The sequence below is a fragment of the Limnospira indica PCC 8005 genome (assembly GCF_000973065.1).
Classification (GTDB): domain Bacteria; phylum Cyanobacteriota; class Cyanobacteriia; order Cyanobacteriales; family Microcoleaceae; genus Limnospira; species Limnospira fusiformis.
On sequence record NZ_FO818640.1, the window covers coordinates 1 to 53,837 of the forward strand.

At 44.7% G+C, this 53,837-nt stretch carries 73 protein-coding genes (1 of these 73 running past the window's edge); 25 read left to right on the top strand and 48 right to left on the bottom strand.

The annotated features are described in order from the left end of the window. Positions 1 to 404 precede the first annotated feature (404 nt). Positions 405 to 1,175 carry a hypothetical protein gene (locus tag XZ46_RS00005; RefSeq protein ID WP_048894864.1) on the bottom strand — a complete coding sequence of 257 codons (771 nt, stop codon included), beginning with the start codon at positions 1,173 to 1,175 and terminating at the stop codon, positions 405 to 407. Positions 1,176 to 1,394: 219 nt separating this feature from the next. On the opposite strand from XZ46_RS00005, the gene XZ46_RS31205 reads away from it, so the two are divergent. Next, a complete protein-coding gene (locus XZ46_RS31205; RefSeq protein WP_008051592.1) occupies positions 1,395 to 7,298 on the top strand; it encodes a tetratricopeptide repeat protein in 5,904 nt (1,967 codons plus the stop codon). Here the strand turns inward: XZ46_RS31205 and XZ46_RS00015 are convergent. The 6 genes from XZ46_RS00015 to XZ46_RS00040 all read right to left on the bottom strand — a co-directional run bounded on the left by XZ46_RS00015 (position 7,295) and on the right by XZ46_RS00040 (position 14,001). Beyond that, the gene (locus XZ46_RS00015; protein WP_081593270.1) at positions 7,295 to 8,452 is read right to left on the bottom strand and encodes a tetratricopeptide repeat protein; all 1,158 of its coding nucleotides are present in this window, start codon (positions 8,450 to 8,452) and stop codon (positions 7,295 to 7,297) included. The two genes, XZ46_RS31205 and XZ46_RS00015, sit on opposite strands and share 4 nt — an antisense overlap. A 23-nt stretch (positions 8,453 to 8,475) precedes the next feature. Continuing rightward, on the bottom strand, positions 8,476 to 9,975 hold the full coding sequence (locus XZ46_RS00020; protein WP_008051602.1) for a tetratricopeptide repeat-containing sulfotransferase family protein: 1,500 nt from the start codon (positions 9,973 to 9,975) through the stop codon (positions 8,476 to 8,478). Between the two features lie 61 nt (positions 9,976 to 10,036). Beyond that, positions 10,037 to 11,140 (bottom strand): DegT/DnrJ/EryC1/StrS family aminotransferase, encoded by a 1,104-nt coding sequence (locus tag XZ46_RS00025; protein ID WP_008051604.1) that lies wholly within the window; start codon positions 11,138 to 11,140, stop codon positions 10,037 to 10,039. Between the two features lie 20 nt (positions 11,141 to 11,160). After that, positions 11,161 to 11,739: an acyltransferase gene (locus tag XZ46_RS00030; RefSeq protein ID WP_008051606.1), complete on the bottom strand. Its 579-nt coding sequence runs from the start codon at positions 11,737 to 11,739 to the stop codon at positions 11,161 to 11,163. After that, positions 11,732 to 12,676 (bottom strand): Gfo/Idh/MocA family protein, encoded by a 945-nt coding sequence (locus tag XZ46_RS00035; RefSeq protein WP_008051608.1) that lies wholly within the window; start codon positions 12,674 to 12,676, stop codon positions 11,732 to 11,734. The genes XZ46_RS00030 and XZ46_RS00035 overlap by 8 nt, the downstream gene beginning before the upstream one ends. Continuing rightward, positions 12,673 to 14,001, bottom strand: coding sequence for a nucleotide sugar dehydrogenase (locus XZ46_RS00040; RefSeq protein WP_008051609.1), 1,329 nt, complete (start codon positions 13,999 to 14,001; stop codon positions 12,673 to 12,675). The genes XZ46_RS00035 and XZ46_RS00040 overlap by 4 nt, the downstream gene beginning before the upstream one ends. A 233-nt stretch (positions 14,002 to 14,234) precedes the next feature. Between XZ46_RS00040 and XZ46_RS00045 the strand changes: the two genes are divergently transcribed. Together XZ46_RS00045 and XZ46_RS37410 are read left to right on the top strand one after the other, a co-directional pair. Next, entirely contained in the window at positions 14,235 to 14,462 is a 228-nt protein-coding gene (locus XZ46_RS00045; RefSeq protein ID WP_157234401.1) for a hypothetical protein, read from the top strand. Positions 14,463 to 14,479: 17 nt separating this feature from the next. Then, entirely contained in the window at positions 14,480 to 14,611 is a 132-nt protein-coding gene (locus tag XZ46_RS37410) for a hypothetical protein (RefSeq protein WP_008051613.1), read from the top strand. On the opposite strand, the gene XZ46_RS33585 is transcribed toward XZ46_RS37410, so the two are convergent. After that, positions 14,608 to 14,856: a hypothetical protein gene (locus XZ46_RS33585; protein ID WP_048894865.1), complete on the bottom strand. Its 249-nt coding sequence runs from the start codon at positions 14,854 to 14,856 to the stop codon at positions 14,608 to 14,610. The two genes, XZ46_RS37410 and XZ46_RS33585, sit on opposite strands and share 4 nt — an antisense overlap. A gap of 121 nt (positions 14,857 to 14,977) precedes the next feature. Here XZ46_RS33585 and XZ46_RS00055 point away from each other — a divergent pair, with 121 nt between their 5' ends. From XZ46_RS00055 to XZ46_RS37720, 3 genes are all read left to right on the top strand, one after another. Then, the gene (locus XZ46_RS00055) at positions 14,978 to 15,253 is read left to right on the top strand and encodes a hypothetical protein (RefSeq protein WP_008051616.1); all 276 of its coding nucleotides are present in this window, start codon (positions 14,978 to 14,980) and stop codon (positions 15,251 to 15,253) included. A 6-nt stretch (positions 15,254 to 15,259) separates the two neighbouring features. Beyond that, on the top strand, positions 15,260 to 15,661 hold the full coding sequence (vapC, locus tag XZ46_RS00060) for a type II toxin-antitoxin system tRNA(fMet)-specific endonuclease VapC (RefSeq protein WP_008051618.1): 402 nt from the start codon (positions 15,260 to 15,262) through the stop codon (positions 15,659 to 15,661). Positions 15,662 to 15,866: 205 nt separating this feature from the next. Next, entirely contained in the window at positions 15,867 to 15,995 is a 129-nt protein-coding gene (locus tag XZ46_RS37720; RefSeq protein WP_008051620.1) for a hypothetical protein, read from the top strand. Here the strand turns inward: XZ46_RS37720 and XZ46_RS33590 are convergent. The 4 genes from XZ46_RS33590 to XZ46_RS00070 form a co-directional block, all read right to left on the bottom strand. Next, positions 15,970 to 16,110, bottom strand: a complete 141-nt coding sequence (locus XZ46_RS33590) for a hypothetical protein (protein ID WP_157234402.1) — start codon at positions 16,108 to 16,110, stop codon at positions 15,970 to 15,972. The genes XZ46_RS37720 and XZ46_RS33590 overlap by 26 nt on opposite strands. Positions 16,111 to 16,140: 30 nt before the next feature. Next, a complete protein-coding gene (locus XZ46_RS33595) occupies positions 16,141 to 16,389 on the bottom strand; it encodes a hypothetical protein (protein ID WP_157234403.1) in 249 nt (82 codons plus the stop codon). 146 nt (positions 16,390 to 16,535) lie between these two features. Continuing rightward, positions 16,536 to 17,027 carry a PIN domain-containing protein gene (locus XZ46_RS00065; RefSeq protein WP_008051622.1) on the bottom strand — a complete coding sequence of 164 codons (492 nt, stop codon included), beginning with the start codon at positions 17,025 to 17,027 and terminating at the stop codon, positions 16,536 to 16,538. Continuing rightward, the gene (locus XZ46_RS00070; RefSeq protein WP_008051624.1) at positions 17,024 to 17,302 is read right to left on the bottom strand and encodes a UPF0175 family protein; all 279 of its coding nucleotides are present in this window, start codon (positions 17,300 to 17,302) and stop codon (positions 17,024 to 17,026) included. Before XZ46_RS00070 ends, XZ46_RS00065 begins: the two co-directional genes overlap by 4 nt. On the opposite strand from XZ46_RS00070, the gene XZ46_RS37415 reads away from it, so the two are divergent. Genes XZ46_RS37415 through XZ46_RS00080 form a run of 3 tightly spaced genes read left to right on the top strand, consistent with a single transcriptional unit; the run spans position 17,295 to position 18,244 of the window. After that, positions 17,295 to 17,429, top strand: coding sequence for a hypothetical protein (locus XZ46_RS37415; protein WP_257720187.1), 135 nt, complete (start codon positions 17,295 to 17,297; stop codon positions 17,427 to 17,429). The genes XZ46_RS00070 and XZ46_RS37415 overlap by 8 nt on opposite strands. 57 nt (positions 17,430 to 17,486) lie before the next feature. Further along, positions 17,487 to 17,903: an element excision factor XisH family protein gene (locus XZ46_RS00075; RefSeq protein ID WP_008051626.1), complete on the top strand. Its 417-nt coding sequence runs from the start codon at positions 17,487 to 17,489 to the stop codon at positions 17,901 to 17,903. Beyond that, a complete protein-coding gene (locus XZ46_RS00080; RefSeq protein ID WP_006670241.1) occupies positions 17,891 to 18,244 on the top strand; it encodes a XisI protein in 354 nt (117 codons plus the stop codon). The genes XZ46_RS00075 and XZ46_RS00080 overlap by 13 nt, the downstream gene beginning before the upstream one ends. A 195-nt stretch (positions 18,245 to 18,439) precedes the next feature. On the opposite strand, the gene XZ46_RS33600 is transcribed toward XZ46_RS00080, so the two are convergent. From XZ46_RS33600 to XZ46_RS34935, 4 genes are all read right to left on the bottom strand, one after another. Next, on the bottom strand, positions 18,440 to 18,586 hold the full coding sequence (locus tag XZ46_RS33600) for a hypothetical protein (protein ID WP_157234404.1): 147 nt from the start codon (positions 18,584 to 18,586) through the stop codon (positions 18,440 to 18,442). A 51-nt stretch (positions 18,587 to 18,637) separates the two neighbouring features. Further along, positions 18,638 to 18,991: a hypothetical protein gene (locus tag XZ46_RS00085; RefSeq protein ID WP_008051630.1), complete on the bottom strand. Its 354-nt coding sequence runs from the start codon at positions 18,989 to 18,991 to the stop codon at positions 18,638 to 18,640. 16 nt (positions 18,992 to 19,007) lie between these two features. After that, on the bottom strand, positions 19,008 to 19,187 hold the full coding sequence (locus XZ46_RS00090) for a hypothetical protein (RefSeq protein ID WP_008051632.1): 180 nt from the start codon (positions 19,185 to 19,187) through the stop codon (positions 19,008 to 19,010). A gap of 145 nt (positions 19,188 to 19,332) precedes the next feature. Next, complete coding sequence (locus XZ46_RS34935) at positions 19,333 to 19,503, bottom strand: hypothetical protein (RefSeq protein WP_162198531.1); 171 nt, start codon at positions 19,501 to 19,503, stop codon at positions 19,333 to 19,335. A 170-nt stretch (positions 19,504 to 19,673) separates the two neighbouring features. Here XZ46_RS34935 and XZ46_RS00095 point away from each other — a divergent pair, with 170 nt between their 5' ends. Further along, positions 19,674 to 20,399: a hypothetical protein gene (locus tag XZ46_RS00095; protein WP_008051634.1), complete on the top strand. Its 726-nt coding sequence runs from the start codon at positions 19,674 to 19,676 to the stop codon at positions 20,397 to 20,399. 171 nt (positions 20,400 to 20,570) lie between these two features. Then, positions 20,571 to 20,801 carry a hypothetical protein gene (locus XZ46_RS00100; RefSeq protein WP_008051635.1) on the top strand — a complete coding sequence of 77 codons (231 nt, stop codon included), beginning with the start codon at positions 20,571 to 20,573 and terminating at the stop codon, positions 20,799 to 20,801. A 10-nt stretch (positions 20,802 to 20,811) separates the two neighbouring features. Here the strand turns inward: XZ46_RS00100 and XZ46_RS00105 are convergent, their stop codons facing one another. From XZ46_RS00105 to XZ46_RS00115, 3 genes are all read right to left on the bottom strand, one after another. Further along, entirely contained in the window at positions 20,812 to 21,102 is a 291-nt protein-coding gene (locus XZ46_RS00105) for a type II toxin-antitoxin system RelE/ParE family toxin (protein ID WP_006622296.1), read from the bottom strand. Then, positions 21,090 to 21,437 (bottom strand): hypothetical protein, encoded by a 348-nt coding sequence (locus XZ46_RS00110; protein WP_006670237.1) that lies wholly within the window; start codon positions 21,435 to 21,437, stop codon positions 21,090 to 21,092. Before XZ46_RS00110 ends, XZ46_RS00105 begins: the two co-directional genes overlap by 13 nt. Positions 21,438 to 21,514: 77 nt before the next feature. Then, entirely contained in the window at positions 21,515 to 21,787 is a 273-nt protein-coding gene (locus tag XZ46_RS00115) for a hypothetical protein (protein ID WP_006622294.1), read from the bottom strand. Positions 21,788 to 22,808: 1,021 nt separating this feature from the next. Here XZ46_RS00115 and XZ46_RS00120 point away from each other — a divergent pair. Both XZ46_RS00120 and XZ46_RS00125 read left to right on the top strand, forming a co-directional pair. Next, positions 22,809 to 23,084: a hypothetical protein gene (locus tag XZ46_RS00120; protein WP_006622291.1), complete on the top strand. Its 276-nt coding sequence runs from the start codon at positions 22,809 to 22,811 to the stop codon at positions 23,082 to 23,084. Between the two features lie 3 nt (positions 23,085 to 23,087). After that, a complete protein-coding gene (locus XZ46_RS00125; protein ID WP_006622290.1) occupies positions 23,088 to 23,423 on the top strand; it encodes a type II toxin-antitoxin system VapC family toxin in 336 nt (111 codons plus the stop codon). A gap of 3 nt (positions 23,424 to 23,426) precedes the next feature. Here the strand turns inward: XZ46_RS00125 and XZ46_RS38510 are convergent, their stop codons facing one another. Continuing rightward, entirely contained in the window at positions 23,427 to 23,543 is a 117-nt protein-coding gene (locus XZ46_RS38510) for a PIN domain-containing protein (protein ID WP_473113732.1), read from the bottom strand. After that, positions 23,540 to 23,818 (bottom strand): UPF0175 family protein, encoded by a 279-nt coding sequence (locus XZ46_RS00130; protein WP_008051655.1) that lies wholly within the window; start codon positions 23,816 to 23,818, stop codon positions 23,540 to 23,542. The genes XZ46_RS38510 and XZ46_RS00130 overlap by 4 nt, the downstream gene beginning before the upstream one ends. Before the next feature lie 444 nt (positions 23,819 to 24,262). Between XZ46_RS00130 and XZ46_RS00135 the strand changes: the two genes are divergently transcribed. The 3 genes from XZ46_RS00135 to XZ46_RS00145 all read left to right on the top strand — a co-directional run bounded on the left by XZ46_RS00135 (position 24,263) and on the right by XZ46_RS00145 (position 25,446). Beyond that, positions 24,263 to 24,508, top strand: a complete 246-nt coding sequence (locus tag XZ46_RS00135; protein ID WP_008051659.1) for a UPF0175 family protein — start codon at positions 24,263 to 24,265, stop codon at positions 24,506 to 24,508. Next, positions 24,505 to 25,005 (top strand): PIN domain-containing protein, encoded by a 501-nt coding sequence (locus XZ46_RS00140; RefSeq protein WP_008051661.1) that lies wholly within the window; start codon positions 24,505 to 24,507, stop codon positions 25,003 to 25,005. The genes XZ46_RS00135 and XZ46_RS00140 overlap by 4 nt, the downstream gene beginning before the upstream one ends. A gap of 228 nt (positions 25,006 to 25,233) precedes the next feature. Further along, the gene (locus tag XZ46_RS00145) at positions 25,234 to 25,446 is read left to right on the top strand and encodes a 2-phospho-L-lactate guanylyltransferase (protein ID WP_008051663.1); all 213 of its coding nucleotides are present in this window, start codon (positions 25,234 to 25,236) and stop codon (positions 25,444 to 25,446) included. A 590-nt stretch (positions 25,447 to 26,036) separates the two neighbouring features. Here the strand turns inward: XZ46_RS00145 and XZ46_RS34940 are convergent. After that, on the bottom strand, positions 26,037 to 26,177 hold the full coding sequence (locus XZ46_RS34940; protein ID WP_162198532.1) for a hypothetical protein: 141 nt from the start codon (positions 26,175 to 26,177) through the stop codon (positions 26,037 to 26,039). Between the two features lie 106 nt (positions 26,178 to 26,283). Between XZ46_RS34940 and XZ46_RS33620 the strand changes: the two genes are divergently transcribed. Continuing rightward, the gene (locus XZ46_RS33620) at positions 26,284 to 26,451 is read left to right on the top strand and encodes a hypothetical protein (RefSeq protein WP_157234408.1); all 168 of its coding nucleotides are present in this window, start codon (positions 26,284 to 26,286) and stop codon (positions 26,449 to 26,451) included. Position 26,452: 1 nt separating this feature from the next. Here XZ46_RS33620 and XZ46_RS00150 read toward each other — a convergent pair whose 3' ends face one another. From XZ46_RS00150 to XZ46_RS00170, 6 genes are all read right to left on the bottom strand, one after another. After that, positions 26,453 to 26,899, bottom strand: a complete 447-nt coding sequence (locus XZ46_RS00150; RefSeq protein ID WP_008051668.1) for a DUF29 domain-containing protein — start codon at positions 26,897 to 26,899, stop codon at positions 26,453 to 26,455. Positions 26,900 to 27,199: 300 nt separating this feature from the next. Next, positions 27,200 to 27,769 (bottom strand): Uma2 family endonuclease, encoded by a 570-nt coding sequence (locus XZ46_RS00155; protein ID WP_008051669.1) that lies wholly within the window; start codon positions 27,767 to 27,769, stop codon positions 27,200 to 27,202. Between the two features lie 54 nt (positions 27,770 to 27,823). After that, positions 27,824 to 27,973 (bottom strand): hypothetical protein, encoded by a 150-nt coding sequence (locus XZ46_RS33625; RefSeq protein ID WP_167300515.1) that lies wholly within the window; start codon positions 27,971 to 27,973, stop codon positions 27,824 to 27,826. A 48-nt stretch (positions 27,974 to 28,021) separates the two neighbouring features. After that, positions 28,022 to 28,237, bottom strand: coding sequence for a type II toxin-antitoxin system HicA family toxin (locus tag XZ46_RS00160; protein WP_008051670.1), 216 nt, complete (start codon positions 28,235 to 28,237; stop codon positions 28,022 to 28,024). 8 nt (positions 28,238 to 28,245) lie between these two features. Beyond that, positions 28,246 to 28,482: a type II toxin-antitoxin system HicB family antitoxin gene (locus XZ46_RS00165; RefSeq protein WP_008051671.1), complete on the bottom strand. Its 237-nt coding sequence runs from the start codon at positions 28,480 to 28,482 to the stop codon at positions 28,246 to 28,248. A gap of 129 nt (positions 28,483 to 28,611) precedes the next feature. Beyond that, on the bottom strand, positions 28,612 to 29,259 hold the full coding sequence (locus XZ46_RS00170) for a Uma2 family endonuclease (RefSeq protein WP_008051672.1): 648 nt from the start codon (positions 29,257 to 29,259) through the stop codon (positions 28,612 to 28,614). 245 nt (positions 29,260 to 29,504) lie between these two features. Between XZ46_RS00170 and XZ46_RS33630 the strand changes: the two genes are divergently transcribed. Next, positions 29,505 to 29,708: a hypothetical protein gene (locus tag XZ46_RS33630; protein WP_146743363.1), complete on the top strand. Its 204-nt coding sequence runs from the start codon at positions 29,505 to 29,507 to the stop codon at positions 29,706 to 29,708. A gap of 37 nt (positions 29,709 to 29,745) precedes the next feature. On the opposite strand, the gene XZ46_RS33635 is transcribed toward XZ46_RS33630, so the two are convergent. The 10 genes from XZ46_RS33635 to XZ46_RS00210 form a co-directional block, all read right to left on the bottom strand. Further along, complete coding sequence (locus XZ46_RS33635; RefSeq protein WP_322786889.1) at positions 29,746 to 30,168, bottom strand: Rossmann-fold NAD(P)-binding domain-containing protein; 423 nt, start codon at positions 30,166 to 30,168, stop codon at positions 29,746 to 29,748. 181 nt (positions 30,169 to 30,349) lie between these two features. After that, complete coding sequence (locus tag XZ46_RS00180; protein ID WP_008051675.1) at positions 30,350 to 30,883, bottom strand: PIN domain-containing protein; 534 nt, start codon at positions 30,881 to 30,883, stop codon at positions 30,350 to 30,352. Further along, positions 30,876 to 31,205, bottom strand: a complete 330-nt coding sequence (locus XZ46_RS00185; RefSeq protein ID WP_006622262.1) for a hypothetical protein — start codon at positions 31,203 to 31,205, stop codon at positions 30,876 to 30,878. Before XZ46_RS00185 ends, XZ46_RS00180 begins: the two co-directional genes overlap by 8 nt. Positions 31,206 to 31,348: 143 nt before the next feature. After that, complete coding sequence (locus tag XZ46_RS34945) at positions 31,349 to 31,489, bottom strand: hypothetical protein (protein ID WP_162198533.1); 141 nt, start codon at positions 31,487 to 31,489, stop codon at positions 31,349 to 31,351. Positions 31,490 to 31,519: 30 nt separating this feature from the next. Then, the gene (locus XZ46_RS33640) at positions 31,520 to 31,858 is read right to left on the bottom strand and encodes a hypothetical protein (RefSeq protein ID WP_162198552.1); all 339 of its coding nucleotides are present in this window, start codon (positions 31,856 to 31,858) and stop codon (positions 31,520 to 31,522) included. 25 nt (positions 31,859 to 31,883) lie between these two features. Next, positions 31,884 to 32,528, bottom strand: coding sequence for a hypothetical protein (locus tag XZ46_RS00195; protein WP_228116436.1), 645 nt, complete (start codon positions 32,526 to 32,528; stop codon positions 31,884 to 31,886). Further along, complete coding sequence (locus XZ46_RS33645) at positions 32,525 to 32,668, bottom strand: hypothetical protein (RefSeq protein WP_155839097.1); 144 nt, start codon at positions 32,666 to 32,668, stop codon at positions 32,525 to 32,527. The genes XZ46_RS00195 and XZ46_RS33645 overlap by 4 nt, the downstream gene beginning before the upstream one ends. 370 nt (positions 32,669 to 33,038) lie before the next feature. Continuing rightward, positions 33,039 to 33,233 carry a hypothetical protein gene (locus XZ46_RS00200; RefSeq protein ID WP_006622257.1) on the bottom strand — a complete coding sequence of 65 codons (195 nt, stop codon included), beginning with the start codon at positions 33,231 to 33,233 and terminating at the stop codon, positions 33,039 to 33,041. Next, a complete protein-coding gene (locus XZ46_RS00205) occupies positions 33,220 to 33,702 on the bottom strand; it encodes a type II toxin-antitoxin system VapC family toxin (protein WP_006670165.1) in 483 nt (160 codons plus the stop codon). Before XZ46_RS00205 ends, XZ46_RS00200 begins: the two co-directional genes overlap by 14 nt. Positions 33,703 to 33,736: 34 nt before the next feature. Continuing rightward, positions 33,737 to 33,991 carry a type II toxin-antitoxin system HicB family antitoxin gene (locus tag XZ46_RS00210; RefSeq protein WP_006622254.1) on the bottom strand — a complete coding sequence of 85 codons (255 nt, stop codon included), beginning with the start codon at positions 33,989 to 33,991 and terminating at the stop codon, positions 33,737 to 33,739. A 622-nt stretch (positions 33,992 to 34,613) separates the two neighbouring features. Here XZ46_RS00210 and XZ46_RS00220 point away from each other — a divergent pair. Both XZ46_RS00220 and XZ46_RS00225 read left to right on the top strand, forming a co-directional pair. Next, a complete protein-coding gene (locus tag XZ46_RS00220; protein WP_228116437.1) occupies positions 34,614 to 34,805 on the top strand; it encodes a type II toxin-antitoxin system HicB family antitoxin in 192 nt (63 codons plus the stop codon). Next, positions 34,802 to 35,014, top strand: a complete 213-nt coding sequence (locus XZ46_RS00225; RefSeq protein ID WP_008051682.1) for a type II toxin-antitoxin system HicA family toxin — start codon at positions 34,802 to 34,804, stop codon at positions 35,012 to 35,014. Before XZ46_RS00220 ends, XZ46_RS00225 begins: the two co-directional genes overlap by 4 nt. Before the next feature lie 274 nt (positions 35,015 to 35,288). Here the strand turns inward: XZ46_RS00225 and XZ46_RS00230 are convergent, their stop codons facing one another. Together XZ46_RS00230 and XZ46_RS00235 are read right to left on the bottom strand one after the other, a co-directional pair. Then, a complete protein-coding gene (locus XZ46_RS00230) occupies positions 35,289 to 36,215 on the bottom strand; it encodes an SGNH/GDSL hydrolase family protein (RefSeq protein ID WP_006622251.1) in 927 nt (308 codons plus the stop codon). A 128-nt stretch (positions 36,216 to 36,343) separates the two neighbouring features. Next, a complete protein-coding gene (locus tag XZ46_RS00235; RefSeq protein WP_006622250.1) occupies positions 36,344 to 36,508 on the bottom strand; it encodes a hypothetical protein in 165 nt (54 codons plus the stop codon). 379 nt (positions 36,509 to 36,887) lie between these two features. On the opposite strand from XZ46_RS00235, the gene XZ46_RS00240 reads away from it, so the two are divergent. After that, positions 36,888 to 37,733: an SWIM zinc finger family protein gene (locus tag XZ46_RS00240; protein WP_008051684.1), complete on the top strand. Its 846-nt coding sequence runs from the start codon at positions 36,888 to 36,890 to the stop codon at positions 37,731 to 37,733. On the opposite strand, the gene XZ46_RS00245 is transcribed toward XZ46_RS00240, so the two are convergent. Genes XZ46_RS00245 through XZ46_RS00255 form a run of 3 tightly spaced genes read right to left on the bottom strand, consistent with a single transcriptional unit; the run spans position 37,730 to position 41,251 of the window. Then, the gene (locus XZ46_RS00245; RefSeq protein WP_008051686.1) at positions 37,730 to 38,419 is read right to left on the bottom strand and encodes an HAD hydrolase-like protein; all 690 of its coding nucleotides are present in this window, start codon (positions 38,417 to 38,419) and stop codon (positions 37,730 to 37,732) included. The genes XZ46_RS00240 and XZ46_RS00245 overlap by 4 nt on opposite strands. Positions 38,420 to 38,444: 25 nt before the next feature. Continuing rightward, the gene (locus XZ46_RS00250) at positions 38,445 to 39,626 is read right to left on the bottom strand and encodes a DNA sulfur modification protein DndB (protein ID WP_008051688.1); all 1,182 of its coding nucleotides are present in this window, start codon (positions 39,624 to 39,626) and stop codon (positions 38,445 to 38,447) included. Between the two features lie 44 nt (positions 39,627 to 39,670). Then, positions 39,671 to 41,251, bottom strand: a complete 1,581-nt coding sequence (locus XZ46_RS00255) for a DGQHR domain-containing protein (protein WP_008051689.1) — start codon at positions 41,249 to 41,251, stop codon at positions 39,671 to 39,673. Positions 41,252 to 41,442: 191 nt separating this feature from the next. On the opposite strand from XZ46_RS00255, the gene dndC reads away from it, so the two are divergent. Both dndC and dndD read left to right on the top strand, forming a co-directional pair. Then, complete coding sequence (dndC, locus tag XZ46_RS00260; RefSeq protein WP_008051690.1) at positions 41,443 to 43,029, top strand: DNA phosphorothioation system sulfurtransferase DndC; 1,587 nt, start codon at positions 41,443 to 41,445, stop codon at positions 43,027 to 43,029. 192 nt (positions 43,030 to 43,221) lie between these two features. Next, positions 43,222 to 45,207 carry a DNA sulfur modification protein DndD gene (dndD, locus tag XZ46_RS00265; protein ID WP_008051691.1) on the top strand — a complete coding sequence of 662 codons (1,986 nt, stop codon included), beginning with the start codon at positions 43,222 to 43,224 and terminating at the stop codon, positions 45,205 to 45,207. On the opposite strand, the gene XZ46_RS00270 is transcribed toward dndD, so the two are convergent. The 4 genes from XZ46_RS00270 to leuC all read right to left on the bottom strand — a co-directional run bounded on the left by XZ46_RS00270 (position 45,204) and on the right by leuC (position 50,056). After that, the gene (locus XZ46_RS00270) at positions 45,204 to 46,907 is read right to left on the bottom strand and encodes an asparagine synthetase B family protein (RefSeq protein ID WP_174447130.1); all 1,704 of its coding nucleotides are present in this window, start codon (positions 46,905 to 46,907) and stop codon (positions 45,204 to 45,206) included. The two genes, dndD and XZ46_RS00270, sit on opposite strands and share 4 nt — an antisense overlap. Positions 46,908 to 47,159: 252 nt before the next feature. Then, positions 47,160 to 47,822: a phosphoribosylglycinamide formyltransferase gene (gene purN / locus XZ46_RS00275; RefSeq protein ID WP_006622240.1), complete on the bottom strand. Its 663-nt coding sequence runs from the start codon at positions 47,820 to 47,822 to the stop codon at positions 47,160 to 47,162. A 123-nt stretch (positions 47,823 to 47,945) separates the two neighbouring features. After that, positions 47,946 to 48,551, bottom strand: coding sequence for a 3-isopropylmalate dehydratase small subunit (gene leuD / locus XZ46_RS00280; protein ID WP_008051695.1), 606 nt, complete (start codon positions 48,549 to 48,551; stop codon positions 47,946 to 47,948). Between the two features lie 95 nt (positions 48,552 to 48,646). Further along, positions 48,647 to 50,056, bottom strand: coding sequence for a 3-isopropylmalate dehydratase large subunit (gene leuC, locus XZ46_RS00285; RefSeq protein WP_008051696.1), 1,410 nt, complete (start codon positions 50,054 to 50,056; stop codon positions 48,647 to 48,649). A 1,169-nt stretch (positions 50,057 to 51,225) separates the two neighbouring features. Between leuC and XZ46_RS00290 the strand changes: the two genes are divergently transcribed. Beyond that, complete coding sequence (locus XZ46_RS00290) at positions 51,226 to 51,777, top strand: SWIM zinc finger family protein (RefSeq protein ID WP_008051699.1); 552 nt, start codon at positions 51,226 to 51,228, stop codon at positions 51,775 to 51,777. A 60-nt stretch (positions 51,778 to 51,837) separates the two neighbouring features. Here XZ46_RS00290 and XZ46_RS00295 read toward each other — a convergent pair whose 3' ends face one another. Beyond that, entirely contained in the window at positions 51,838 to 52,707 is an 870-nt protein-coding gene (locus XZ46_RS00295; RefSeq protein WP_081593271.1) for an NAD(P)-dependent oxidoreductase, read from the bottom strand. Between the two features lie 209 nt (positions 52,708 to 52,916). Here XZ46_RS00295 and XZ46_RS00300 point away from each other — a divergent pair, with 209 nt between their 5' ends. Then, positions 52,917 to 53,837, top strand: the 5' portion of a protein-coding gene (locus XZ46_RS00300) for a hypothetical protein (RefSeq protein ID WP_008051705.1). It continues 435 nt past the right edge of the window; 921 of the gene's 1,356 nt are visible here — the first part of the coding sequence; its start codon is at positions 52,917 to 52,919; the stop codon falls past the right edge of the window.

Below are 53,837 nucleotides of genomic sequence, written 5' to 3' on the forward strand. Positions count from 1 at the left end.
TCATATTATCCTTAAATGGCTCTCATACTCAACGCTTCAAATCAAATAGAACGGGAAGAATATATTTGTAGTATATAAAGAGACAAAATCACCTATGATAAAAGAGAAGAGAAAGTTTTTGTGTAGAAAGAAAAATAACAACTACAGGTATCAACACAACAAAAATACACCATAAGAGACATCAAGTCACTTTTCCAAACAAAAGCATCATCTCACAAGACATTGCATATACTCACCATTGGATCTAGGAGAAAGGAGGATGTTATATCAGGTGAATATTAATATTTTTTTGAGCACTTATAAATTAAACAAAAAAACAAGTCCTAACTTATTGCACACATAATCCCAAGGGTGTGAATGGTGTCCAGAAGTAGGAAATACACGTGTTGGTTTTCCGGAAAATCCTAATATTCCACACCTTTTCTTATTTTGCCCCCGGGGGTTCGCTTGTCCAAAGAGGGGGGGGGATAAACATATTCCTGTAAGGGGCGGGGTTCAACACCCCAAAATTCTTTTTTCCCCACAAGCATATAAAAACCCCCCCCCGTTTTTTGAAAAAACCCCGTTTCCAGAAACAAAGCGATCGCCTTTCCCAACCACCCAGGGGTCACATACCCCTGTAGGGGCGGGTTCAACAGCCTATATTCTTCTTCACCAGCAGCTATATAAACCCGCCCCGGTTTTTTGAAAAAACCCCGTTTCCAGAAACAAGCGATCGCTTTTCCCAACCACCCAGGGGTCACATATTCCTGTAGGGGCGGGTTCAACAGCCTATATTCTTCTTCACCAGCAGCTATATAAACCCGCCCTACTTTCCCCAAACAACCATTGTCGGCTGCGCCAGAATTTAAGAAACCCGGTTTTTTGAAAAAACCCCGTTTCCAGAAACAAGCGATCGCCTTTCCCAACCACCCAGGGGTCACATATTCCTGTAGGGGCGGGTTCAACAGCCTATATTCTTCTTCACCAGCAGCTATATAAACCCGCCCCCGTTTTTTGAAAAAACCCCGTTTCCCGAAACAAGCGATCGCCTTTCCCAACCACCCAGGGGTCACATATTCCTGTAGGGGCGGGTTCAACAGCCTATATTCTTCTTCACCAGCAGCTATATAAACCCGCCCCGGTTTTTTGAAAAACCCCGTTTCCCGAAACAAGCGATCGCCTTTCCCAACCACCCAGGGGTCACATATTCCTGTAGGGGCGGGTTCAACAGCCTATATTCTTCTTCACCAGCAGCTATATAAACCCGCCCCCGTTTTTTGAAAAAACCCCGTTTCCAGAAACAAGCGATCGCCTTCCCAAACCTCGCCTAAAATCATCTGTAAATTTCTTGCCAATCGCCAAACCCTATGATATAATGGCAGATGGTTTGGTAATTAATTTCGTGTCCCCGTATGACCAGCACTGTCGATAACTCTAGCCTCGAAATCGCCAATAAACTCATCAAACAAGGGAAAATTCAAGAAGCCGTAGCTGAGTATCGCCGGGGTATTGAGTTAACGCCAGACCTCTCCTGGCATCACTACTATTTGGGAGAGGCTCTCACTCAGTTGGAGGACTGGGAAGAGGCTGTGTCCGCATATCGACAAGCTATTTCTCTCGGTTCCAATTATCTCTGCTACTATCGCCTCGGGGTGGCTTTGGTCAAGTCCGAACGTTGGGATGACGCTATAGAAGTATTAAATCAGGGCCGGGAATTAAAGCCAGATTATTATAAGTTTTATTTGCCCTTGGGTCAAGCTTTGGTTCACCAACAGCATTGGGAAGCCGCTATGGAAGCCTATCGGAAAGCCGTAGCTTTGAAGCCGGGGGTGGCAGAATTTAACTTACAGTTGGGCTACCTGTTGCGCCGCCACCGACGATTTCAGGAGGCTGCGGGTTATTTGCAGCGTGCCGTGGATTTTCAGGGTGATGACCCCCAATTGCAGTTGGCTTTGGGGGTGGCTTTGGTGGAGGGGGGAACAGACCTCGACCGGGCGGAGGGTTGTTTGCGGCGGACTCTGGAGTTGCAACCAGACCAGGGGGAAGCCTATTTTTATCTGGGGAAATTGTGCCAGGGACGAGACCAGCTTCAGGACGCTTTGGGGTTCTATCGTCGCTGTGGGGAGTTGAGTCCGGGGGTTGACTCTGCCTTGGCTGTCGCTGCAGTTTTGGAGAAGTTGGGGCGCCCGACGGAGGCGGTAGACCAGTATCGCCAAGTGGTCCTGGAGTTTGGGGAGTGCGGTCCGGCTTCCTTGGGTTTGGGACGGGCTTTGGCCGAGTTGGAACGTCCCGTTGAAGCCGTGGTGGAGTGGCGACGGGCGGTGAAATTGGGGGTGGAAGCGCCCGAGGTGCATCGGCTTTTGGCTGAGACTTTGGTGGAGTTGGGTCGCTGGTCAGAGGTGGTCGAGCATTGGAAGTGGCTGCTGGAGCGCTATCCGGGGGCGGCTCATTGGCGACGGCGGTTGGCTTTGGCTTTGATGGGATTGGGTCGCTGGACAGAAGCTGCCGCCCAATGGGGAGAATATTGGCGGGTGGCTCCGGGGTCGGGTCGGTGTCCGGTGGTGGATTTTCGACCCCAGAAGAAGACTCATGGGGAAATTGACCACAGTCAGGAGTTGAGTATTACCGGGGATTTGACGGTCGAGTTTTGGCTGTATTTGAGAGATTGGCCGAAGAGTTGGACGGATATTATCTCTAAGTTTGTCAGCGACGAGCAAAATGAGTTCTGCTTTCGGTTGAAGGATGACCAGAAGGGTCAGTGGTATTATGGCAAGGGGGAGGCTTTTGCGAAACCGATTAACTGGGTTCCCCAAGAGGATATCAGGCTGCATGAGTGGGTTCATGTGGCTTGCGTGCGGAAGGTGGGGCAGTATGGGCGCATTTATTTTAATGGGGTTCTCCGGCGAGAGGCGGATTGGAGCGGGGAGTCGGAGGCTGTGGGGACTGAGGCTCCGGTGCGGTTGATGGCAAGTACCCAATGGCAGCGGTTTCAGGATGGCAAGTTGTCGGAGGTGCGCCTGTGGAATCGGGCTAGGAGTGGGGATGAGATTCGCGAGGGAATGTGTGAAGGTCTGACGGGGGAAGAACCGGGGCTGGTGGGGCTTTGGCATGGGGATGAGTCGGACGAGGGGGTTTTGGTGGATGCGGTGGGTCATCATCACGGCCGATTGGTAATGGCAGCGGATGCTGGGAAGGAGCGTCCTCGGGTGGGGGTGTGCGGTTGGGAGTTGTCCCATAATGCTGCGGGACGTGCCTATACTTTGGCGCAGTTGTATGGGGGTTTTGCTGAGGTGGAGTTGATTGGCTGTCTGTTTCCTAAGTACGGGGGGCAGGTGTGGGAGCCGATTCGGGGGAGCGAGATTCCTTGTCATACGATACGGGTTGAGGATGAGGGACGGTTTATTGAGCAGGCTTTGGGTCTGGTTTGGGCGCATCCCTATGAGGTGCTGCATTTGTCGAAGCCTCGGATGCCGAATCTGATTTTGGGGCTATTCTATAAGCTACTGTGGGATGCGCGGGTGATTGTGGATATTGATGATGAGGAGTTGACGTTTGTCCAGGCTGAGGCGGCCGTGGATTTGCGGGAGTTGCCGCCTCAGAGAGATTTGGACAGTCAGGAATGGACTGGCATTGCTTTGGGTCTGGCGCGGGAGTTTGACAAAGTTCGGGAGTTGGATGGGTCTGAGTCTGGGGAGGCTGAGGCTGGGGAGTTGTTGGCGACTGTGGTGGCTGAGGTTTTGGCGGTGCGGAGTTGTGGGTTGTCGCTGGGGTTGGGTTTGTTGTTGCAGGGGTTGCCTGTTGTGGAGTCGGTTGTCTTGGGGTTAGGAAAACAGAATTCAGATATAGAAGCAATAGAACGCTTAAAAACTTCTATCAAAATTGTTATTCCATCATTTAACAGACATATTTTTCTGAGGCGATTGTTAGCCAATATCGACCGAGAAGCGGACAACTATGATATATCGGTAGATGTGTTTGATGATGGCAGTCAAGACCCTGTGGTAGAAAATGCCACGGATTATCCCAATCTAGCAAGTTTAGCTGTTCACAGATATAATAATTATGGAAAAAATCAGTATTGGCAATTAGTTAATCATATATTTAAGTCCCTTTCTAAACAAAATGCAGATTTATTCATCTATATGCCAGATGACATAGAAATCTGTCCTGGCTTTTTTCAGAAAGTAGTTTCTCAGTGGTATGCAATTTCCGATCCCCGGAAAATAGTCTTAAATTTGGGATTGGATCATCGGACTCAATGTTGGACGGGCTTTGAGCGTGTCAAATGTCAATTTGGTGAAGTAGAAGTATTTAAAACTCAATGGGTTGATATGTTGATGCTATTCGAGCGAAGTTTTTTAGAAGCTCTTGATTATCGCATTCAACCGATTAGCTTATCTCGGTGGAGCAAAGACCCTAATTTATCCTCTGGAGTGGGACAACAGATATCTCAAAAATTACATCGTTTAGGCTTTTCTCTCTACCAGGTTTCTGAGTATTTAATCTCTCATGGAGACCATGATAGTATGATGAACCCGGAAGAGCGTAAACTTAATCCTTTGATAATCGCTGATGCAAGCAGTCCCAGCAACCAACAAAACAATGAACAAAGCGATCGCCAGAATACTAATGGTAAAAACATTACCTTAGATCAGGTTGATGAGTATTTGCATTTGGCTAAATTGAAGTCTGAACAAAAACTTTGGCATGAAGCCTTGACTTTTTATGAACAGGCGATTTGCTTGAATGGAGGTGCGGATGGTTATTTTGGCATGGGTCAAGTTTTGATGGAGTTGAGTCGGTGGGAAGATGGGATTACGACTTATCGGCAAGCTATGACTTTGCGCTTGTCTGGTGAGGAAAAACCAAACCATTTAGGTGATGCAAATGAGTTGGATCTTTATAAACAGATAGTTGTCGAGTTAAAGAATGCAGTAAAGTTACATCCTGAATCGGCTGCTATTTGGCAGCTTATGGGAGATGTTTTGCAAACATTGGAATGTTGGAATGAAGCGATTTCAGCTTATCGGCAGGCCATAAAGTTAAACTCGGAGTTAGCGTGGAGTCATTTTAATCTAAGTCGTGTTTTATACAAATCAAACCCAAAAAATCAAAATAGTGATGTGGTTTTAGTTCTCATCCCAGCTTACAATGCTGAGTTAACAATACAAGACTCTATATATTCTGTATTAAATCAAACTTATAAATCAATAGAGATTATAGTTATTGATGATTGTAGCAGTGATCAAACTTTTAAAATCTTAAAAATAGAAGAAGAAAAATATATTAATATTAGAGTTTTAAAAACTCCCAAAAACTTGGGTACTTACAATGCTATCAATTATGGTTTGCATTTTGCAAAAAATTTAAACTTTGATTTTTTTACTATACATGGTGCTGATGATTTAATGTTTCCAGAAAAAATAGATATACAATTAAGAGAACTTAAACAAAAAAATTATTTAGCTTGTAGTGCTGGATATGCACGAGTTAATTATGTTACTAAAATACAAATTAAATCGGCAACTAGAGGAGACTCAACAGTAATATACTCAAAGCAAGTCTTTCAAAATCTTGGGTATTATGATGATACCAGATTCGGAGGTGATACTGAGTATATTAAAAGATTTATCAGTTGCTATGGAAGTACAAAAACAGTGAATGTTCCAAAGGTTCTTACAATAGCTTATTTTGGGCAAAACAATTTGACAGCAAGCAATCCTGATGATTCACAAAGAAGAATGGCTTATGTAGAGCAATTTCAACAAAAACATATGCAGATGAAGAGTCGGAATAATTTTTATTTAGAAAATCCGGTTGAAAATCAAATAACCATCAGTTTTGATAAAACTAACGAGCAAGGTTTTTTCAGAAAATCTTCATTTAATATGGTAGTTGCTGGAGTAGCATCGTTACTGGAAAGGAAAGATGCCTTAAAAGATACTGTAGAATCAATACTGCCTCAAGTTGATCAGTTACTTGTATACCAAAATGGATATAAAGAGAAGTTTGATTTTTTAAATCATCAAAAAATAGAAATATTTAGCTCATTAGATACAAAGATAGATATGGGAGATGCCGGAAAATTTTATAGAGTTGATCATTACCCAAACTGCTATTATTTTTCTATCGATGATGATTTGATTTATCCAAGTGACTATGTATCGATTATGATCAATGCTCTTAAAAAATATGAGAACAGAATTATCGTTACTTGTCACGGCAGAATTTTGAAACCAAACCCTAAATCATATTACAAAGATCATCTTTCAGTATATAGATGTTTAGATGATGTGGCTTCAGAAGAATTTATACATATTGGAGGCACTGGTGTTATGGCATTTCATACAAATACAGTTAAAATAAATTTTGGATATTTAAAAACTCCAAATATGGCGGATATTTGGGTTGGATTATATGCGAAAGAAAACGATATCCCTATACGAGTTGTTCCTCATAAAGCCGGCTGGATTAAATACAGTAATAAATTTGATCAAAATCAAACAATTTATAGAAAATCGCAAAACAATGATCAAATTCAAAATCAATTGATTGCCAATTTTGATGCAACTCGAATAACTACTATAAAAAGAGTTGTTTTTTTAACCTGTACATTTGGAAGAACTAAGGTTAGTGAAATTTACAAACAAAACTTGATTAATTTAGAAAACTGCTTCCAGAAAAAATATATTTTCAAAAATGTTATAATAGATAGTGAAAACAGTAACAGAGAGCTATTTGCTGATGATGAAAGATTTGAATACTATAATTACAGCAATCAACCATTATCAAACAAGTGGAATTTTGGATGTAAAATGCTCAGAGAAATTGACTTTGATTACGTTTTTATTTTAGGGTCTGACGATATTATAGACAATAATGTTTTTAGGCTCTACCATGAAAATATGGATAAAAATTTTGATGTAATTGGTATGTTAGATGTTTACCTCTTTGATATAAAACAATTAAAAGCATATTACTGGGGGGGATATCCGAAAAAACACAAGAGATTTGGGGAATCTATTGGTATGGGAAGGTGCTTGTCCAAAAGAATCCTAGAAAATTTGAACTATCAACTATGGGAAGATGATCTAAATAAAGCTCTTGATAGAAGTATGATGAAAAGAATTCAATCATTATCACAAAGTATTAATATTAGTAGTAACTATTTTCGTATCAAAGGGGTTGGTATAGCTTGTGACATTAAAAGTGACAGCAATATTAGTAAGTTAGAGGATTTTTTGGCAACCAGCCAGTTAATAACCGATCAGAATTTGTATAACTACATGAAAAATTTGATTTTTCATTTTTATTAAGCATCATAATCAACTAACTCAGAGATAGCAATACCCGATTCTCCTCCTACTGTATAAAGTAAATAAATTTTACCTTTTTCTTTAAAGATAGCAGGATCTCTAAGCTGTCTAACAAAAGTTTTAGCAAGACCTGCCTTTGATGGTTCAACTGGCAAGCTTGCTCCTTCATAATCATATTCTGGTTGTTTAACTAAGATAGGTTCTGATGCTTCCCACTCTAGCCAATTTTGAGTTAAATTCATTTTGCTGCTCAAAATAGACTCCGGTGAGTCGCCAATTCGACTAAAAAATATAGTCAAAGTATCACCCGATAACAATGCAGCCGTATGTCTACAATTAGGAATAATATTTTTACCTTTTTCAAAATTAGTAGTACCATCCTTGGAGCGTAACAACACAGCATTTACTGTTGGAACTGCTGAAAGAGCGATCGCATAATAATATTCATCATACCAAAAAACTCGAAAGTAAAAAGGTCCTAAAACTTCTGGCAGCGAAGTAAAATTTAAACCATCTTGTGATTTTGCTAAAAAAGTATATTGACCTTTGCGATCGTAACAATCACCATGAAAATACATTCTAATTGATTGCGTATCTTCATGAATATGAACATCTGGAGAAGCAATGTGACTACGACAAACAGTCTGATTGAGTCTTAAAGTTCCAGGTTCATAAATGGTATAGGGGCCTTCAATGTTATCAGCATAAGCAAGACGAATATATGAGCCTTTGTGATGAGCAAAGTAAAGATAATAGCGACCGAGGGGATTTTTTATCCAACCGGGTACACGAATTAAGGATGGCCCGTTGATGTTAATAGAGTCTTCATTGGACAACCCAGGCATTTTTGGGTATATGATAGGATTTCTGGAGCAAGGGATTGCCTGATATAAAGACAGACTATTTTTTAGACTTAAAGCTTGAGTTAACATATAATTGTGACAAGCAGAGTAAGGATTTATTTCACAGGCTCTACTCAGATAAAAAATTGCTTCATCATAACACTTCTTTTTGATAAGAAGTGATGCTAGACAGTGATAATACCAAGAGAAGGTTGGGTTCAATTCAATAGCTTTCCTATACATAGCAATTGCTTCATCTTGCTTCCCTATCCTCTCAAGTTGAGTTGCTTTTTTGATATAACTAAAGTTCACGATCTTTACTGATTAGAGACACATTACCAACTATCATTCTCTACATATCCAAATTGTTCTAAGTATTTTTGTGCTTTCTCTTTAAATATTGCTTTTTCTTCTTCAGTCATTTCTGTTTTCCACTTTCCTCTACCATCAAAAATTGGCTGATTAATTTGCCAGTTCCTTAATTGAGTATGAACATCCTGACCAATGTGAGTTTCAGGTTCTTGAATTTTATCACTGTACCAAAACCTAGGTGTCTTATGATAATCTAGCATACTTGGAGTATACTCTTCTTGCAAAAATTCACAGACATCTTTTAAAATTTCCTGTGGATTAGCAACTAAATTTTCATACCTGACTACTTTTACCATAGAATTATTCCAATATTGAAGACCTGCTAAATTGTCATATATCCACCTGTCAACCATCGTAGAGAAGAGAGCATTCGGAATTCTGGCTTTCAGAGAACAAACAACATCTCTACCATCTCTTAGCATTATTATAAATTGAGATTCTGGCCTATATAAAGAGAGTTTTCCAATCTGAAAAATATGTGTTGGTGTCTTTTCAATCCAACGCTTTTTACCAGCTTCTCTACATTGCCTATCCCACTGATTAAGACTGGCTCTTATTTCATGATCGCTTTTCATAAAAAGATTACTTTCCTTGGGAATCGGGTGAAACGAGGGATGATCACCCAAAATAGCTAACAGAATTGAAGTTCCACTATGACCACAACCGACTATAAAAACTGGTTTTTTAACCATGTCTTTTGAAGTGCATGGCTTAATGAATAAGGAATCATGGTAACGCTTCACTTCATTGGGATTAATCTGAATTGCCCTTGTGTAGCAAGCTCTTGATTGCTTAAAACTCCCCGTTTGAGCTACGGCATTTCCTAGATTTTGATAATACCAAGCGGAATTAGGGTTGATGGCGATCGCTTTATGAAAACAAGCGATTGCCTTGGTAATTTCCCCTTTTTCTAATAACACCTCTCCTAGCTTATTGTGAGCATCTGAAGACAAGGGATTTAGAGCAATAGCCTGTTGCACAGAATTAATTGCGTCACTCAAGCGTTGTTGCCTAAGATATGCGTCTCCCAAGTTGTAATGCAGCCAAAAAAAGTTGGGATTGAGTTCTATACCTTTCTGGAGATAAGAAACAGCAGTATAAATGTACCCCCGTTTAAGCAAAAGCCAGCCATAAGTATTATTTAAAATCCAACTATCCGGCTTGAGATTTAAAGATATTTTAGCCACGGAAATCGCTTCTGCGATCTTATTCTGCTTGTCTAATACTAGGCTAAGTTGATAATATACATAAGGCGAATTAGGATTTATACTTAGGGATTTTTTAAAGAGCAATACGGCTTCATCTAGCCTATCTTGACTACTCATTATTTCGCCCAAGCTAATATATCCCCATGAGAAATTAGTATTGCTTGTGATTAGATTTTGATATTCAACAATAGCTTCATCAAATTTTCTTTCTTTCTTTAATTGATTTGCCTTGTTTATAAAACCCTTTTGAGCCATAATGGTAAATATTTTACATTAAGATAGTTTTTGCACCCTCCATTTTTTTCTTTAGTTACACCTAACTCAGTCCTTCTTCCAACACATCAACCACCTTCTCGATCGCATCTTCCTCCAACTCCGGCCAAATCGGTAAACTCAAAACCTCCTGCGCCGCCAAATCACTCACCGGACAAGCCTCATACTGCCCTTTATAAACAGGCAACTGGTCTTGGGGTATAGGATAATATATCATACTTCCAATCCCCTGCTCTGTCAAATAATCTTTCACCCCATCGCGCTTCCCGCCAGTCACCCGCACTGTGTACTGGTGAAACACATGACCTTCTGCTAAACCCGGAGTCACCACACCCTCCACATCCGCCAACAACCGATTATAAACCACAGCCACCCTACGCCGACCCTGATTCCACTTATCAATATACTGCAACTTCACCCGTAGAATCGCAGCCTGAATCGTATCTAACCGGGAATTATAGCCTAACACCTCATTATGATATTTCTTTTTCGCTCCATGTACCCGCAACATCCCAGCGACTTCAGCAATTTGCTCATCATCGGTGACAATCATTCCCCCATCACCATAACCACCCAAATTCTTAGACGGGAAAAACGAAAAAGCCCCCACATCACCAATCGTACCCACAGCCTGACCATCATACCTCGCCCCAAAGGACTGAGCGCAATCCTCAATCACTCTCAACCCGTACTCCTGGGCTATCTCCATAATTTGTCCCATAGCCGCAGGTTGCCCATACAAATGCACAGGTATAATCGCCTTAGTCCGAGAACTAATCTTATCCCGAATCTGTTGGGGGTCAATGTTGTAGGTACTCCCGTCAATATCCGCAAACACCACCTTCGCCCCGACATTGCTAATCGATTCTGCCGTTGCAAAAAACGAAAAAGGAGTGGTAATCACCTCATCCCCTTCTCCAATCCCTGCGGCTCGCAAACCAATCACCAAGGCATCCGTACCCGAATTCACCCCAATGGCATACTTAACCCCCAGATAAGCCGCCACCTCCTGTTCAAACGCCTTAACATCAGGCCCCATAATAAACTGACCCGACTCAATCACCCGATTGATAGCCGTCTGAATCTCCCCTTTAATACTTTCGTATTGTGGCTTTAAATCCAAAACCGGAATCTTAGTCTGACTCATTGTCCCCAAATCTCCTCACTTTAAACTTGTTCAATTTCCACAGCCGAAATTTTTCGATAGTTCACCCCAATGGAATCAACCGCGTACCCCTCAGCATCAAACTCTAACACATCCCCATAGGCACTCATCCAACCGATTAATTTAGCAGGTACTCCCGCCACCATTCCGAATGCTGGAACATCCTTTGTCACCACTGCCCCCGCCGCCACAAAAGCACATTCATGCAATGTAACCCCACAAACAATCGTCGCATTCGCCCCAATACTCGACCCCCGCTTAATTAAAGTCGTCAAATAATCATTACTGGTATTGCGGGGAAACTCAGAACGAGGGGTTTTAATATTGGTAAACACCATACTAGGTCCGCAAAACACATAATCCTCCAGAATCACCCCCTCATAGAGAGAGACATTATTCTGAATCTTGCAGCCATTGCCAATCACTACATTATTGGCTACAAGAACATTCTGCCCCAAAGAACAGTTTTTACCAATTTTGGCTTTGCTCATCACATGACAAAAATGCCAAATCTTAGTGCCTTCTCCCACATAAGCCCCATCATCCACATAAGCCGACTCATGGACAAAATAATCAGCCATTTAACCCCTCCGTAGCCTTTTCCAAAATTTCCACCACAGCCACCCCATTCCAACCATCAGATAGGGGACGTTGACGAGTGTTCACGCAGTCCAGAAAATGCTGACACTCAATCTTCAAAGGCTGAGAGTCTGCCACCTCCACCACCTCGCTGCCACCATCTCGATTATGCAAATTTTCATCAACCCCTTTATCATAAATGGTGATTTTTTGCAAGACCTCATCATAAACCAACATCTGCTTATCGCCAATGATGACCGTATTTCTAGCCAAAAGGGGCCAATACCAGGAACAATGAACGTGAGCAGTTTTCCCCCCCGCAAAAACTAAATCCACATGAACATTATCCTCAATCCCAGGTTGTAACATAGCATGACCACTGGCGGTCACCCCTTGTAACTGGGGTTTCCCCAACAACTCCAAAATCACGGAAATATCATGGGGAGCAAAAGACCACCAGACATTTTCCTCCCGACGCACTTTCCCCAACTTCACCCTCTGAGTCGCCACATGAAGCACATTCCCAGCCTTACCCGTGGCCAAATAATCCCGCATCCAAGTAATCGCAGGTTGATAAAGCAACAAATGACCCACCATTAAAATTCGAGACTCCCTATCGGCGTACTCAGTCAAACTTTGCGCCTCATGAGTCCGCAAAGTCATCGGCTTTTCCACAAACACATCCTTACCCCCCTCCAAAGCCATCATCGCCAGCTTATAGTGACTTGGAGCCGGAGTCGCCAAAACCAATGCAGACACATCTGTTGACAAGGCTTGTTGATAATCTTCATACAAAGACACACCAGGGTATTTAGCAGCGACTTTTTCCCGCAAATTGGCATCTAATTCAACCACCCCAGCCAAGGCATTTAACTCATGAAAATTGCGAACCAAATTTTGACCCCAATTTCCCGCACCCACAACGATTACTTGATTCACAATAAAACCACCTTGCCTTGATTACAGTCTAAATGCCGAGTTACACCCCTAGTATCGAGAACCAGTTGAGCCTTTTCCACCAAATTTACATAATCAATCTGACTATGGTCTGTGGCAATTAACACCAAATCGGCGGCTCCAATTGTGTCATCTGTTAGTTCCACTGAAGCCAACTTGTGGTCTCCAATGGAAAACTCTGGAATATAGGGGTCATAATAGCTAATATCAACTCCATCTTTCAACAATAACTCAACCACCTCAACGGAGGGGGACTCTCGCCAATCTCCCAAATCTTTTTTGTAAGCCACCCCCATCACCAAAACTTGAGATTTACTTGGTGCGATACCCTTCTGGTTCAGAAGTCGCCAAGTTTTTGTCCTGACAAACTCAGGCATTTTCCGATTTACCTCTCCAGCCAAAGCAATAAAATGGGTGTTGAAATTAAATTCTTTGGCTTTCCACTCTAAATAGTGAGGGTCTAAAGGAATACAATGTCCCCCCACTCCGGGGCCAGGATAAAAGGGCATAATTCCGAAAGGTTTAGTATTCGCTGCGTCTAGCACTTCCCAAACATTGAGGTTCAGGCGATCGCACAACAAAGCTAACTCATTAACTAAGGCAATGTTAACCGCCCTAAAAGTATTCTCAAAAACCTTGACCAATTCAGCCGCCTTAGCACTGCTGACAGGTACAACATCAAGGATAGTTTGCTGATAAAATAAAACCGCAACATCCAACGAATTAGCATCGGATGCCCCAACCACCTTATTAGTGTTATGGGTTGTATAACGTTTATTGCCAGGGTCCACCCGTTCAGGAGAATGAGCCAGAAAGAAATCTTCCCCTTGCTTTAAGCCACTCACTTCTTCCAAAATTGGCTTCATCACCTCATCAGTCGTACCGGGATAAGTGGTAGATTCAAGAGTGATTAACTGTCCGGGTCGTAAGTGATTCGCTATCTCCCGGGTTACTGATTCAATGTAACTCAAGTTCGGGGTTAAATTCTTAGTTAACGGGGTGGGAACACAAATAACAACAGCATCAGAGTCAGCGACTTGATCAAAATTAGTTACTGCCTTCAATTTACCACTAGCGACAACCTGCTTTAATTCTTCATCTTTGACATCACTAATATAGTTTTCTGCCCGGTTAACTTTCTCGGCTCTGATGGGATTTTGTTCAATACCAAAGACCGAAAAACCCACTTTAGCTTTTTCAACAGCAAAAGGCAAACCCACATATCCCAAACCTACCACAGAGACGGCAGCCGTGTGATTTTTTATCTTATCTTTTATTGATTCTAAAGACCCATTTATATGATTCATTGAATTGCTAGTTAAATACCTAATGCGATCGCCTAGCGTCTCGGAACGAGAATCGCCTAGCGTCTCGGAACGAGAATTGCCTCATCCAACTTCCCAGACCGTTTTAACTGATTAGCCTGTCTCAGCAACTCCCCCGCACTCATTCCTTGACTACTCCTCATAACTATAACTAACTTTCCAATCCATACCCATCCCTGACATACACCAGCATCATATCACGATACTTACCCAAATTGACAAATTTCTATGGCTGTGACACAATGGGCGACGGTTTCGGCATTGCTTTATTCTGGGGAGTCAGCAAATTGGTCAGCGATTTAGTAAGGGGTAATCAACTGCTGCGGAGCCGTAAGCTAGAAGAGGCGGTGGATGCTTATCAAAAAACGATCGCACTTCAGCACTTCATCCCCATTTCCCAGGATTTCAGTAATCCTGCTAGGGTAGTGGTAGGCCGGCTGTGATGTAATACGATCGCACCTTGCCACCTCCCCCTGCGGTGAAAGAATTTATGGAGGCATCAACCGGAATTATATCACCCCTCAAAGCGATCGCCAACCGCCGACTCCCAGCCGACATCCCCCCTTACTCCCCCCATAACCCCCTATATTAGCAGAAGTGGCGATCGCCCCAGTCCTCAATCGGTATAACTCCCCTTCCGCCCAGGATTGCGACCCTGCCAATTATACAGGCAAGATGCCCGGAAAACGAGCGATCGCCTAGTCTGTGGGTAGAGCGATCGCGCTTCTGTGGGGACCGCTGCACCCGCCGCATCACATCAAACACCTTCCGCGTCGTGTCCGGGTACGGGAATGCGATCGCGACAACGGCTGTCGTCAGCAATTCCGATGGAGCCATGAGGGCTGGGGGTTGACACGATGGGAGCGACGCTCTCCATTATACAGGCAAGACGTTCGGACTACAAGCGTTGGTGATAAAATAAAAGCCTCAGTAACCCATCAAATGGCGATCGCCCCCCATGCAAAACATTCGTTTGACGACCCATATCGGAGAAGATGGCATCTTAAAAGTGCAGATGCCCTCCGAAGTCAAGAACACCGAACTCGAGGTCTTGGTCCTATTCCAAGCGACGACACCCCCACGGCAAGAGAAAGCAACCAAACACCCAAAATGGCCGTCAGATTTCTTTGAAAAAACTTGGGGCAGTTGTGCGGATGCTCCCATCATCATCGATGAAGAAGGAGTCTCTGCGGAATTGGACGATCCGCCCGAAGAACTGTTCGCAACTCGATAAATTCAAGTGCTGTATTTACTAGATACCAACGTTGTCGCCATCTATTTGAATCGGCGATCGCAACTTCTCAGGAACAAATTAGAAGCGATCGATCCGACAGATATCGCCGTTTGTTCCGTGGTGAAATTTGAGTTATTTTATGGGGCGATGCGGAGTGGAAATCCGCCGCAAAACTTGGCAAGGCAACAAGAATTTTTAGATTTTTTTGTCTCCTTACCTTTGGATGATAGAGCCGCAAAAAAGGCGGGAGAAATCAGAAACAACTTGGCAAGTTTGGGAACGCCAATCGGCCCCTATGATTTGCTGATTGCGGCGATCGCCATTGTCAATCATTTAATATTGGTCACTCATAATACAAGAGAATTTGAGCGGGTCTCGGAGTTGAGAATAGAAGATTGGGAAGTTTAGCTCGAATACGGAGGGCCGCGATCGCATTACCTAGAGCCAGCAGCATTCGGTTTGCCGGAATCAAGCATTCGGTTATCCGTACTTGACAAGTGTAGTTGATTGTAGGTTGATTAAAATCCTTCGCCAGAATATCCTGATGATGGTATAATCCCTGGGTGAATCCAACCGGTCTATATAGACTTGATTCTGGGGAGTCAGGGATTTAGTGAGGGGTAATCAACTGCTGCCGAGCCGTCAGCTAGAAGAGGCGGTGGATGGTTTTCAAAAAGCGATCGCCATCCCCATTTCCCAGGATTTCAGTAATCCTGCTAGGGTAGTGGTAGGCCGGCTGTGATGTAATGCGATCGCACCTTGCCACCTCCCCCTGCGGTGAAAGAATTTATGGAGGCATCAACCCGAATTATATCACCCCTCAAAGCGATCGCCAACCGCCGACTCCCAGCCGACATCCCCCCTTACTCCCCCCATAAGCCGCTATATTAGCAGAAGTGGCGATCGCCCCAGTCCTCAATCCGTATAACTCCGGTTCCGCCAAGGATTGCGACCCTGCCAATTATACAGGCAAGATGCCGGGAAAACGAGCGATCGCCTAGTCTGTGGGTAGAGCGATCGCGCTTCTGTGGGGACCGCTGCACCCGCCGCATCACATCAAACACCTTCCGCGTCGTGTCCGGGTACCGGAATGCGATCGCGACAACGGCTGTGGTCAGCAATTCCGATGGAGCCATGAGGGCTGGGGGTTGACGGGATGGGTGCGACGCTCCCGATTATACAGGCAAGATGCCCGGAAAAGGAGCGATCGCGCAGCGTGGGTACACATATCGCATTTCCCAAGTCTGATGCCGAGACGACAAACGGAGCGACCCCGACTCATTCACAGCCGTTCCAACTCCGATTCAAACATCCGAATCAGTTGCGAACTCAAACGAATGCCATTTTTAAGCAACTCCGAAACCGATTCCCTGGCTTCCTGCCGAGTCATTAAATCTGCACCGACAGCAGCCAGTAAAAGCCCCAAACTTCCCTTCACAGGTAAACCCAAACTCAAAGCGACCCGCCGTCCCAAACGCTCATCAATCAAGACCCAATCCCCTTGGAGTTCCCGACTCAACAAAATGACTTCAAATTCTCCGGCATCGAGTCCCAAAAGTAACGGTTCAATACTGGAAGTCCCTGCCGGAGCTTGCACGATCGCCCCCGTTCGAGTTAAAATCGCTTCGCGACCCGGGCGATCGCCCCCCTGAATAGCCACCTCTCGATATACGGTGGGCGGGATAAAAATCTCATCAAATAACCGGGGTAACAGTTGCAAGCGATCGATGAGACTCAAAGCAATTAATGGCCTCCCATTGACAACAACCTTCATCGATCCCTGAATTTCTCGGCTAATTCTCGACTGGTTTTCGCCTCCTCCTCAAACTCAGCTTCGGTGTAGTCGATCGCGGCAAATCCCCGTTCGCCAATCAAACGATAAAACTCCAAACGGCTGCATCCCAAAATCTCCGCCGCCACCCCCGAAGAAATTGTACCCTCTTCATAGAGTTGACCCAAAGTCAAAATCATCACCCGTCGCTTAAACCCTTCGGGTTCTTCCCGACAAGCCACCAACAACTGTTCTGGAAATTCAACGAAAATGCTCATTTCACCGAACCCGATGCAATACTCGGTCAATTTAGGCGATCGCACTCCCGATTATACAGGCAAGATGCCCCGACTACACGAAGAGCGATCGCATTGTATCTGGTTTCTGCCAACTTTTCGGAGTTGATAACAAACAGTCGAACTAAGTGCTAAAATCTGAACCCATGAGGTGGGGTTGAATGAGATGCCGGCAAAAGATATTTATCATAACTGTGTCAAAATAGCACTGCTCAAAGATGGATGGACAATTACAGATGACCCTCTCAGTCTCAAAGTTGGTCAAAAAGATATTTTCATAGATTTGGCAGCCGAGAAACTTTTGGTCGCCGAAAAACAGGGAGTAAAAATTGCAGTAGAAGTTAAAAGCTTTGTCGGAAAATCTGAAATAGAAGACCTAAAAAATGCCCTGGGTCAATATTATCTATACGACAAAATACTCAAATACTTGAACTCGGACAAAAATCTTTATCTTGCCATCAGAAAGGCAGTTTTTCAACGATTATCAGCCGAAACAATCGGTCAAATTATCCTGTCAGACCAGAATTTAAAACTGATTGTTTTCGATCCGAACTTGGAGGAAATTACTCGATGGATAAATTAAACAAATACCACCCAATCATCTGCGAAGTTATGAAGCCTTACGCCCGGATTAATTACGCCAATATTCCGGTCAAAAATCGCGCCGCTTTTGACGGTGAAAATGGTCAGTATTTGATTCTATCCGAAGGATGGATAGAGCAACAACACTTTCATAGCTGTCTCCTTCATGTGGAAATTATCGACGATCGCGTTTGGATTCAGTGGGACCAAACCGAAGATGGAATTGCTGATGAATTGGTGCAAGCTGGTATTCCCAAAGAAGATATCATCTTGGGGTTCCACGAACCAGAAGTCAGACAATATACGGGGTTTGGGATACCCAGCGTCAGTTGTCAGAATTGACACTCCCCGCTCTGAAGAGACCCGGAGTGTCAACAATACATTGTAAGTCACCCTCATTTGAGTTTAGATATCCCCACAACTCGGGCGATCGCATAGCACGAATCGCCATTCGGTTTGCCGGAATAAAGTATTCGGTTATCCGCACTTGACAATTTTTTAAAAATCTGTAACAGAGTGCCGGCTGAGTTACAGGAGTCAATATCCGGTGCGATCGCGCTTCTGTGGGGACGGCTGCACCGGCGGCATCACATCAAACACCTTCCGCGTCGTGTCGGGGTACGGGAATGCGATCGCCAGGTTTCTCGAAGTTTCCAGAAACAAGCGATCGCCTTTCCCAACCACCCAGGGGTCACATATTCCTGTAGGGGCGGGTTCAACAGCCTATATTCTTCTTCACCAGCAGCTATATAAACCCGCCCTACTTTCCCCAAACAACCATTGTCGGCTGCGCCAGAATTTAAGAAACCCGGTTTTTTGAAAAAACCGGGTTTCTCGAAGTTTCCAGAAACAAGCGATCGCTTTTCCCAACCACCCAGGGGTCACATATTCCTGTAGGGGCGGGTTCAACAGCCTATATTCTTCTTCACCAGCAGCTATATAAACCCGCCCTACTTTCCCCAAACAACCATTGTCGGCTGCGCCAGAATTTAAGAAACCCGGTTTTTTGAAAAAACCGGGTTTCTGGAAACAAGCGATCGCCTTTCCCAACCACCCAGGGGTCACATATTCCTGTAGGGGCGGGTTCAACAGCCTATATTATTCTTCACCAGCAGCTATATAAACCCGCCCCCGTTTTTTGAAAAAACCGGGTTTCTGGAAGTTTCCAGAAACAAGCGATCGCTTTTCCCAACCACCCAGGGGTCACATATTCCTGTAGGGGCGGGTTCAACAGCCTATATTCTTCTTCACCAGCAGCTATATAAACCCGCCCTACTTTCCCCAAACAACCATTGTCGGCTGCGCCAGAATTTAAGAAACCCGGTTTTTTGAAAAAACCGGGTTTCTCGAAGTTTCCAGAAACAAGCGATCGCTTTTCCCAACCACCCAGGGGTCACATATTCCTGTAGGGGCGGGTTCAACAGCCTATATTATTCTTCACCAGCAGCTATATAAACCCGCCCTACTTTCCCCAAACAACCATTGTCGGCTGCGCCAGAATTTAAGAAACCCGGTTTTTTGAAAAAACCGGGTTTCTGGAAACAAGCGATCGCTTTTCCCAACCACCCAGGGGTCACATATTCCTGTAGGGGCGGGTTCAACAGCCTATATTATTCTTCACCAGCAGCTATATAAACCCGCCCCCGTTTTTTGAAAAAACCGGGTTTCTGGAAGTTTCCAGAAACAGGCGATCGCGCAGTCGGAGTGCCACGTATCGCGCAGTGGTGACCTGCTAAAATGGAGAATTAAAACACCACCAAGGACAACCCCCATGACCACCAATGCTGATGATGTTTGGAGACTGCTGGCGGAACTCATAGAAGCCCAAAAGGAAACTGAACGAGTCATCAAAGAAGAGTCCCAAGAAACCGAACGTTGCTTCCGGGAAACCGATCGCCGCTTCCGGGAACAATCCGAAGAAAGCGATCGCCGCTTCGAGGAAACCAAGCAACTCCTCCAGCGACAGTCCGAAGAAAGCGATCGTCGCTTCCGGGAACAATCCGAAGAAAGCGATCGCCGTTTCCGAGAAACCGAACGAATCATCCAACAACAGAATGAAAAACTCAAGCAGCAATTACGCAAATTAGAAGATCCCGTGGGAGACTTTATCAGATGGCAGGTACGCCCCGCCGCCATCCAACTGTTTCAACAACCGGGAACTTACGATTATCAAGTCTCTGCAGGAGCCTCTGCTGCACGCTTTGGAGAAGCCATAGAAATTGATTTGCTGGTAGTCAACACTGACCAAGCCATATTAGTGGAAGTCAAAAGTAAACTCACCGAAACCGACATCGACGAACACCTGGAAAGACTGGAAAAATTCAAGCGGTTAATGCCCCGTTATCGTGATTTTCATGCCATGGGAGCCGTAGCCGGAATGGTGGTTCCCGAAGAAGTCGCCAGCTATGGCTATCGTCGGGGGTTATTTGTATTGGCACAGTCGGGAGATAGTGTAGTGATTTTAAATGATGATAAATTCCGTCCCCGCCAATGGTAAATTAGAGCCAGAGTTGGCATGGGCGCGCGTCGGAGTGCCACGTTAAGAAACCCGGTTTTTTGAAAAAACCGGGTTTCTGGAAACAGGCGATCGCGCGCGTCGGAGTGCCACGTATCGCGCAGTGGTGACCTGCTAAAATGGAGAATTCAAACACCACCAAGGACAACCCCCATGACGACCAATGCTGATGATGTTTGGAGACTGCTGGCGGAACTCATAGAAGCCCAAAAGGAAACTGAACGAGTCATCAAAGAAGAGTCCCAAGAAACCGATCGCCGCTTCCGGGAACAATCCGAGGAAAGCGATTCTCGTTCCGAGACGCTGGGCGAACGTCGTTCCGAGACGCTGGGCGAACGTCGTTCCGAGATGCCATGCGATCAATTTAAGCCCCGTTCTCAATGAGTTACTAATTTTAATAAGGTCGGTTTTCTCGCCCGTGATAGACTCGCAAAACAATCACATCGTCTCCCAGAAGAGTGTAATGAATGACATAACCATATTTACCAATAGAAACGAAGAGTTTACGCAATCCCGGACTTTGACCGATCGCCGTACCTCTGCGGGGATTATCCTGTAAACTTTCGGCAGAAGAGACAATCCCTCGTACCGCCCGGGCGGCAGCGTCAGCATTGTTAATTTTTAAAAAATCGTAATGACGATTGAGATCGTCTACTGCGCCTTCAGTCCAAACTATCTGGGGCATGGGCCTTCCCGATCCGTTCCCAAGCGATCGGCCCATTCGCGCACGCGGTCATGGGGTACTGAGACACCTTGACGATGATAAGTTTCGAGAGCCAATTGACTTTGCCGAACCATTTCCGCTTCGGTCAGACCGCGAAAGTTTAATCCCGAGTCGATTTCCCCATACTCAAACAATTCTTCAGTTCCGGGATCGGATTCCTTCCTGAGCAATTCCTCAAAATCTTCCAAGCGATCGGATGCACCAATGAGCCATTCCGAAAGCAGATGTTTGACTTGTGATCCCGACAAAGGTTCGAGTCGTTCCAAAATTTTTTGTCTGATGTTATTTTCGGTCATAACATTTAACGTTTTGCCCCTTATGTAAGTCGCCGTTGTTCATCAAAGACATCCAAGCCGATGTAACCACAAAAACTTTACGTCTCTTGCTCATCATGCTTGGGCGTACCATATAAATAACGATCGCGTCGATGTGCCAAATCAGAGATTCCCGTTTCCATTTGACACGCTTCTATCACCGATAAAAATCCATCCCACCCAGATTCAGACGGTTCCGAAGAAACTCCCGGAGCCGGAGCAGTGGTTGACGCATCCAGAAAAGTAATAATAACCGGATTCAATTCGGGATAAGAAATCGGTTCGCTTGGATGAATAACCCCGTCTTTAAAAATTCCCTTGATTGACCGCATCAACTCACGTAAAACTCCTGGGAGGGTTGGAAGCTCCGTGATTGATCGCGGAGAGGAAAACCGACTCAAGCGGATGACCGCCGCCAGCACCCCCTTGCGGGGTGGAGGGGTATGGTTGCCCCTCCATGGAGCTATGGTTGGCTCCGACTCCCTTGCGGGGTAATGTTTGCGCTTGCGCTAACGCGCACGCTGCACGAACGCTAATGTTCAGAGTCGGTACTTTCCCAATCGCACTGTCTTAACCCCTTAGGACTGTTTAACGATTCGGTTCATGAGCCGGGAACTAGCACGCATTCCCGGGTAGGAACTTTAACTCTTGCTCTGAACGTAGCCAGTTAAGGCTTAAGCTGGTCAGCTACCTGAAGGGGAGGGCACGAAGCCCCCGTGCTTCAGCCGGGGGTGCTGACTTCTCAAATTTCGACCGATGTCTATTGTAACACGAATTTCGAGCTTCCAAAGCATTGCCCGTCCTCGGCAGTTGGGAGGGCTTCACCCGCCGAATCACGTCAAACACCTTCCGCGTCGTGTCCGGGCGCCGGAATGCGATCGCAACAACAGGTGTCGTCAGCAATTCCGATGGGGCCATGAGCGCTGGGGGTTGACAGGATGGGTGCGACGCTCTCGATTATACAGGCAAGATGCCCGTGCTACACGAAGAGCGTGAGTGTAGCACGAATTGCCGTTCGGTTTGCCGGAATAAAGTGTTCGGTTATTTGCACTTGACAATTTTTTAAAAATATGTAATAGAGCGCCGACTGAGTTACAGGAGTCAATATCCGGTGTGATCGCGCTTCTGTTGGGACAGCTTCACCCCCCGCATCACGTCAAACACCCTCCGTGTCATATCCGGGCGCCGGAATGCGATCGCAACAACAGGTGTCGTCAGCAATTCCGATGGGGCCATGAGCGCTGGGGGTTGACAGGATGGGAGCGATCGCGCAGCCTGTGCGAAGCACCCATCGCATCGTATCTGGTTTCTGCCAACTTTTCGGAGTTGATAACAAACAGTCGGGACAATTAAGTGCTAAAATTTAAACCCATTCAAACTGAGTTGAAAGCCGTAATGGAAGCTCTGCGAATCATCACCCAACCCGTCAATCGGCAACTGATTATCGATCTCCCCCCGTCACTGACCGGCGACCAACAATATGAAGTGATCGTTCTCCCCATCAGCTCCCAGGAATCGGTGACAACTCCACCGCGTCGCCGACCTTCTGAAAAACTGGCGGGTACAGTTCACTTACTTGACGATCTCATCGCACCCACCACCCCGGACTCCGATTGGGAATCCTCCTGAGCCATGCTATTACTTGATACTCACATTTGGATACGCTGGCACAACCCCCAGTCGGGTCGTTTCGCCCTTGCTGAAAACCTAATCGAGGAGATAGAAACGGCTGACAGTATTGCCATCAGTGCAATTTCCTGTTTGGCGATCGCCCTGGAAGGAGACATTCAGGTGTTACCCGTCGATCGCCCCATTGCGATCAAAGCGTCTCAACTACCGGAGCATCATCGCGATCCAGCCGACCGGATTATCATTGCAACCGCCCTCATACATGAGGCTTCATTGGTCAGTCTAGATTCTGTTTTTCCTCAGTATGAAGAACTAAAAGACCGTTTAATTACTGGTTAATTTTCAACCGTTCGATCGCGTGGGCGGGATCAAAATCTCATCAAATAACCGGGGTAACAGTTGCCAGCGATCGATGAGACTCAAAGCAATTAATGGCGTCGCATTGACAACAACCTTCATCGATCCCTCAATTTATCGGCCAATTCTCGACTGGTTTTCGCCTCCTCTTCAAACTCAGCTTCGGTGTAGTCGATCGCGGCAAATCCCCGTTCGCCAATCAAACGATAAAACTCCAAACGGCTGCATCCCAAAACCTCCGCCGCCACCCCCGAAGAAATTTTACCCTCTTCATAGAGTTGACCCAAAGTCAAAATCATCACCCGTCGCTTAAACCCTTCGGGTTCTTCCCGACAAGCCACCAACAACTGTTCTGGAAATTCAACAAAAATGCTCATTTCACCGAACCCGATTCAATACTATGAGCCGAAAATCTTCTCGCCCCCAAACCCCCAATTCTGGGGGCTCTGAGCCGAAAGATTTTGACCGATCGTTTCACACTACTACTGGACCGACACACCTTAAACGGTGGGTTGCGGCGGATTGCTAGATTGCCATCACAGCCTGGGTTTCAGCCGCCTAACCCACCCTACACAAAAGCTACACGAAAGCACATTTTTAGCCGTGTCGGTCCACTACCAGCGATCGCGTAGCGTGCGCGTCGCGCGATCGCACCCCCGATTATACAGGCAAGATGCCCGTGCTACACGAAGAGCGATCGGAACGCGATCGTCGCACACTTTTGGAAATTGACTGGGGCGTGGGTTTTCAACCCTGCCTAATCCCCGGCGTTCTAGAAACTGTCGTGGTATAATCTAAAGCAAAGAAATAAGGGAGAGTCTATGAGTATTTTCATTCCCGAAGAGATTTTAAAAGCCGCCGAAGTCAGCGAAGATGAATTAAAGATCGATTTGGCATTAATCCTGTACAAAAAAAACAAAATTAGCAGCGGACAAGTGCGGGCTTGGTTGGGTTTAACTGTTTTAGAATTTCAGCACGAACTCGCCAAAAGAGATTTATGTCTGAATTATGACGTTGAGGAACTCAATCAAGATGTACAAACCCTAAAAACACTGGGACTCCTATGATTGTTGTCAGCGACACTTCCCCAATTACCAATCTCGCAGCCATAGAAAAACTAGATCTGCTACATTTACTTTATGGAACAATCACCATTCCCGTGGCCGTTTATAATGAATTGACCCCAGCCGGAACTGACGAACCCGTTCCCGGCACTCTCGAAGTCCAAACATTGCCCTGGATTGTAACTCGACCCGTCCAAAATACCCGACAAGTTGACGAAATTTTGGCGGCCCAACGGCACATTCATCTCGGAGAAGCGGAAGCGATCGTACTGGCTCTCGAATTGAGATCCGATCTACTCCTCATGGATGAACGGAGAGGCAGAGCGCTGGCAACTGATTATCAATTAAAAGTAACCGGATTGCTGGGTGTTTTACTACAAGCCAAACATCAAGGGGCGATTCCCGCCGTACAGCCTTTAATCGATCAATTGATCGAAGATGCGAAGTTTCGGATAGAGAGCAAACTCTATCAACATTTTTTAAAACTGGCAGAAGAATAGCAAACAATTGGCATACGATCGCCACAACGGCTGTCGTCAGCAATTCCGATGGAGCCATGAGGGCTGGGGGTTGACACGATGGGTGCGATCGGAATGCGATCGTCGCACACTTTAACGATCAGCTTGTGGTATGATCGGAACCGAACAGGCTCCTTATGGGTCAAAGTTTGAATGAAAATAGCGACCATTTTTTAGGATTGATGTCACCCATGAACGAGGATGATAAAAATGAATTCAGTCATCATTTTTGAAGTGTATCAGGAAGAAGATGGCGGATTTGTAGCCGAATGTTTGACCGAGGATATCTTCACTCAGGGTGATGATTGGGAAGCGTTGCGAGTCCATGTCAATGAAGCCGTCAAAGGCTATTATTTCGACCAACCTAGCTGTCCCAATGTCAAGCTACATCTAGTCAAAGAAGAAATCTTAGTCATCCAGTAATGTAGATCGATCCAAATTATCGATGAAAATCCCCAGAGATATGAAAGGGACTCATTTGGCAGACATTCTCTGTCGCCAATGGGATTATGAGGTGGTTCACTAACAGGGGAGCCACATTATTTTAGAAACGGAGTTGCCCCACCATCAAAGGATTAGCATTCCCAATCATAACTCTTTGCGACTGGGAACTCTCAATAGTATTTTACGAGCAATTTCCCGACACAAAGGAGTTGCTAAAACTGACATTATCAATACATTGTAAGTCACCCTCATTTGAATTTAGATATCCCCACAACTCGGGCGATCGCATTACCTAGAGCGAGCGGCATTCGGTTTGCCGGAATAAAGCATTCGGTTATCCGTACTTGACAAGTGTAGTTGATTGTGGGTTGATTAAAATCCTTCGCCAGCATATCCTGATGATGGTATAATCCCTGGGTTAATCCAACCGGTCTATATAGACTTGATTCTGGGGAGTCAGGGATTTAGTGAGGGGTAATCAACTGCTGCCGAGCGGTAACTAGAAGAGGCGGTGGATGGTTTTCAAAAAGCGATCGCCATCCCCATTTCCCTGGATTTCAGTAATCCTGCTAGGGTAGTGGTAGGCCGGCTGTGATGTAATGCGATCGCCTCATCCAACCTCCCCCTGCTGTGAAAGAATTTATTGAGACCTCAACCGGAATTATATCACCCGCCAAAGCGATCGCCAACCGCCGACTCCCAGCCGACATCCCCCCTTACTCCCCCCATAAGCGGGTATATTAGCAGAAGTGGCGATCGCCCCAGTCCTCAATCGGTATAACTCCCCTTCCGCCCAGGATTGCGACCCTGCCAATTATGCAGGCAAGATGCCCGGAAAACGAGCGATCGCCTAGTCTGTGGGTAGAGCGATCGCGCTTCTGTGGGGACCGCTGCACCAGCGGCATCACATCAAACACCTTCCGCGTCGTGTCGGGGTACGGGAATGCGATCGAAACAATGGGTGTCGTCAGCTCAAATAGTTGATTTAGGGCAGAAATTCAGAGTCCAGCAAATTCTCGGCAGTAAAAGGACACCTTTCCGGAAAAATCTCCGGGGGTAATTCACTTTTTTTGATGGCTTGCTTTCTAGCCTTGACATAAATTTCTTCAATCTCCTGCAAGAAATAATTATACAAAGTTCGAGACTTTAGCAATAACTCCAGTTCAAACCGAAAATTATCAATTTCATTTTGCCAGCCCTTACCGCAAAGCCGCCTTTCCGATTCCCAATATTGGTAAAGCAATAAATGAATCAACAGTTGTCTTAAATAGCTAGATACTTTTCGTCTTTGTTCGTTTCCCAAACTTAAAATTTCCTCCATTAGATGCGGAAAATCAAGTCGATTTATCTCTTTTTTCTCAAGTGTTTGATAGGTTTCTTGAAGCCAAAGATAATAATCTTGTTCATAAAGATCTGAAACATCATTATTCATCGGATTACCTCCCATTGTCAACAAAAATAAAGTTTTGTCCCTCCCTCAACTATACAGGCAAGATGCCCGGACCACACTATGAGCGATCGCATAGTCGGAGTGCCACATATCGCCGCCATCCCATATTACGAGAAAACGAAATTTAAGAAACTCGATTTTTTTGAAAAACTCGGTTTTTGGAAACAAGCGTTCGCGCAGCGTGTGCGTAGCACCTATCGCATAGTCGAAGTGCCACGTATCGCATGAACCGAACTCACATTTATCGCCATCTCACCTACCTCGCTATAACATTTAGTTCGGTCACTCAATTTTCAGCCAATTAAAAATTTCTGTAGCTGATAACTGCATCTCTTTAACACTCTCTAAAACCGGTAAAAATTCCTCCTTTGAGGGTATATCTGGAAATTGATTGAGTTTAAATATCATAACTGACTCATCTTTGGAATCGATTAACCATCCCAACTCTGTTCCTTGCTTGAGACTAAAAATAATCTTTTTAATTACCTGGTTTGCCGATTGCTCAGGAGATAAAATTTCAATCACCCAATCCGGACAAACTTCAAAGCGATTTTGAATTCTTCCTTGTTCCGTCTTAGGGATGCGTTCCCAAGCAAAAACAGAAATGTCAGGCACCAGAGAACGTCCGCCAAAAGTACACCTTAACTCTGTGAATGCTAAAGCCCCCTTGTTCGCTTTGCCAATGTCATTGATTCTGGCAGATAGATAAGTTTGGATAATACTATGTTCTCCCTGCGCCATCGGTTTTTGTGCTATCTCTCCATCGAGATATTCAGAATAAGGTTTGGTTTCAGGAAGTTTTAAAAAATCCTCTAAGGAAACTTTTGTGACCGATGGATTCACTGCAACCACGTTTGACCTCCTAACAATGTGGGATTAATGTGGAGATTCCTTTTTACTGGGTACTCAATCTCGCGATCGCCTCATCCAACCTCCCCCTGCTGTGAAAGAATTTATTGACCCCTCAACCGGAATTATATCACCCGCCAAAGCGATCGCCAACCGCCGACTCCCAGCCCACATCCCCCCTCCCCCATTTTGTAAATAAATTAGCACCAATATCATCCTCAGTCTTATCCCCATTTTTCATTTAAATCAAGCATTTCAAAAATCTTCTGGACGGATTTCAGCTTGCTTTAAAATTGCCCGCAAAGTCCCCTCTGGCATATCTCCCGAATGGTTAGGAATCGTGGTATATAAATTCCGATCTGGGTTGTACCAAATTTCGTGACTAACAGCAGCTTGGCGGTCAAAAACAAACCCAAAAGTCTTCAACTTTTTCACAATTTCTCGATAGCGAAATCCTGACAATCTTCCCATCAAACAAATTATTCATTAATAATCAATGGATAATCAAACTTTTCGGCAAGAGTTTGTAAACCTTCCCAATTCATAAGTTGTCTTTCACGACGAGCTTCTATTAACTTAACGGCTACATCACGAGCTATTTCCAAAGTTTCAGCCAGAGTTTCTCCCTGAGCAACTAAACCAGGCAAAGCATCGCTGGTTGCTAAATAAACACCTTCAGGTAATTTTTCAATATGCAGTTGCAGCAATTTTTCCATAATTGACACTTGAGAATCTAAGCAAGTCCAAAAGTTTGGGAATTCTTGTAATTATTGATACTAGCAAAGCCCAACTATCTGGGGCATGGTCTTTCTTGTATTACTTATTGTCATAACCGTTATCCTCAGCTACTGCCTTGCCTTAAATATTTGTTCGGCGGTCAAATTGAGTTCGGGAAAAGTTGGCGAAGCCACCACATTTTCACCTCTAAATAAATTGAGCGCGTACTCTCCTTCAACTAAATTATAAACCGAAAGAGTGGGTTGTTTGGGGTCTCCAATATAGCGCCTGCCTCCTAGCCCTAAATAATCAACTATCCAATATTCGCCTATCCCTAATTTTTCATATTCTGCCAGCTTCATCAAATAATCATCCCGCCAATTTGTACTGACGACTTCTATGACTAATTTAATACTCGCACCTTGAGTAATCGTCGATCGCTTTGTCCACAGAGGCTCCTTTTCTAGGGCATTATCATCTAATACCATAACGTCGGGAATATAAGCCGACTTATCAGAATCTATGGCTTTAATTAGTCCTTGGCGAGGGATAAAAAATGGCAAATTTAAACTATCAATGTAAATTGATATTTTGGATGCCAGAAAACCTGCCACTTTTTCGTGAGTTCCAGTCGGCTGCATTTTAACAATCTCCCCATCATGCAATTCAAATCGACCCTCATAACCATCCGGATACCAATCCATAAACTCCTCTAAAGTCAAGGAATTTTTCTGTTCTTCCGTCGGATTAGTCTTAACAGTTTCCTGACTTAACATATAGCTCCTCCGATTTTATGACTGATTCCCCCCATCAAACAACTCGGTTCTGGCTCCCTCTCAACATATCATCAACTGCCAACCTTGAGGGTGAATTCCATAGAGAATGTTGATAACAGCTTCGCCAACCAGCCTGAACCTTTCTTGACTGCCATCATCAAAGGGGCGGTTTAAACAACAAACATCAAAGTAGATTTTACATTCACATACCCCAGTATTTTACCAGATCACGATACTTACGCAACTTGACAAATTTCTATGGCTGTGGTACAATGGGGGAGGGTTTCCGCATCAGTTTAGTCTGGGAAGTCAGCGATTTAGTGAGAGGTAATCAACTGCTGCCGAGCCGTAAGCTAGAAGAAGCCGTGGATGGTTTTCAAAAAGCGATCGCCATCCCCATTTCCCTGGATTTCAGTAATCCTGCTAGGGTAGTGGTAGGCTGGCTGTGATGTAATACGATCGCCTCATCCAACCTCCCGCTGCTGTTCAAGAATTTATTGACCCCTCAGCCCGAATTATATCACCCGCCAAAGCGATCGCCAACCGCCGACTCCCAGCCGACATCCCCCCGTTACTCCCCCCATAAGCGGGTATATTAGCAGAAGCGGCGATCGCTTCAACAGGACTGACATTCACCACCGCACCCCCACGCGGCCAACTGACACACGGCAAAATAGAGCGAGGCAATTCACCCACTACACCCCCTCCCACTGCTGGCGTGTCGTTTCCACTACCAGGCTGACCAACCATGACGGCCGCATTATTGACCAACGCATCCACCCTAGCCACTTCACCTCGCCACTTTTGAGCCATCTCCTCCCAGGCAGAAACATCCGGGACATCAGCTTGAAAAAACCTATCCATTTCCGCTACAGGAGCGGACATATTGCCTGGCTGAACCCCCACCACATACCAAACTTGGGGGTGAAAAAACTGGGCAGTTGCCTTGCCAATACCGCCTCAAACTCCGGTAATTAAAACCACTAATTTAGTCATTCAATTAATCCTATTCAGTAGTTATCTCCATGCCCAAAACCAGACCTAAGCAATAATCTTTCCAACCACACATTAGCTATTTGACTAACCTCTGTTAAAAATCAGAAACCGAAGGAACCCGACCCCGATTAATCCAATTCATCATCAAGTAAGGATGAACCAAATGAAAAGAGCGATTGGCAGACCTATAAATGCCATGATGTTGTGGAATAATTACCGTTAAATCCTTAACCAGAAAATCCCTAAAATTTCCCGTCACCAAAGCAGTTGCATCACCCGCAATAGAAGTTTCTAAAACGTGGCGATCGTCCCAGTCCTCAATCGGTATAACTCCCGTTCCTCCCAAAGTTAATTGCGGGCTTAATTGAGCATAACTGCGTATTAACTCAACATAAAAAACCGCATCATCCCGCAAAACTTGAAGTTCCGGTCGATTTTCCAGAACCTCTTGCAACCTATTCAACATTCCCCAAGAGATGACGATCTCGACTTTTCCAACCAAACAGTTGCCCTGTCGAACTATGTCCACCAAAGTTTGACAAGAAGTTCCCTCTCTTCCCTTCACCGAAGCTAACAGAGCCGCACACCAAATATTCAGATCCAAGCACAACCTTAAAGTCTCAGTCATCTTGAGTTAGCTTAACTGCAGCATCAAGGATATCGTCTTCAGTTACCAAAGAATCTAACCACTCCTTATTTAGCTGCGGTTGAATTTTTTGTATAGCTTCATGGTACTGACTTTCCAAAATAGCCCGGGCGACAATATTAGCCATCTCAACTTTTTCGGCACCGGAAACGACGTTACCGGCTAACCATACAGCAGGTGGCAGCAGGGAGCAAAATTCGATCGCTAATTTAGCAATTTGAGAAGGAGACAAATTCTGTTTTTTGGATAAAACATCGATTTGTCTTAAAGTTTCATTATCTAGGTTAACCGGCAGATTTTCCATGACAAGCGGGGTAACAATGACTGTGGAATTGAACTTTTAAGATAGCCCAAAAATATCTCGCATAATATTTAACATTTTTACATTGTCTATATTTAAAATCTGTGCGATCGCCATCCTCATTTCCCTGGATTTCAGTAATCCTGCTAGGGTAGTGGTAGGCTGGCTGTGATGTAATGCGATCGCACCTTGCCACCTGCCCCTGCGGTGAAAGAATTTATTGAGGCATCAACCGGAATTATATCACCCGCCAAAGCGATCGCCAACCGCCAACTCCCAGCCGACATCCCCCCTTACTCCCCCCATAACCCCCTATATTAGCAGAAGTGGCGATCGCCCCAGTCCTCAATCCGTATAACTCCGGTTCCGCCCAGGATTGCGACCCTGCCAATTATACAGGCAAGATGCCGGGAAAACGAGCGATCGCCTAGTCTGTGGGTAGAGCGATCGCGCTTCTGTGGGGACGGCTGCACCGGCGGCATCACATCAAACACCTTCCGCGTCGTGTCGGGGTGCCGGAATGCGATCGCGACAACGGCTGTGGTCAGCAATTCCGATGGAGCCATGAGCGCTGGGGGTTGACGGGATGGGTGCGACGCTCCCGATTCTACAGGCAAGATGCCCGGAAAAGGAGCGATCGGAAGGCGTGTGTGCACATACTGCATTTCCGAAGCATTGGATTCAATTCCCCATCTCCAATTGACCCAGGGCGATCAAACTTTCCAGATCCTCTAAAGCATCCGAAAGATAAATCCCGATAACTGATCGCACCGAATTTAACATCTCTTCATCCGCCCCCCCCAACATCCGGCTAATATCCGCCAGATCTTGAGAACGGCTGGCTTGCAACTTCATCAATACTAAATAGGGCAATGCAATGACCGGCAACCCATCCGGGGAAAAGTTGGGATAAGCGATCGCATCGGCAATCCATGCTTGCTCGAATTCCAGCACGTCTAGAATCGTTCCATCCGATAACTGCCAGGTACTCCCGCCAATATTTAACGCTCCCACCCTTTGACTTCCCGCCTGTTCTAATTCTCCATAAATGCGGTCAGAATTTTCTGCCCAAATTAAAATATCTAAATCATCGGTCATGCGTTCGGGCATATAAAGCCGAGTGGCAATTCCTCCCACGATAACAAAAGGCGTTTGAATAATTGTTCTGAGATCAGTCACGGGATGATTCCAAGTTCGCGATTGGAGAAATGCTAGACTACTACCCCGACCCGGACGGCATCGACGCAAAGCCATTTCGAGATAAACTTTTCTTCGATTTGCCGGTACTGCCAAATTGGACATGAGCGATCGCTTTTCCCACTTCAACTGCTCTCCAGCTTAACGCGATCGCGCTTCTGTGGGGACGGCTGCACCCGGCGCATCACATCAAACACCTTCCGCGTCGTGTCCGGGTGCGGGAATGCGATCGCCACAACGGCTGTCGTCAGCAATTCCGATGGAGCCATGAGGGCTGGGGGTTGACACGATGGGAGCGACGCTCCCGATTATACTGAACCGACACACCTTAAACGGTGGGTTACGGCGGATTGATATATGGCTTTCACAGCATGGGTTTGAGCCGCCTAACCCACCCTACTGAACCGACACACCTTAAACGGTGGGTTACGGCGGATTGATATATGGCTTTCACAGCATGGGTTTGAGCCGCCTAACCCACCCTACGCGAAAGCACATTTTTAGCCGTGTCGGTCCACTACAGGCAAGATGCCTGTGCTACGCGAAGAGCGATCGCGTAGCGTGTGCGAAGACCATAATAAATTGACCCTATATTCTGACTCAAAAATCGGCGGCGGGAATCCACCAGCAAAAGCCAATCTATCGGCGATTTCTAATTTTCTGAATATCTTGCCAAAACTCATCTCGCGTCACCGACTTCAGCAGATTTTCTCGTTCTTTCGTGTAATCGCCATGTCCCCATCCCACCTGTTGTAAAAAGCGAATCGCATTAATTTGACCCAGATTCTCAACTAAAACTTGATAACCTTGTCTTCTCAATTCAATAGGTGTCATCAGTCATTCCTCCTTCTTGTTGAAAAATCGTCATCAACCAATTAACCGGATTGCTCACTTTAACCCGCAATCCATCTTGATTGTTACTTGCCTTTTTCAGCAGGCGATCGTCTGTCGTCAACAAAACATCTGCTTTGATCCTTTCAGCGCTGGCAACATGAAAAGCGTCGTACAGTCCAAATCCCAATAGTTCCAACTCTTGTGAACGAATATTGATTGCATCGTCAATTTCAACAACCGTCGTAGCCAAGTTCAAAATTTCTCTGATATTTTCTAATTTTTCTAAATCGCTCATTTTTTCCAGTTCTGCTGCAATTGTTTCACTCATAATCAACTGCCAACCTTGGGCATTAATTCGATGGAGAATGTTGAGGACAGCTTCTCCTTCTATGCGAATCCGTTCTTGACTCCAATCATCAAAGGGGCGGTTCAAACAACAAACATCAAGGTAAATTTTACATTCAACCATCTAAAATCTTTCGCCTTAACTGTCGGAAAATTACTCATCGGGGGATCTGGACAGGCTTGATGATCAGATTCTCTTCAGGTATCGGTTCTTTATCCTCAAGCAAACTATCAATATATAATTCCATTGCTTCGGTGATATTTACCAAGGCTTCCTCAAAATTATCTCCCTGGCTGTAACACCCTTTCAAAACCGGACAAAAAGCATGATAACCCCCCTCTGATTCTTTTTCACAAATCACCGTGTAATTATAAATTTTTGTTTCCGAAGTAGACATGGACTTTGCATTCATACACCACTCCTAAAATCTAGAACCCGCCTTTAAAAATTCCCTTGATTGACCGCATCAACTCACCTCTAAAATTTCGACGGCTATCTATTATAACACGAATTTCGAGCTTCCAAAGCATTGCCCGCCCTTCGGACGGCTTGACTCGCGGCATCACATCAAACACCTTCCGAGTCGTGTCCGGACGCCGGAATGCGATCGCCACAACCGCTGTCGTCAGCAATTCCGATGGAGCCATGAGGGCTGGGGGTTGACACGATGGGAGCGACGCTCTCGATTATACTGAACCGACACACCTTAAACGGTGGGTTACGGCGGATTGCTAGATTGCCATCACCGCCTGGGTTTCAGCCGCCTAACCCACCCTACACGAAAGCACATTTTTAGCCGTGTCGGTCCACTACAGGCAAGATGCCTGTGCTACGCGAAGAGCGATCGCACCTATCTCGTTTGCCCCGATCGCCACTCATTCAAAGCATTGACTAAAAGCAGCTACAAGTGCTAAAATTAGGCGTTATAAAAACTGGAAAATATTCGATACAACTCAACCCAAAAGGAGAATCTCCAAACAATGCTTTATAAAGTTCCTTTGCTGCTCTCCCCCCAACCCGAAGGGGGATTTACTGTGACGTCCCCACTCTTGCCAGAACTTCTGACCGAGGGCGACACCGCCGAGGAAGCCCTCGCCAACGTTCAGGATGCCCTGGCTGCCGTGGTCGAGATTTATGAGGATTTGGGTCGAACTTTACCCCCAAATTTATGTGTTGCCGATGCCGATCATTCTGTGTGGCTAGAAACTTTAGTCGTGAGTTCATGAAGTATCGCGAAGTGGCCCGAAAACTGAAAGCATTGGGTTGTCAAGAATTGCCCCGGCGCGGGGGTGGCTCTCACCCAAAGTGGTTGAATCCCAACACAGGGCAAGCTTCGGTGTTACCGGATTGGGGAAGTCGCGATCTCAAAATTGGAACTCTACGGTCTGCACTGCGACAACTGGGAATTGATTGGGATGTTTTCAACAACACTTAATTAAAGCAATTCATCGCCTCGCATTGACAACAACCTTCATCGACCCCTCAATTTATAAATCCCATGACTTCCTTTCTGTCGGTGTAATTGATAACCCAATTTGCTGATGACCCGGTTTTTTCAAAAAACCGGGTTTCTCGAAACAAGCGATCGCCAGCGTCGGAGTGCCACGTATCGCGCGCGTCGGAGTCCGACGTATCGTCCGCTCAAATGAGGATGATGCAGAAACCTGAGAGCAACCCCCATCGACGAACAGCGGCGATCGCACTCTTAACTATAAATTAAGTTGCTCAAGTAATAATTCATTTACGAGTTGATTACCTTGGGGACTCAGATGGATGTGGTCACGGTAGAGACTCGGGGAGTCGGGGTGGCTGTTGAAGGGTGGGAGAAAATCGATAAATTTAATATTTTCCTGTTGGGTAAGCGATTGCAGACGTGAGCGTGCTTTAAGTTCGTAGTCCTTTGGTCCTGGCTCACCGATTTCTCGTAGTAGGGGAGTCATCAGCAGTAGGAATTGAGCCCCCTGTTGAAGAGCGATCGCATTTAGCTCTCTAATCATATCTAGGTTATAAGCCACCACATCCTGGGGACGTGGGCGAGAAGGTGGAGGGATAGGCTGATCGCGTCCTAAATAGCGGTTAAACAGTTCCAACAAGGCTAAAGGAGGTTTTTGGTCTGGATAGTTGCGATCGCGTCCGACAATGTGAGGATTAGGGATTCTAGCAAACAAATCATCGGTATTGAGTAGCAAAACTAAGATCTGAGAACCAAATAAACCGAACTTCTGAACATAAGCCAATTGATTCGGGGGTCCCCAGGAATTAGCAGAAACATTGAGAACCTCCACCTGTTTGACTGGTAGTTGGGATTGAAGCTGTTGTGTCATCATGGCAGAAATCGTGTCATCCTGATCAGTCCACCATCCACCATTAGCAATAGAATCTCCTAACAACATGATCCGGAGAGTGTTATCTTCTGGTGTAGGGGCGATCGCATGAGAACGCATAGAATATTGATTAATCTCAATCCGGTTGCCAAATCGTCTGCTACTCTGATCACCAGCCAATAAATAGCCGATCTCCTCATCAGATACATAAATCAAAGGATTGCCAAAACCAAAAAAAACCCGTAACCCTAGTTCCAAAAGAGCGATCGCTCCCAGAACCCCAACTATCACTATCACCAGAATTTTGACCATCTCAGCCTCAAATTAGTCCCCGCGTGCAGAATTTGCTTGGTCAATTCTTTCAGTATCACAAGGATATAGCGAATCCACAAAAGTTACCAAGCATTGTAAAGTCTCAACAAGAATCTAGTCATATATAGTCAGATTTGACCAATATAGACATGAATTTCCGGCTCTGGACAATCGGCGATCGCACTTTCGCAGTTCGTGACTACTAACCCGAACAGTCCGTAGTTACTGTCCAGAGTCCGCTCCAACTCCTCCGTTTCTCCCTCTAGCACCGCCTGGGAAAGTTTCGTCGGCAAATATAATTATTTATCAATTTCCGTCAAACAATTTACGCAAATTCTCAGCCAAAATATTCCCCGAATACAGAATCCTCCCATCTACCGCATCCTCCCATCTACCGCGATCGCATTATCGCCATCACTAGGTCATTATGTTAACTTTTGTAACAAAAAATTAAGAAATGTTGCGAAAAAATTTTTTTTGGGGGGGTGGGGTTGCCTTTTGGGGGGGTCTGTGCTATACTTTAGATAATGGGAATATTGGAATTTTTTTTATGGCTGCATATATTCTTATTTTGAAACGATATGTCAATATCTTATCATGAGTTCCCGGCTGTTGTCAACCCTCACCCGTTGTCTATAATGAATAAAACGATATTTTTTGGAGTTCCCAATTATGGCAGATTACCATATAGAAAATAATCAGGAATGGTGGACGCAGCAATGGTTAGATATTCTGAATCGCTATCGGTTTAAGAAGCGATTGGAAAGGGCGAGAAATTATGCGAGACAGGGTAATGTTCTCAATATTGAATTTACTGGTCAGCGGGTTCTGGCGCAAGTTCAGGGGACGCAAGCGGAACCTTATCAGGTGGAATTGTGGTTAGATGCTTTTACGGAGGAAGAATGGGGATATGTGATTGAAACATTATCCCAGCAGGCGATTTTTTCGGCGAAGTTGTTAGCGGGGGAAATGCCTTATAATATTGAGGATGTATTTGCTAAAAATGGCTTGCGGCTATTTCCTTTTAATTTGGATGAAGTACACTCTCGGTGTAGTTGTCCAGATCCGGCTAACCCCTGTAAGCATATTGGTGCAGTTTATTATATGTTAGGCGATCGCTTTAGTGAAGATCCATTTGTCTTATTTCAACTGCGGGGACGCTTGAAAGAAGAGATTATCGCTAAATTGCGAAATATACGGGGTTCTGGTGAGGATAAAAAAGACAGAAAAACCTCCCAAGTATCCCCATCTGTCAGGGGTTATCAACCTCCGGCTGTGGGTGGATATTGGCAGTATAACCAACAGTTAGAATCTTCTCTAGTCGTGATTTCACCACCTCCAGGAAGCGAGACGATTTTGGATGTTTTGGGTTCCATTCCTCTGGGGACTACCGTATCTAAAAATGGGGGAATGTCAGCTACGGCGGCGGATGTAGTTATGCAGTATTTAGATACTGTTTATAAAAATGTCAGCGATCGCGCCGTTTTGAGGGGATTCAATCGAGATTCGGAAGGCTAATTTATCGGCAAAAGAGAGGCGATCGTTGGGGGTAAGTCTTGGGGTTGATTAATCATCAAATCCGGTTGATATTGAGCCAGTACATTAGCCGAATTAAACCCCCAAGTTACCGCGATACTCTTGATTTGCGATTTGTGGGCTGCAGTGATATCTCTGGTTTCATCTCCCACATAAACGGCTTTATGTTTGGGGATATTTTGCTGTTTTAGCAGGCGGTTAATAATTCGGTGTTTACCAAATAGTGTTGACTCGGAATTCAGATTATCAAAAAGTGCTAAAACACCATGTCGGTTTAACACAAATTCCACATTACTTGGTGAGTTAGACGTGATAATAGATAGTTGACAGCCTTGGTTTTTCAGGTCGTTTAAGGCTTCAGGAATACCCGGAAATAGAGAAATAGATCCGAGATTATTTTGTAATTCCTGCTGGACTCGGCGCAGGAGTTTAGGAATTTTGAATAGGGAGATATTAGACAGCTTAATAATTTGCCAAGAATTGAGATTTTGTAATTGCTGTAAATCAGTGGCTGTGGTGGGGGAATATCCAAAATCTGCCGCCAGGTCATTGGTAATGCTAATCACCACTTCCAAGGTATCAGCTAAAGTCCCATCAAAGTCAAATATGATAATTTTTTCATGGCGATCGCCCATAGGGTTTAAGATATCTTTAAAAATGGCTATCACCAGTATACTACCCCCACCATAACATTTAACTCAGATAGGGATGAGATGAACCCCAGCCCAAATAGGTTTTAACTATATTAACCGCAATTCTCACCTGACTAGCCCCCATGGAAATTTTATAGGGTTTATGGGGGTTTTTCGGATTAGGATCTATCGTGACCACATTATTTTCCCATAGACGACTCTCCCGCGACCAGTCCAGTTGCGCCAACTCAGATATTTGACTTCCATTAAACTCATTTTGCTGACCGTCATAGGTCATATATAACAGTCGCCCCAGTATTTCCAAACCCACCCGAAAACCTAATAAATATTTTTCCTTAAAATTAGCCACTTCTTCAACCGTTAATTCATCCACACTCTGATTAGCAATATGTGATGTGACCGGACATTCCGAAAAAAACTGATTCAGACATTGAGTTAATTCATGGGATGCCATTTCTACATCATAATCTTCTAAGTCATTATCCGGCTGATTAGTAAAAGCACAACTGACCAAATTCACAATATAAGCATTAGTATAAATCAACTTCTGCTTAGTGGAAGGGCTTTTTTTCACCTTCTCAGTTTTCCCATAAAACATGGAAACGCGATTGACCAAATTTTTGGTAATCCCAATGCGACCGGAATGTTCCCCAAAAGAAACCAGCAAAGATTTATCTAATTGTCTGGCTTGCGCCATATCCCTAAAGTCGGTCTGACACTGATTAAAATTCTCCTCCAAAACCAAAGTAATCGGAAAATCATCCTCACCGATTAACTTTCCTAAATCACTTTCAATTAATTGATGAATCGCGGTTTTGCGGTGTTGTCCATCAGTGATATCTAACTTATGACCACGGGGAATTATCACAAAACACACGCCTCTACCCAAGTCAAGAATTTGGATATCTTCAGGATTAACATTAGCTGTCAGTGTTCCCAAAATCCAGGGTTTATTTTTATGAACACGCTGGATAATATAGTCTTTAATTTCCTCAGCATGACCTTTAATCTCCGGTCGATTTTTGCCAGAGTCCGGGTCATTTCCCAGGGAGGGTCGCGCCTGTAGGAGAGTTGGTAAATCTTGGGCTGGGACATTAATTTGAATCATTTGTCGCCCTCCCTGGTGACACATCAACCCCAAATAACACCTCTCGCGGAAGTATTGATTATAAAGAGGTGCCACCAAATGGTCTATTTTATTGGTAGGTTCATCATTAACCATGGTTTGATTAGTTGGTATGAATTTATATCTATTGTTAGATGATATCACAAATCTATAGGTTCAGGTAATCCTACTTCCCTGGGTTTAACTATCCGACCCTCAAAATTAATCGCCCTATTTTCAAAAGTCCGCGCCTCAGCCAGTTGTTTGCGTATCATTGCCTCATCCATTAATTCGGTGATTTCTCCTAGTAAATAAACAATTAAATCAGTAGCCAAAGACCGACCAGCTACTCGGACTCGGCGTTTATTGGGATCATATAATACGCCATACCATATAGATTGAGGGTATTCTATATGATTAAAACCACCCTCGGCATCAAATTTAACTAACTTTTGAAATACGGTTTCCAAGGGTTGTTGATAGTGAAATACCACCTTGCCAATACCATGAGCGATCGCTATTTGTCCCACGGGTCTAAATAAAATATTTCCTAATCCTGGGGGACGTTCAAATCCAAACCTTCGCAAATCAGGAGTTTCCATTCCTTGTGTAAGTTTTTGATAACTGGGTAAACTCGCCAAACCATCAAATAAACTCATTAATTCCTGAGTACCTAATGCCAACTCTTCGGGTTCGGGACGGTAGGGAACCAAACCGGGTTGTGGCGCTTTCCAACCTCGAAATTTAGGGTAACAACCTAGATATAATTCCGCCATATCTCGTAAGGCTTGTAAGGTAGTTAATACTGTGGATTTGGTGGCAACTGTGGCGCTATCCCAGTTAATCCGAGGCTTACGTCCGGGTTCATCTTGGAGTAGGGGATGATTAACGGCTATCTGGCGACAAACAATAGAAAAACCATCATTTTCATCTAAGGCGGCTAACTGTCCTTTACTGAGTTTAACTGCCATTTGATTAAGGTGTACAAAAATAGACCTAATTCGCCTTTGTGCTTGCTGTCTAGTCTCTCCAGCCAAGACGGCGGGGATAAATTCAATGCCAATGGTTTCGTGGTTTAAGGCGGCTAGTTTATCTTGTGGCTGCATATTTACTATAGGCAATTTATCCCAAGTTATGGGTTCACCGACAGGTTTTTTGAGTTTGCTATAGGGTTGTATTTTCCGGGTTGTTAATAATTCTATGACTCCCTGAATTCCCATGAGTCTATGCTGTCCATCTAAAGCAAAGACAGAGACGGAAGATGATAAATCTAAGATGCCGATTTTTCCATGTTCATCTAAGGGGATATATTGGGCTACTGAACAGGTGGCTTGTCCGTTTTTATCCCATTGTGGTGCTTGCGGGTTATCTACCCAGTGGGGACTAATAACGACGACGAGGGGGGGAAATTTCCGATCCCAATTGTGGGTAATCAGGTATTGTACCAAGATGGCTTGACGTGACCAGTCTAGGGGTCGCTGGAGTATAGCATCAATGGTTTCTGCGCCTCTTTCTATATTTTGGGTTTCGGGGTCAATGTGGCTTTTAAATAGGGGTAATTCGGAAGCATAACCAATGTGACTGGCAGCCCATTCTAGGCTGACTGCGCCTATATATCCTTGGGTGACTCCCATTGATGTCGGTTGAACTAAAATGCGATCGCTATTATTTAACAACTCGGTTAGCAGTTGTCCTAGTTCCCCTGGCTGTCCCTCGGTTTTTGGGTTCCTTGCGATCGTCATAGCTATTGTACTACTATACTGATATGGTTTTTAAAAACTTCTGTCCCCAATCGCATACTATCCTATATGGGGCATTTCGGCAAGGCTATTCTATCTGTTAGGAGGGACAGTGACAAACACCAGACCAGTTGGTTAGATTCAATTATGGCAATTCTAGCAGTTATCTCAATTATCTAAAGGAGTATTATCAAATGAACGCTGAACAAATCAATTTATTTCCACCCAGTCAAAATACGCCAAATACCAAAATTGAAGAATTTGTGGCATCCATAGAATTGTTAACCCAAGAAATTCAAGAACTCTACTGCTTGGATCATATTCCTTGGGTGATAGGTTATTCTGGCGGTAAAGATAGCACAGCCACATTACAACTAATTTGGAATGCGATCGCGCAACTACCCCCAGAAAAACGCCATAAGACAATTCATGTAATCACAACAGATACTCTAGTTGAAAATCCAGTAGTTTCAGCGTGGGTTCGTAATTCCATAAAAATCATTAAAATGGCAGCCAAAAAACAAGAACTACCCTTTAATCCTCATTTACTTCAACCAGAATTAACAGAGACTTTCTGGGTAGGCTTAATTGGGAAAGGCTATCCAGCGCCAACGGGTAAGTTTCGTTGGTGTACTGATAGGCTAAAAATACAACCTTCTAACCGATTTATTCGTGATGTTATACGAAAAAGCGGTGAAGCTATTTTAGTTCTAGGAATTAGAAAAGCTGAAAGCAAAAGTCGTGCTATCAGAATGGAGCAATATGAGAAGAAGAGAGTCCGCGCTCATCTAAGCCCTAATATGAACTTACCTAATTCCTTGGTTTATAGTCCAATTGAGGATTGGGACAATGACGAAGTTTGGCTTTATTTAATGCAGTGGGAAAATCCTTGGGGATACAGTAATAAGGATCTTTTTACTATGTACAAAGGTGCTAGTGCAGACAATGAATGTCCTCTAGTAGTCGATACTTCTACCCCAACTTGTGGAAGTTCTCGTTTTGGATGTTGGGTATGTACACTGGTTAGCCAAGATAAATCACTGTCAGCGATGATTCAAAATGATCAAGAGAAAGAATGGTTACTTCCCCTGCTTGATCTTCGTCGAGAATTGGATGTTGATGAAAGTCGCCATAGAAGAGATTTTAGAAGAAGAAGTGGTATAGTCCAGCTTTACGAAAGAAATTTAGAAGGAGAAGTATCTGTAGAACCAATTCCTGGACCTTTTACCAAAGAATCTAGGGAATATTGGTTAAGGCGACTTTTGACAGTTCAACAACAGGTTCGTAAAAATGCACCGCCTGATATGCGGGATATAACCTTAATTCAACCCGAGGAACTTAGCGAAATTCGGCGGATATGGTTGGAGGAAAGACACGAATTTGATGATAGTTTGCCGAGAATTTATCAAGAGGTGACAGGAGAACCTTTTGAAGACCCTCGCCATGGTGGTGGTAATGCTATGTTGGGTGTGGATGAATGGCAGATTTTGGAGGAACTTAGCGAAGGTGATCCGATGTATTTAGAACTGATGACCAGACTCCTGGATACTGAACGACAGTATAAAACTATGTCGCGGCGTACCGGAATCTATGATACCTTAGAAAGATGCTTTGAAACGAGTTCTCGATCGCAATCAGAAGCGATCGCAAATGCACACTATCAGCGAGACCTGAAACAAGCGGCTAAGGAAGGAAAAGTTGAAGATATCAAAAAAATTGTCAATGGTGAAAAACCGGAACCTCCTCAACAGCTAAACTGGGCGAGTCTCAAATTTAGTTAAGCGTCATGTATTAAGATGCTTCTGGGGGTTAGTTATCCCGTGATTTGTGATTGGTCACAAGTTGGATTAATTAACCCCCTAGGATGAAAATTGATGCCTTGATTTGGTGCAACTCAAGGGGGCTATATCCTAACTCCATAAGTTGTTGATTTCTGGCTCCACTCTATTAACCTTTACGGAAACTGCTATTCTGTGATTTTCCTGGAATTGACTCTGCAAAACTTCGGCCCCTATCGCGGTAAACAAGTTATTAACCTGCGTCCGCAAATGACTGGTGAAACGGTCAGTCCTATTGTCCTACTTGGGGGGATGAATGGAGGCGGAAAAACTACGCTAATGGATGCTATGCGCTTGGTGTTTTATGGTGCGCGCGCCCAATGTTCGACTAGGGGAAATATTGCCTATCCTGATTTCCTCAAACAGGCGATTAATAAACATACCCCACCCCATGAAATGACCTGCGTGGAACTATTATTTGAACATATTTTAGAAAATAAACAGGTGGAATTTCGCATCCAAAGACGCTGGAATAGACATCTAAAAAATGGTAAGGATACGTTGGGTATTTTGATTGATGATTGGCCGGATAAGGGTTTGGTGGAAACTTGGGATGAACGAGTGGAAGATTTCTTTCCTTTGGGAATTTCTAATCTGTTTCTATTTGATGGGGAACAGGTCAAGGAATTGGCGGAATTAGACAGTCCTCCGAGTACGGTTATCCAGGCTATTCAGTCCCTTTTGGGGTTGGAGTTGGCGGAACGTTTATCGGTGGATTTGAATATTTTGGTGAGTCGGAAACGCAAGGAGTTGGCTGAGGTCTCTGAGTTGGCTACTTTGGAAGCAATTGAGTCAAAGTTAAATGAACAAATAGCAGATTGGGAAGAGGCAAAGTTGCAGGTTGTGCGACTTGATACGGAGTTGCAAAAAGCCCATAAACGAGAAAGACAAACTCGTGATAAGTTTCGGACTGAAGGGGGTAAGGTAGCCCAGGAAAGAGACCAAATTGAAGCACAATTACGGGAGCAACAAGAGAGGTTACATGAAAAGCGCGATCGCTTGCGAGAAATGGCGGCTGCTTGGCTACCTTTGGCATTAATTCAGCCTCTGCTAGAGCGGGGAAAAGTGCAGGGGGAAAAGGAAATTAGGGAGAAAAAGGTGAGAATTGCGCGGGAGGTGGTGGCGGAACGCGATCGCCGATTATTGGAGTATTTGAAAACTCTGGATTTGGGCGATATTAGTTTGGATAAGGTTCGGAGTTTTTTGGAGTCGGAGAGTTCCACCAGTTCCGATGATTCTTTACAGGATTTTTGGTTAGATATGGATGAAATTACTCTCGGACAGCTTACCAGTGTTCTCGAACATCAACTCCCTAATCAAATTAGCCAAACCAAGTCTTTTAAAAATGAACTGATAGGCATTCAGGAGACGATTGTAGCTAAGGAAAGACAGCTAAATGTGGCGGCACCCCCGGAGGTTTACGAAGAACTGTTACAGGCGGTTTCTGATGCGGGGGCGGATGTGGCGAAGGTCAAAAGGGATTATGATCAAGCTATAATTAAGCGCGATCGCTATGAGGCTATGGTGGAAAAAACTAAGAAAGAATTGTCCGAATATAGCCAGGTGACTATCGATCGCAAAAATGCCAACCACATTATCCAAACTTCCGAAAGGGTACAAAAAACTTTAGTACAATTTCGGGAAAAGTTGACCCTCCGAAAACTTAATAAGCTGGAAATAGAAGTGACTGAATGCTTCCGCTATCTTCTCCATAAATCAGACCTAGTTCATCGAGTCGTTATTGCTACCCAAGATTTTAGTTTGTCTCTGTATGACCCCCAAGGTCAACCCGTCCCCAAACATCGCTTATCTGCCGGGGAAAAACAACTATTGGCGATCGCTTTTTTGTGGGGTCTGGCGCGGGTTTCTGGTCGCCAGCTTCCTATTGCTATTGATACCCCCCTGGGAAGGCTAGACTCCTCTCACCGCTATAACCTAATTGAACGATATTTTCCCTCCGCCAGCCATCAGGTAATTTTGCTATCTACAGATACAGAAATTGGCGAACCCGAATTAAAAAGCCTCCGACAACAAGAGGCGATCGCCCGTGAATATTTACTTAAATATGACCCCAAACAAGGACACACAACTATTGTACCTGGTTATTTTATCAACAGTTAATTTTTCTGGGTTTGTAGCCAAATTTCTAAACTCACTAATAACCAGAGTTTAATCCCAAATTTTTGATAAGCCGGACTTTGGGGGTTGAAAAGTTCCTTAATAAACTTTTGGTTAATATAAGGGGCGATCGCCGCATTTTTATTGAACAATAATGCCTGGGTGCGTTGTTGCCAATGGTGGTAAAACCACGAACCTACAGGAACCCGCATCCCACTTTTTGGGCGATAAATAATCGAGGCTGGTAATACATCAGTAACCGCTGCTTTTAACACGGCTTTCTCATTAGCAGCAGAGAGTTTATACACCGGTGGAACTTGTAAACTTAGGTCAACAACTCGCTGATCAAATAATGGCGATCGCCCTTCTAAACCCGCCGCCGATGTCATATTACTCACTTTGGTTAAAATATGGTCTGCCCCCTTAAATTTAATATTAATTAGCATCAATCGATTTAAATATTCTTGGGCGGAATTTAAGTCGGGTTCAAATACTGACGGCGCATCTTTTACCTGCTGCCAAATTTCCGGTTTCAGAAGTTCCGGTAAATGGGGATAGCATTTTTTAAAAGACTCTAAATAGGTGGTCAGACGATTGGGAAAATGGTTGTAAATATTCCCATACAGTTCATAGAGTAACATCGGCTTATTTTTCGGACCGCCAAAACAAGGGTCGCCTCCTTCCCCGTTTAAAATAACTCCGACATCCTGTTTGGCTACCTGTCCCAATAAATAGTTAGGAACTGTCAGAGGATCACCAATAGGATCGTCTAAATTTGCCATAGTAATTGCTAGATTATCCCATACAGTTTCTGGCTGGATTTCCAGAATATGATGCTGAGTTTGGCAATGTTCCGCTACTAAATTGGCAAATTCTAATTCGTTGGGATATTCAGCCCCAAAATGGATTGAATAAGTATGGACTTCCTGCTGATGAAATTTACTGGCTAAAGCTGTAATCGCACTAGAGTCTAATCCCCCTGATAAATAAGCGCCTACAGGTTCCCCAATAGGTAGGGATTCTGCCACTACTTGATTAAGAAGCGATCGCAATTTTTGGCTGTAATATTCTAGGGGTTGATCGCGATCGCCTATTTGTTCTTCCGGTTGCCAATAAACTTGTATTTTCCCAGATTTCCCAGGGTCTGACCATTCGTGTATTGTCCCCGGACGTACTTCTTTTACCCCTTCCCAGATGGTTTGTTCTCCCGGAATAAACGCGCAAGAAAGATAGTCTCGTAAAGCTAGATAATCTAATTTTTGGGGATGAAATTTCCCTAGGCTTCTCAGACGAGGTGCTACCCGCAAAATACCTTGATTAATTGTATAGTATAGGTTTCTCCCACCTACAGCATCTCGTGCTAACCACAGTCGCCTTTGGCTTCTGTCCCAAATCACTAGGGCAAATATTCCTTGTAACTCCGACAGGACTTCGGGAATATTATCCCTGTGATCTAAATCGTCTAATAATTGGTCAATATCCCCATTAATTAAACTACTCTCCCCTACTATGACAAATCGCTGCTTTAAGCTGATAATTGGCTGGGTTTGGTAAATCGCAATTGTCTCCTCTTGCCAAGTTATTTCATTCGATGGAGTGATATCATTACCTAAACTTACCCACCAATTTGGCCGGATTTCTGGCTCTGGTAATCTTTGACGATGACGAGGTTTCAAAAGCTGCCAGGATGATAAAAAAGACATATTCAGGGATAGGTGCTGCTCCAAGTTGCATTTTAGCCGAAATTCCTTCGCAGGGGTTGACAAATTGGTGCAATTTGTGGGATTATTTAAGTGTAATGCTTCATAATTGAACTCTAACGGTTTGCCAAAAAAATGCCACTATTCCCATTATCTAAAAAGTATAGCACAAGTCAGCCCCAAAAGCTACCCCCCCCAGAAAAAAGGCGATTTTTTTTAACATTTCTTAACTTTTCTTTACAAAACTTCACAAAATCAGGTTAATAGCAATTTTTGGTTCATCAAAGCGATCGCCCCAAGCATAATCTGATGTTCACATACTTGAATGCGCTGATGGAGAGTTTCGGGAGTATCCTGGGGTAAAACGGGGACAGCGGCTTGCATCAAAATCGGACCGCTATCAACAGCCAACTCGACAAGATGGACGGTACATCCTGTAATTTTAACTCCCGATTCCAAGGCTTGTTCAACGCCACGAATACCGGGAAAACTGGGCAATATAGCGGGGTGTAGGTTAATAATTTGGTGAGGAAAAGCGGCTACCAAAACCTGGGTAGCAATTCGCATCCATCCCGCAAATACAACCAAATCGAGATCATATTGATTGAGGGTATCAACAACCTGCTGATCAAAACTTTCTCTAGTGGGGTAGTCGCGGTGATTAACCAGAATAGTGGGGATATCAAACTTTTCGGCGCGTTGTTTAACCTTAGCCTTGGGGTTATTGTAAACTAAAACCTGTATTTGGGCGTTAAGTTGTCCATCGCGTATTTTTTGGGCAATTACTTCAAAATTACTGCCACTACCGGAAGCCAAAACCCCTAATTTGATGGGTTTTCCGGGAATAAATAGGGGGTCAGGTAAGGGGGGATAAATTAGATAGGGTGTAGAATCAATGGGGTTTTGATAGGGAATCATGGATTTAAGCAATGATATCGCTGCTGTGGCTAGAATAATTCCGGCACTTGAGTAAGTATACGCGAAAGGGGAATAGGTTAGGCGAAATGTTCAACCCAACCTACTACCAAAACTGGGGTAAGATTATGCGATCGCCGAATTATCCCATTGCCAATAGGGCAACTTAGCAGCAGTAGTGCGGATCTGGTCATGATTAGCAATCAACTGACCGCAATTATCCCAACTACCATTAATAAAGGACTGTCGGGAGCCTTCATTCATGTTCACATCAATAGTTAAGTCGCCGCCGTGAACTTTCAGCGTCCCCAGATCCATGATAATTTCAACTTGGGGATTTTGCTGTAATAACTGTTGTAATTGTGTGACCGCCTCTGGTGTAGCGGTGACACAGGGAACTCCGATCGCCACGCAATTACCAAAAAAGATTTCGGCGAAACTTTCCCCGACAATAGCTTGAATACCCCATTTAGCTATAGCTTGGGGAGCGTGTTCTCGGGAGGAACCACAGCCAAAATTTTCATTAACCACCAAGATATTAGCACCTTGATATTGTGGGAGGTCAAAGGGATGATTTCCGTTTAATTGTTGACGGTCATCAGCAAATACTTGTTGTCCCAAACCATCAAAGGTTACACAGCGTAAAAACCGGGCGGGAATGATGCGATCGGTGTCAATATCACCACCAACTAAGGGGATACCGCGTCCTGACACCTTGTGAATTTTACTCATGATTTTTGACTAGGAAGATTCGGATTAGTTAACAAGAGGAAATAAGGAGAGTTCCCCCCTACCCGGTTGCATCAGGTAATGGGGGTACTAATTAACTAGGCTTCGATTAACTTACGAACATCGGCAACTTTTCCGTTAACCGCCGCCGCGACGACCATGGCGGGACTCATTAATAATGTGCGTCCGGTAGAGGAACCTTGACGGCCTTTAAAATTGCGGTTAGAAGAAGATGCACTAATTTGGTTTCCCTGTAACTTGTCAGGGTTCATAGCCAAACACATAGAACACCCGGCTTCTCGCCACTCAAAACCTGCTTCTCGGAAGATTTGATCTAGTCCTTCAGCTTCAGCGGCTTGTTTAACTCTTTCGGAACCGGGAACTACAAAGGCTTTCACCCCTGGGGCGACTTTGCGACCTTGGGCAAATTTAGCCGCCTCCCGTAGGTCGGTTAAGCGTCCGTTGGTGCAACTTCCGATAAAGCAAACATCAACTTTGGTTCCCTCAATGGGAGTTCCGGGGGTAAACTCCATATAGCGGTATGCTTCTGATGCGATCGCCTGATCGCTTGGGGGGAGATTTTCCGGTTTAGGGATGACCTCATCAACGCCAATACCCTGTCCGGGAGTAATTCCCCAAGTGACCGTCGGGGGAATATCAGCAGCATCAAAAGTTACCACATCATCATAAACGGCATCGGCATCACTGCGAATTTGTTGCCACCAGGCGATCGCTTTCTCCCAATTTTCGCCTTTGGGGGCAAAATCGCGGTCTTTGAGATAGTCAAAAGTGACTTGATCGGGGTTAACGTAACCACAACGCGCGCCACCTTCAATAGACATATTACAAACAGTCATCCGTTCTTCCATTGACATGGCTTCAATGGTGGTTCCGGCGTATTCGTAAGCATAACCCACGCCGCCTTTAACTCCCAATTGTCGAATCACATGGAGGGTGACATCTTTGGCGTAGACACCTGGGGGGAGTTGGCCGTTAATTTCAATGCGGCGAACTTTGAGTTTTGATAAGGCTAGGGTTTGGGAAGCGAGAACATCCCGAACTTGGGAAGTACCGATACCAAAAGCGATCGCCCCAAAAGCGCCGTGGGTGGAGGTGTGGGAGTCTCCACAGGCGATCGTCATTCCCGGTTGAGTTAGGCCTTGTTCCGGTGCGATCACATGGACAATGCCTTGATTACCGGAACCGATGTTATAAAATCGGATCTTGTGTTCCGCACAGCTTTTTTCTAAGGCTTGCATCATCTCCTCAGCCAGGACATCCACGAAGGGACGAGCTTGATTTTCCGTGGGGACGATATGATCCACCGTAGCCACGGTGCGTTCTGGAAATAGGACTTTCAATTGGCGATCGCGTAACATCGCGAAAGCCTGGGGACTTGTCACCTCATGGATCAGGTGTAGACCAATGAAGAGTTGAGTCTCACCGGATGGTAGGGTTCCCACTGTATGGAGGTCCCAAACTTTATCAAATAGTGTTCCTTTGCTCATAAAACCATCGGTTAATCGGCGTATCGAACGCGCTGATATATCTGCCCCATTTTAACCTGTTTGGGAACTGTGGTAAAGCGGGGCGACGGATCGACCCCCTCAAATGCCCGAATTTCCCAACTATCTTAGGTTTTAGCCCCCGATCACTTTTCCGATTTGCTATAATAAGAGATAACGTGCGAGACGTTTAGGAGTCAAATAAGGCTGCAATGCCTGAAATAACCTCCTAGAGGGCAATTAGACCTTCAACCAGTCTAACCCCTTAACTGTATATATGTCCCGACGCTTAGAGTGCTTAGAGTATAGACTAAGCATAGACTAAGCAAGGCAGGGAACTCAAGGTCAATCCCATATAAGAAATCACAGAATACACTATTTATCCTCCAAGTATACTATAAGGAGGAGTATTTAACCCACTTGGGGTGATTTGGGAAAGAGTAAAGGCGATAGCCACCCCCAGTTTCAGAAATCACAAATCTGGGATTGAAGCGGGGAACGGAAGGCGTAAGGGAAACCTATTCCCAATCCGACCACTGCCAACCATCCATGATTAGGGAAACCAAATGTCTGGCTTGAACCACCGTAAGTATTAAGTAGCGAAATAGGTTGACACGCTGCGCTCAAAAGAGTAAGGGGAAAAGTAGGGTACTGTTATCAACACCTACACAGACTTTTAAAATGTACCCCGGTGGATAGGACAAATCTAAAGATGGAATGCCCATATATACGGAACGTTGAAACCCCTGTTGGGCTCTCTACGAGTACATCTCGTAGAGTAGTGAAAAGTGTAAGCGCAAGCTCATAAGGGGAAGGGATGTGACTGAAAGCCAATGCCTAACTGTAATGGTTGGGATATGCCCACTAGTCACGGTGTGGATATAGAGACTGCGATAAGTAAGAGTTTAATGGCGAAAGCGAGTTTAAAGACTAACGCAAGCATATAGCTCCCAAAGTTGAAGTCATAAAGCAGGGGGTCGTAACCTTGTTCCTTTGACAAAGAGGGTATCCACATCAGGAGCCGTGTGCTGGGAAACTCGCAAGCACGGTTTTGAATTGGAGTTGGGAAAGGTGACTTTCCCTTCGACCATAACAAAAGAGCGCCCTCCCCCCTTGATTCTGGATAGAGCGCTCAGTCCCCAATATTTTGATCACAAGGGTATAATACCACAATGAGTAAAAGTGCGATCGCCACCGCTGCTAACAGCGGGTTGGGGTTTTATTCTTCCCCTTTGGTAGAGCCAGAAACCCCAAAAATTTCCCCTCTCATTTCTCAATCCATCAAACTCGAAAATATTGATACTATCGGCTCCGGCAATACCCCGCGACTGGTTTATCAAACTTCTGCGGGTCGTTGCAGTCGTCTCGTATCTAAAGCTGATTTTGCTAGGATTTGGTCTTGTTTTCTGTCAATTCGAGGCGTAAAACATTCCCGGATTTTGGAGATTAACATCACCGACCACAGCTTAATTATCCAGACCAATCAAGGCACGGTTGCCGTCGATAAAAACCAGGCTAAAATGTTCCTATCTCGCTATAATCGAGTAGCCCTAGAACCTCTACAAGTGCGCCTAATTCCCCAAGGTGCAGTAGTTTGGAACCCCGATCATCATACCCTATCCTTAGTAAAATCGGGAGGATGTACCTGTGAAGATTGGCGGTATCGGCAAACCATTTGTAAACATCAAATTGCTGCCCAATTGTGTCAGATGCCATCTGATTAATTAAATTAATATCCCCCAGAAGTTCCAAAAATGACTATTGGGGGATTTTTTATGATATAATTAACTGGGGTTTCGGATGCTTTCTACTAATGCCGAATAATCCAGGTCGCTCAAATCTAAATTGGTGATTGCCTGTGCAATTATCTCTTGCACCCCCGATAATCCGGCCACATTTAACTGAGAGGCGATCGCCTCATTTATAAACAAGTTAGTATCCTTTAACAAGTGCTTAGTCGGAAAATTGGGATCGGCATAATTCCCATCAATCATACGTTGTAGCTTTTTATCAAACGTCGGCGCATATAACGCACTATCCCGGAGAATTTTCATAAAAATTTCAACATCTGCACCCTGACGCTGAATAAAGCTGAGACTCAAGCCAAAGGCCGCCGTGAGGGACGCAATTAGTTGATTTAGGGCTAATTTCACCGCAGCCGCCGCACCGACCTCCCCAATTAGCATCGCCTCCCCCAGGGGTGCAAGGACTTTTTCCCACCGTTGCAACTGTTCGCCAGTCCCCCCCACCATGATCTGAAGTGTACCGGATTTGACCTGGGGAATGCTACCCAAAACCGGAGCCTCCATATACTCCCCCCCCACAGCAACGATTTTGTCTCTGATGGCTTGGCTTTCCCGTGGGCCAATAGTACCCATTTGGATGGCCGCGCGACCCTGCCAGTGTGGAAGAATATCAGCGGATAGTACCATGTTTTCAATGGCGGGCGCATCTGCTAACATCAAAATAGTGCAATCACAAGGGGCGATCGCATCTTTTACCGATGAGGCGATCGCTACTCCCCTATCCTCAAGAGGCTGTAATTTAGCCGCAGTGCGGTTATAGGCTACCACATCTAACCCCGCCTCCAATAGTCGCAGGGCGATCGCCTCTCCCATAAGTCCAGTTCCAATTAATCCAACTTTCATGAGCATCAATAACTTATTTGCAGTTATTGTATATCTTAATGATTGCCCAATTATTCCCATCAGACATTAACCAATAACCTTGGGAAAACTCTGGGATTATAGAGTACAATATTGGTAAGTGCTGAAAGCAGATTTTGCCAAGGATCACCCCTAACCCATAATTATCATATAAATAGGCAAATAGAACTCACGAGGAAGATGGTCAAGATTTAATCATGTCTAACCTATTTAATTCTGCTAGTTCCCCCGCTATTATTGAAGCTGTCGAAAAGCTGGGATATCGCGTCAGTAGTGCTGATGTCGCCATTCAAGCTGGACTTGAAGTTAATCTGGCTCAACAGCAACTTTTAGCCTTAGCATCAGAAGCCGGAGGACATCTACAAGTATCTGAGTCTGGGGATATTGCCTTCCTATTTCCCCAGAATTTTCGCGCTGTCATGCGAAATCGATATTGGCGGTTAAGAGTTTATGAATGGTGGCAAAAAGTTTGGCGAATACTATTTTATCTAATTCGCATTTCCTTTGGGATTATGTTATTGGTGTCCATAGTCCTAATTTTTATAACCATTGCAGCGATTGTATTTTTTGGCGATTCTAACCGTAGCGGTGGCGGCGGTGGCGGCGGTGGCGGCGGTTCCCGTGGTCGCGGCATTATTTTTATTCCCCACTTTTGGTTTCACCCTAACTCCCTCTCATTTCTGAGTTGGGATAATGGCAATTATTATCGTCGCCAACAGAAGATTGCCAATAAACTGAAAAAAGAGAAAATGAACTTCTTTGAAGTCGTCTTTTCTTTCCTGTTTGGAGATGGCAACCCTAACTATAATTTAGAAGCACAGCGTTGGCAGGCGATCGCCACAGTAATTCGGAACAATCAAGGTGCAGTAGTAGCTGAACAAATTGCCCCTTATTTGGATAATTTGGGTAACGCCTATTCCCAGGAATTTGAGGACTATATGCTGCCAGTTTTAACTAGGTTTAACGGACAGCCAGAAGTGAGTCCCGAAGGACAGTTAGTATATCATTTTCCCGAATTACAAACCACTGCAACTCAATATCGACCCCAACCCGTCCCCGCCTACCTCAAAGAAAATAATTGGAAGTTTAGCAATGCTACTTCTAATCAGTTAATGTTA

Excerpts from the sequence above, each read along its gene's own strand:
- XZ46_RS31205 (WP_008051592.1), top strand. The coding sequence starts at position 1,395 with ATGACCAGCACTGTCGATAACTCTAGCCTCGAAATCGCCAATAAACTC.
- XZ46_RS00020 (WP_008051602.1), bottom strand. The coding sequence starts at position 9,975 with ATGGCTCAAAAGGGTTTTATAAACAAGGCAAATCAATTAAAGAAAGAA.
- XZ46_RS00025 (WP_008051604.1), bottom strand. The coding sequence starts at position 11,140 with ATGAGTCAGACTAAGATTCCGGTTTTGGATTTAAAGCCACAATACGAA.
- XZ46_RS00030 (WP_008051606.1), bottom strand. The coding sequence starts at position 11,739 with ATGGCTGATTATTTTGTCCATGAGTCGGCTTATGTGGATGATGGGGCT.
- XZ46_RS00040 (WP_008051609.1), bottom strand. The coding sequence starts at position 14,001 with ATGAATCATATAAATGGGTCTTTAGAATCAATAAAAGATAAGATAAAA.
- XZ46_RS33585 (WP_048894865.1), bottom strand. The coding sequence starts at position 14,856 with ATGGCTCCATCGGAATTGCTGACGACAGCCGTTGTCGCGATCGCATTC.
- XZ46_RS00055 (WP_008051616.1), top strand. The coding sequence starts at position 14,978 with ATGCAAAACATTCGTTTGACGACCCATATCGGAGAAGATGGCATCTTA.
- XZ46_RS33590 (WP_157234402.1), bottom strand. The coding sequence starts at position 16,110 with ATGTCGGCTGGGAGTCGGCGGTTGGCGATCGCTTTGAGGGGTGATATA.
- XZ46_RS33595 (WP_157234403.1), bottom strand. The coding sequence starts at position 16,389 with ATGGCTCCATCGGAATTGCTGACCACAGCCGTTGTCGCGATCGCATTC.
- XZ46_RS00065 (WP_008051622.1), bottom strand. The coding sequence starts at position 17,027 with ATGAAGGTTGTTGTCAATGGGAGGCCATTAATTGCTTTGAGTCTCATC.
- XZ46_RS37415 (WP_257720187.1), top strand. The coding sequence starts at position 17,295 with ATGCTCATTTCACCGAACCCGATGCAATACTCGGTCAATTTAGGCGAT.
- XZ46_RS00070 (WP_008051624.1), bottom strand. The coding sequence starts at position 17,302 with ATGAGCATTTTCGTTGAATTTCCAGAACAGTTGTTGGTGGCTTGTCGG.
- XZ46_RS00075 (WP_008051626.1), top strand. The coding sequence starts at position 17,487 with ATGCCGGCAAAAGATATTTATCATAACTGTGTCAAAATAGCACTGCTC.
- XZ46_RS00080 (WP_006670241.1), top strand. The coding sequence starts at position 17,891 with ATGGATAAATTAAACAAATACCACCCAATCATCTGCGAAGTTATGAAG.
- XZ46_RS00095 (WP_008051634.1), top strand. The coding sequence starts at position 19,674 with ATGACCACCAATGCTGATGATGTTTGGAGACTGCTGGCGGAACTCATA.
- XZ46_RS00100 (WP_008051635.1), top strand. The coding sequence starts at position 20,571 with ATGACGACCAATGCTGATGATGTTTGGAGACTGCTGGCGGAACTCATA.
- XZ46_RS00105 (WP_006622296.1), bottom strand. The coding sequence starts at position 21,102 with ATGCCCCAGATAGTTTGGACTGAAGGCGCAGTAGACGATCTCAATCGT.
- XZ46_RS00110 (WP_006670237.1), bottom strand. The coding sequence starts at position 21,437 with ATGACCGAAAATAACATCAGACAAAAAATTTTGGAACGACTCGAACCT.
- XZ46_RS00115 (WP_006622294.1), bottom strand. The coding sequence starts at position 21,787 with ATGCGGTCAATCAAGGGAATTTTTAAAGACGGGGTTATTCATCCAAGC.
- XZ46_RS00125 (WP_006622290.1), top strand. The coding sequence starts at position 23,088 with ATGCTATTACTTGATACTCACATTTGGATACGCTGGCACAACCCCCAG.
- XZ46_RS38510 (WP_473113732.1), bottom strand. The coding sequence starts at position 23,543 with ATGAAGGTTGTTGTCAATGCGACGCCATTAATTGCTTTGAGTCTCATC.
- XZ46_RS00130 (WP_008051655.1), bottom strand. The coding sequence starts at position 23,818 with ATGAGCATTTTTGTTGAATTTCCAGAACAGTTGTTGGTGGCTTGTCGG.
- XZ46_RS00135 (WP_008051659.1), top strand. The coding sequence starts at position 24,263 with ATGAGTATTTTCATTCCCGAAGAGATTTTAAAAGCCGCCGAAGTCAGC.
- XZ46_RS00140 (WP_008051661.1), top strand. The coding sequence starts at position 24,505 with ATGATTGTTGTCAGCGACACTTCCCCAATTACCAATCTCGCAGCCATA.
- XZ46_RS00145 (WP_008051663.1), top strand. The coding sequence starts at position 25,234 with ATGAATTCAGTCATCATTTTTGAAGTGTATCAGGAAGAAGATGGCGGA.
- XZ46_RS34940 (WP_162198532.1), bottom strand. The coding sequence starts at position 26,177 with ATGTCGGCTGGGAGTCGGCGGTTGGCGATCGCTTTGGCGGGTGATATA.
- XZ46_RS33620 (WP_157234408.1), top strand. The coding sequence starts at position 26,284 with ATGCAGGCAAGATGCCCGGAAAACGAGCGATCGCCTAGTCTGTGGGTA.
- XZ46_RS00150 (WP_008051668.1), bottom strand. The coding sequence starts at position 26,899 with ATGAATAATGATGTTTCAGATCTTTATGAACAAGATTATTATCTTTGG.
- XZ46_RS00160 (WP_008051670.1), bottom strand. The coding sequence starts at position 28,237 with ATGGGAAGATTGTCAGGATTTCGCTATCGAGAAATTGTGAAAAAGTTG.
- XZ46_RS00165 (WP_008051671.1), bottom strand. The coding sequence starts at position 28,482 with ATGGAAAAATTGCTGCAACTGCATATTGAAAAATTACCTGAAGGTGTT.
- XZ46_RS00170 (WP_008051672.1), bottom strand. The coding sequence starts at position 29,259 with ATGTTAAGTCAGGAAACTGTTAAGACTAATCCGACGGAAGAACAGAAA.
- XZ46_RS00180 (WP_008051675.1), bottom strand. The coding sequence starts at position 30,883 with ATGACTGAGACTTTAAGGTTGTGCTTGGATCTGAATATTTGGTGTGCG.
- XZ46_RS00185 (WP_006622262.1), bottom strand. The coding sequence starts at position 31,205 with ATGGAAAATCTGCCGGTTAACCTAGATAATGAAACTTTAAGACAAATC.
- XZ46_RS34945 (WP_162198533.1), bottom strand. The coding sequence starts at position 31,489 with ATGTCGGCTGGGAGTTGGCGGTTGGCGATCGCTTTGGCGGGTGATATA.
- XZ46_RS33645 (WP_155839097.1), bottom strand. The coding sequence starts at position 32,668 with ATGGCTCCATCGGAATTGCTGACGACAGCCGTTGTGGCGATCGCATTC.
- XZ46_RS00200 (WP_006622257.1), bottom strand. The coding sequence starts at position 33,233 with ATGACACCTATTGAATTGAGAAGACAAGGTTATCAAGTTTTAGTTGAG.
- XZ46_RS00205 (WP_006670165.1), bottom strand. The coding sequence starts at position 33,702 with ATGGTTGAATGTAAAATTTACCTTGATGTTTGTTGTTTGAACCGCCCC.
- XZ46_RS00210 (WP_006622254.1), bottom strand. The coding sequence starts at position 33,991 with ATGAATGCAAAGTCCATGTCTACTTCGGAAACAAAAATTTATAATTAC.
- XZ46_RS00225 (WP_008051682.1), top strand. The coding sequence starts at position 34,802 with ATGAAGTATCGCGAAGTGGCCCGAAAACTGAAAGCATTGGGTTGTCAA.
- XZ46_RS00230 (WP_006622251.1), bottom strand. The coding sequence starts at position 36,215 with ATGGTCAAAATTCTGGTGATAGTGATAGTTGGGGTTCTGGGAGCGATC.
- XZ46_RS00240 (WP_008051684.1), top strand. The coding sequence starts at position 36,888 with ATGGCAGATTACCATATAGAAAATAATCAGGAATGGTGGACGCAGCAA.
- XZ46_RS00250 (WP_008051688.1), bottom strand. The coding sequence starts at position 39,626 with ATGGTTAATGATGAACCTACCAATAAAATAGACCATTTGGTGGCACCT.
- XZ46_RS00255 (WP_008051689.1), bottom strand. The coding sequence starts at position 41,251 with ATGACGATCGCAAGGAACCCAAAAACCGAGGGACAGCCAGGGGAACTA.
- dndC (WP_008051690.1), top strand. The coding sequence starts at position 41,443 with ATGAACGCTGAACAAATCAATTTATTTCCACCCAGTCAAAATACGCCA.
- XZ46_RS00270 (WP_174447130.1), bottom strand. The coding sequence starts at position 46,907 with ATGTCTTTTTTATCATCCTGGCAGCTTTTGAAACCTCGTCATCGTCAA.
- purN (WP_006622240.1), bottom strand. The coding sequence starts at position 47,822 with ATGATTCCCTATCAAAACCCCATTGATTCTACACCCTATCTAATTTAT.
- leuD (WP_008051695.1), bottom strand. The coding sequence starts at position 48,551 with ATGAGTAAAATTCACAAGGTGTCAGGACGCGGTATCCCCTTAGTTGGT.
- leuC (WP_008051696.1), bottom strand. The coding sequence starts at position 50,056 with ATGAGCAAAGGAACACTATTTGATAAAGTTTGGGACCTCCATACAGTG.
- XZ46_RS00290 (WP_008051699.1), top strand. The coding sequence starts at position 51,226 with ATGAGTAAAAGTGCGATCGCCACCGCTGCTAACAGCGGGTTGGGGTTT.
- XZ46_RS00295 (WP_081593271.1), bottom strand. The coding sequence starts at position 52,707 with ATGCTCATGAAAGTTGGATTAATTGGAACTGGACTTATGGGAGAGGCG.